Genomic DNA, 57,671 nt, shown 5'->3' with positions numbered 1-57,671 from the left:
CAGGGCATGCTACCTCTTCCAATTGCATCACCTCCGGTCCACCGAATGCATGAATTCTGATCGCTTTCATTGTGCTGTTGTATTTGCACAAAGGTCCGCGCTTATCGTACAACAGGTTTAGCCGAAAGGCGGCTTGTTTCAGTCAAACTTCCTAATATACTTGGGTATACGTTTCCGAACCGGGGTTCCACTCATAGATCTGCGATGGAGCGCCGGTACCGTTTGAATAAAAAAGTATACTGCTGTTGCCCTGTCCGTTGGGGCTAAAGGTCAGAATATGATCCCCTTCGTAGGTCACAGAAGGGGAATAGGGATTATGGGTCATCGGATAATTCAAACCACCGCTTGGCTCCCAGCCTTCCACAAAACCGTAGGCAGGTACATACTGATAGTTGTCGACATAGAATATGCCATCACCCGGGCGCCAGCCCATGGTATATACGTCGGCATTATAGCCAGGTGTCCCGCTGGAGCTGATATTGACAGGGGTCATCCGGTCTCCCAGCTCGTTAAAGGAGTTGTTCGCCAGGCCGCTGCGGGTACTATAGACGGTCGACCAGCCCGTACTGTATGCACTGTGGGTTTCCCACCACACAAAGCTCAAGCCCGGTCGATAACACACGATGTCCATATTGCCCGGACTATTGATAGAAACGGGAACGATTTGGTCATACATGCCTTTAAGGTCATACCCACCGACACCACCGCTGCTTTTTACCACCGCTACCCAGTTGGCATGGTTGCTCGATGAGGTAGCGCCGGCATTCTCATTTACAAGGACCCAAAAAAATTGATTACCAGGCCGGTAGCAAATCAATGCGTCCTTATAGCCGTCACCATAGTCATAGGCAACGATCTTATCCGTAAAAGTCCCACCCGCGAGATCATAGCCACCGATGCCAGACATGCCCGATCCCTCATTGTTCCAAAGCCCGTTGCCGGCGTAAGACAAAAGCCACCACCAGCCGCGACCCGGAAAATAGACCAGGATATGATCTTCGTGTCCGGTTTTATTGACGTCCAAGGGAATAACGTGGCAGCCCCCGAACTCGGCAAATTGATCGGTCACATCGGACCACCAGTCATTTGTAGGAACATTTCCGCCGCCGACCAGGTTAAATCCCGAGTACGACATCATGATCGTGGTGGAGTTGGCGCCGGTGACCTGGGTTAGCGAGACCTGGTCTGACCAGCAGTCATACGCTAAGAGACAGTCGGATCCGTTGCCGCTGCCGATGTCAAAACGGGTAATCCTGCCCCAGATGGTGGGTGTCTGCCAGCCAGCGTTCGTCACAAAGCCGGCTTTTGCGCCTTTGGTAAGATCTACGGAAGAATTTAGGGATTTCTTGCATCCAAAAGTCAGTATAAGCCCGGACGCAATCAGGGCAATATATTTGGCATTTTTCATAACGACAGGTGTTTATCGTTAATTTATACCAAATAATATAATTATGACTCCTTATTTTATATTTGCGTCATTCCGGCAATAACTGCGTTCAAATATATATGCTAGTAACCTGCGTCGGACAAATCCGGCAGGATCCAACGATACCTGGCCTCTTTGCTCATCAGTCGTTCTTTGCTGTAAAACTGAAGGGCAAAATCCTTTGTCACAAACGGTTGCTGCAAAAATACCAGGATTTGCCGATCCGTCAATGAGGTGATACCGTTGGTAACCAGGTAGCGGGCGATCGCCGTGGTGTAAAACAGGGTAATCGTCTCATGATACCCGGAAGTGTCGGTGTTTTGACCGCCCACGCTGACATTGTATTTTTTTATCCCCTCCCGTATTTTCCGAACTGCCTCCGGGAGCGGATGATGCATACAATACCAAAGCGCCATGACAAAATGGGCGGTATGCGTCCATTGCTCTTTTGGTAACGTGGCGTTTTCAAATTGTTCAACAAGCCGGGTTGTTTCTTCCAGTGTCACACTATAACGTTTTTGGGTTGACCTCTTCTTTATATGTGCTGAGGATAATGGTGGTGCTTGTACGGGTAACCGCCTTTGTGGATTTTATTTTACGTACCAATAGCTCTTCCAGGGCCGCCGTATCTGCTACCAGGACTTTTAGCAGCAAATCGCTATCTCCGGCCACGTGTTGTTTCCTGTTCAGCTTGATCGTATACTGATCGATGATCCCGGACCTCCCGAGCTTTCGCAACCTTTCCGTCACAGCGGGCAGGGAAAGGTTTACGTTTCTGGCGATCTCCGCGCCGGTCATGCGGGCGTTCTGGGTCAGCAGCTTTAATATTTTGCCGTCGAAAGCATCTATCATGCTTAATATATTTCCGATAAATCTAATACATTTGTTATTTAGTAATTACAATATTCATTTCTGAAAGCAACTATTAGTTTATATCCGCTATTACATTAATAATCACTTGACATTAAACGCCCGCTTCGTAGCATCGTCAAACGTCGAAAAAATGATTCGACCTGTACCCTTCCTCCTTCTTATACTATTGGTTAGCTGTAACAAACACGTCAGCAACCCTAATCCGGGGTCCGGCGACGCGGTTCCGCTATCCACCTTGCTGGCCAATACAAAAGAGATCAACTACTATCCCGCCCAAAACGGCTGGACCAATATGTGGAAAAACTGGGATTCGGCCACCGTGCAAACCGATTTTGCAAAAATCTCGGCACAGGGGTTTACGTCCGTTCGCATTATCCTGCAGGCCGTCGACAGCGTTTTTGACTATCCGCAACCCACGGCTGCCGAACTGGGCAAGCTAACGACCCTGATCAGCATAGCCCGAAACAACAAACTCGGCATACACCTGACGCTGTTTGATTTTTGGCAAAGCTTTCAAGACCTGAATGGGAGCCAGCAATGGATGAACGCGGTCGTGAAGCCATTGGCCGGCAATGCCGCCATCCATGAGATCGAGCTGATCAACGAAATCGACACGTCTGCCGTCGCGATCAAATGGGCGGCGAACATGATCCCTTATGCCAAAAAGATCGATGGGGGCATTCCCGTGACGATTTCCGAATATGACGTAGACCGGATGCAGCTCCTGGTCAATGGCCTTGCCGCCACGCCCCCGGACTTCTATAGTTATCATGAATACAATACAGACGGGCTCCTGTATAGCGATCTTAGCCGTGTAAAGGCGATGACCGGCACTGTGCCGCTCTTCATAGGAGAATCCGGTTATTCCACCTATCCGCAAAATCAATCCTCCCCCTCGGGTCTGGCGTTGAATACAACTTCCCAGGAGGCCTACCAGGAATATTTTTACAGGTACCTCGTCAATTCCACCCTCGATCTGGGGCTGCCCCTTCCCTCCCCCTGGATATATAGTGACTTCGCCTCGACGGCCATCCCTTATAGCACGACCAGTGACCAATATTACTTCGGCATGTTCCGGTTGGACGGTTCCGCCAAACCCGTCATGGCCACCTACCAAAACCTCCTTGAAGGGGGGAAACCCAGTACGCTTTTCAACAACGGGTTTGAGCAGGGAGATGGCCGGTTGCCGGTGCTTTGGCGCATTTACCAGAACGCCGCCCTGGGGTTTACGGCCACCTTTGCCAGGGATTCAAGCGTTGCACACAGCGGGGTCGCTTCGGCGGCTATCTCCCACAGTACGCAAAGTGCATCGGGGCAGGCCAGTTTCTACCTGAACCCGATCGAACCGGTTTCCCCCGGTACAACCTATACCCTTTCGGCTTGGGTCAAAGGGGCCGGTGCAACCGGCTCCAATGGCATATCGATGGCGTGGTTTGACGAAAACGGCAATTATTTGTCACAGGATTTCTCGCCGGATGCGCCGTCAGGGACTTTTGGGTGGACGCAATTGGTGGCAACGGGCGTCGCACCTTCCGGCACGGCCATGTGTGAAATTCACCTCAATTCGCAGGGGAATACGGGGACGGTGTGGTTTGACGACGTAACCTTTAACTAATGGCCATCGGTACCATGCAACGTACCGTGGTGCCGCTGAGATACTCTTCAACACCCATCGTATGGGGGTGTACCCCGGGAGCGTCGACAAGCTGACGGAAGGCGCTGCCGATCAATGTGACATTATCCATAAAATTGTCCACATCGAGCCCGATGTATTCTCCTTTGGCCAGTGTATAGGCTTCCGCGCCATACTGTTCGGCCTCACCCGGATAGCGTTCTTCCGCCGCCGCCTTGTAGATCATGCTGCCTTTGCCGTCGGGCCAGGAAAGACCGAACACCCGTCTTCCATCCTGGTTGGGAATGCTGGAATGCAGACGCTGAAAGGCGGCCACGATACCGTCGGGGAAGGAATCGGCGGCAAAACAACAAAGACGGATGTCTTTTGGAAGTATGTGTGTTTCCATAAAATAAAGTTAGGGCAACGCAGCGGCAAAAGCGAGGGGCTAAACTGTCAATCAAAGGGGGTGTTTGTGACATCGTAAAATAGCAACTTTGGTTATCCCGGGAGGCCTTTGTCTTCGGACATTCGTATCCTTATAACCAAATATGTCATGAAAAAAACAACAGCTCTCCTCCTTTTTACAGCGCTTTTTTTTGCCGGTCGTCCTGTCAAGACCGGGTACGCCAGTGCCTCCGTCGAAGATGACATCCACAAGGTGGAAGGACAAATGAAAGTGGCCATGAATACGGGTGACTCCGCGTTATTCCTGAATTGCTATGCGCCGGACGCCTCCATCATGGCGCCCAACGCCCCCACCCTTAGCGGCCAGCAGGGTGTCCTGAAATTTTTCAAAAATATCTACTACCAGATTGGGGTTAGAGATGCTATATTTACCCATCTTGGATTGTATGGACAAACCCCGGAGTTCGTGACGCAGCACGGCGCTTTTGAGGTCTTTAATGCAAAGGGGGCGTCCGTGAATAAGGGAAAGGTTCTTATCGTATGGAAAAAGACGGATGTGGGTTGGAGGATATACCTGCACATGCTCAATTTTGACGCGCCTATTCCAAAATAAGATAACAAATGAGAAAACTGATCTACGCCATCAACCTCACCATCGATGGCTGCTGCGACCATACCAAGGTAAACGGCAGTGACGACATACTGGAATATTTTGCAGCGCTCCTACAAGACGCCGGCGTACTCCTTTATGGTCGTATTACGTATCAGTTGATGGTTCCGTTTTGGCCCGACATCGCCAAAAATCAATCCGGACAAACAAAAGCCGTGAACGAATTCGCACGGACATTTGACACCGTCGGCCAAATTGTTGTTGTCTCGCAATCATTGGACAGCGTCGAAAAGAATGCAAGAATCGTTCGGGGCAACCTTAAGGAGGATATCCTCCAATTGAAACAGGAACCAGGCAAAAATATCTTTACCGGTGGCGTAGATCTTCCCCGGCAGTTGATTGCTCTTGGCCTGGTGGATGAATATTATTTTGTCGTTCATCCCATCCTTGTGGGGGAAGGGCGGCGGCTGGACCTGCAGGAGCGCTTGCCATTAAAACTGGTGGAGTCAACGACTTTACCAAACGGCTGCGTGGCGCTTCACCTCATTCCCGGTGTTTCTGGGTAAAGTGTTTGCTGGCAAAAATGCTGATAAAGGCGATGCCTGCAAAAAACACCAGCAGGGAAAACGGTTCACCCGCTGCCAGGTGGCCCACCCGGAACAAAAGGAAGCCGACAACGAGATTAGCCAGCGCCCAAAGCACGTTCGTGGTGGCCGAAGACAAACCCCGGCCGGGCGGGTTGGCAAACGGTGTGGGGAATTTATTACCGGACACGCCGGCGACAAAATGAGGCACAACGTTGGCTAAAAATATGCCAGCGAAAAAACAGGCGACGTATTGATACCATTCCATACGGCAAAGATGGGGAAATACGACCGGATGGGGCTGTGTCAAATGTCACAATCGTTTTTTGGCACGTATACGGCTCAACGTCTCGCGGCTTACGCCCAGAAAGGAGGCCAGGTGTGACAGCGACACCCGTTGCAGGATATGCGGCATGTTCTCTTCGAGGTAGCGGTACCGTTCGGCGGGCGTATAGATCTTCAGGAGGTTGCCGCGGACTTCGGAAGCCAGCAGCATCTGCATGGCCGTGCGGCGGATGAACTGGCTGACCCAGGGCAGGGATTTCATGTCGGGGGTGAGTTTGCCGAGGTCGAATGTCCAAACGAGGGCATCTTCTCCGGCTTCAATAGACATGGTAGACGGTTCCCGGGTCATGGCGCTTTTGACGTCGCTGGTGAACTCTCCCTCGAAAGTGAAGTTGAGGTTGACGATGTCTCCGTCTTCCCTATGATAAAAGCTGCGCAGGTAGCCCTGTTCTACAAAATAGACGGCGCGGCATACGGTACCTTCTTCCAGGATGATGTCTCCTTTTTTGAGGTGTCTTGCGCTGACCACGGCGTTATACAACGCGTGGTCTGCCTCGGAAAAGTCCGTCAACTGCCGGTTCATAGGTTCGAAACTACGAATTCTTTGCCTTCCCCAAGTGCACCTTAAAGTCATCCGGCGTACCCGTGACCTTCAGGTTGATGAAGTGGACACGCTTTTCTTTGTCCCGGTATTCGATGGCGTCCACCTGGTTGGGGTCCACCTCCTCCTTCTTTTTTCCGAAGAGTTTGCTAAAGCCCGCATCCGTCACCAGCTTGAGGGGAATGCGGAGGTCGTACTCCATTTGCATGTCCAGGGACTGGCGCCCCGCTATTTCTATATACCCCAAAGAGGAATTGATATTCATGTCGGGGATGGTCAAAGCGCCGTTTTTAAAGGCCAGCGTGTTCCGCAAGGTATCAAAGCGGATCATGTTGAGGTTCTTGTCGCGGAAATAGGACGACATGGCCTGCATGGGGGCAAAATTGATGAGGGCACCGTTGTGGATCTCGACCGCTATTTGCGCTTCGGACTGGTCGATTTGGGGTGTAAAATCGGGGTGGACGAGCACATAGCTTGTGATCTGGCCGTCGACGGTGCCCTTGATGTTTTTGTTGATGTAATAATCCTGGCCAAGGTAATCCAGCTTCAGGAGGAGCTTTTCCAGGTCGACCCCCTGGAGGTTCACCCTGCTCCGGAGGTAGATCTTCTTCGGGTCGGATCCATTGAAATGGGCCCGGGCGGTGATCCTTCCCCCGGCAATATCCATCCCCAGGGTGTCCAGGTATAGCTGCTGACCCGCCTGCATGCGGATCCGGGCGACCAGGTTCTTGGTGCCCAGCTTATGGTATTTGATCTTTCCGATGTTGACCGAACCGTTGAAATCAATAAAAGGGATTTGGAAAATGGTGAAGGCGGAATCGTGGGATACCGCTGCGGTACCGGTGCTGTCGGCTTCCGTCAGGCGGTAGTTACTGAGCTGGTCGACGTCCAGGAAACGGGAGGCGAATTGGAGGTAGTTTTCTTTTTTCCTCCGTATCGTATCCTTCCCGTTATAGATCCGCATGCTGAGGTTGAAGTCGCTATTCCCCACCCTACCCTGGAGGGTATCGATCTTGATGTAATCGTCGATGCCGAACTTTACATTCCCCCGGATGCTGTCCAGGGTAAAATCATGCCGTTGAAGCGCCCCCGATATGTGCGCAATTTTTGCGTCGGCGAACTGGAACACAGAGTCGTACCGCAAGTCTATCTTCGACCGGAGCCAGATATTGGAGCCGGTCTCCTGGCGGTAATCCGGGGGCACAAACTGGCTGCTGCGCTTGCCCAGCAGGTCTCTCATGGCCAGGCGCCGGGACTTCAGGTCGAAGGCCAGTTGGGTCTTCCCTTTCTTGACCTTTTCGAACCAAAGCGCGTAGTTAACGACACGTCCGTTAAAGCGCAAGTCGCTGCTGTCGATCATCCCCCCGAAATTCCGGAGGAACAGGGCCGTATCATTGATCGTAAGGTCGGCACCGAAGTCGTGGAAAGCATGGGGATACTTTTTGAACGACGCATTGAGGCTGTCCAGGGTAAACCGGCCCTTGGGCAGGGGACTGGGATGTAGCAACTGGTCTACTGAGGTTTGGAGAGAGAGGGCTATGGTCAGTCCGTAGACTTCTTCGTCGACCCAGTGACCCGTTTTTGTCGTATCCAGCAGGTCCTTGATCGCCAGGGTCGAGCTGGATGCCGTACAATGGAGTGCGACCGGTTGCTGTCGCTGGTGAAAAAGCGCGGGCAGATCACTCAAAGACCCCATCAAATGAATGTCCGAACGCCCTATCTTACCGGACAGGCTGTCCAGCGTAACAAAGCCGTTCTTCATTTGGGCGTGAAGGTTCAGGTGCTCCACCGGCCGAGCATAGCCGGGGATCCGGAAAGCCAGGTCCCGTACGGTCAGCTCGCTTTGTATCCCCTGTGTCAACTGACTGAGGGACTGCTGGGGGGCGCTGATGTCCACCAATTCGTTGAAATCCATTTTCAGGGTGATGTGCCCGGAGATCCGCTCCAGGTCCTTTATTCCCAGGAAGGCCCCGATAAAACCGATCTCCAGCTCGGAGTTGACCTGCATCAGCACTTTCGGGTCCGTAAAGTCGCGCATGATGAAGTTGCCCTTGAAGACCCCCTTATCGGGCCGGGCCGTCATATCAGTTAGGCGCAGTTCCGAGGTCTTCAGGGAATGCCCCGGTCCGTTGGTATAATATCCTTTGAAGGAAACGGAGTCAAGATGCCTGCCCGCCTTGGTGTTGTGCACCCAGGCATCGGCGCAGGCAAAAGTAAGGTTGATCAAAGGCAGCCGTCCCCCCTGTAGCGGGCCGTTGATGGTGGCGTCGAAGCTGATGCGTCCGTCGTAGCGGAATGGTTTCAGCTCATGGACGACCTGTTCCGGGGCAAAGGCCAGGAGCTGTTTAAAATCATCCTTATCCCCCTTGATATGGATATCCAACGAATCCCCGTGTTGCAGGTCTGCCGTTCCCGTGATATTGAACGAGGCGTCCTCAAAGCGCAACTTGCCCACCGGCAGCCTCAGGAATTTTGTCTCCTGGTCGTAGGACATTTCCAGCGTCGTCGACAAGTGTTTGTGCAGGAACAAGGCCGCTCCCGGCCGGGTATAGTCGAAAACCAGGCCCCCTTCCAACCCGGCAAACACCTTCCCGCTGTCCAGGCGGCAGGAAGCCTGCACCCGGTCGATATGGGAAGAAAGGTGTTGCCTGCTGGCCGAGTCCAGGTACGTCACGTCCATATTTTTCAGGACAAACTTTTTTACATCCAGGTCCAGGGCGCCCGACGTCGTGGTATCCTTCGCACCGGTGCTGTCCACCGGCATCCGCATGGCTTCTATGATGTTCAGGTTCCCTTGCCGGTCTTGCAACAGATGCACAAAGCCGTTTTTGAGACCGAGGGCCTTGACCCGGTAGTGCTGTCGGAGGATATCCGGTAAACTAAAGCCCAAATACACCCGTTCGACCTTGACAATGGGTGAATCGGTTTCCCTTTTCCCCAGGTACAACCGGACATCGCTCAAGGCGATGGATATGTATGGAAAATTCTGGAAAACGGCAATGTCGCTTCCTCCGACCGCCAGGTCTCCCGACGGAAGTTGTTTGTTCAGCTCCTTTACCGCCAGCTTCACCAGGCGCTGCTGCTGCGATAATAAGAGAATAATAGCCAGGCCCACCAAGGCCAGCAAGGAAAGAAGGGGGATAAGGAGGAGCCGGATCAGGCGTTTCCGGAGCTTGGTTGACATAGGATAATAAATGCGAGGTTTAAAGCAGAAATATACTAAAAACCTCGCATTTATTTTTTAAAAAGCGTACGGGGGATGATTCCGCACATATCCCTGGTGAATCGCCTGCTGATAGAACTCAGGGCCGTTCAGGAATGACTTGTAGACATCCAACTGGTTCATGCCTCCTTGCATCTGCCCCACCCAAAAGCTGAGACCACCCGGGTCTGGCGCGCGATTCAGCACCGTGTTAAATATGTGGGTCACATAGTCGGTCTGGTATTCCACCGTCCCGAGGATTCCTTGCGCCACTTGCCAGGGAAGGATCGAGCCGTTATTCAGTTCGTCTACATAATCGGGATCGTTGGAATTCTGCGCGCGGCCCAGCAACAATTGATAGGCCCTATTGACCAATCCGGCATTCGTACCTCCCGCATCCTGCATAAATTCGGCCCCTCCCACAAAGGTTTCTATCACACTTTCCCGCGTAGCGCCATTGACCAGTTGTTGTGTCCACCAGGCCTCGCCGCCGGGGTCGGCGGCCCTGCCGAGGAGCAGCTCAAAAAGCTGGTCCACCCAGCGCGTGTAGTTTTCCTGCGGCAAGAGAATATTAAAGGCCTCCGGTATATTCCGGTTGCTGGTAAACCAGTTCGTCCAGGATACCAATCCACCGGGATCGGGTTGCCGGAAATCACAATACACGAAGGTGGCATAGGCCATGTCATACCAGCCGTAGTCCGTCTCCTCGATCTTGAATTTGTATTCTTCAAAAATCGGCTTTTTGATGGCGTTATTAGGCGTAAAAACCCCGGGGGAGTTCCATTGGATAAGCCCTAACGTCGCTTCATCTTTTCCCGTTTTTCCATCCTCATTTAAAAGCTCATAGAAAAAAATGGCTTTTACAGGCTTCTGGTCGCAGGCCTCAAATTCATCATCGATCGCGCTTGTCTCGGTATTACCAGGCTGGTCTGTAGCAGTCACATAATTGTTTATTTCCGTCAGCCAGATGTCCTTGCCATAGCTGCTCAGGGTGCTCAGAGCGCCGGACAGGGACGACTCGCCATTATAGTTGTCATACCCTATTATATCATACGGTACTTGATATGTAGCCAAGGTGCTGAAAAAGGACGGGTTACCACCGGAATTGATGATGATTTTGGCCTGGGGATCTGCCGCCTTGATCGCTGCTATCATTCCTTTAAAATAGTTACAAATGACGGCCTGTATAAATGAGCTAGCGTTAAAATATGCCCATCCGTATGCATCGTCCTCCTCGTTGGCCACTTCATAATAATGCTGTGGAAAATCACCAGCATAAGTACTCATGAATGACTGCGCCGACGTCACACCACTTGCATACGCATTGTCCGGGTTAAGCGATTGAACGAAAGCGTGATCCCATATAATAATCGGAAGGATACCGACGCCGCTATCCGCCGCAGCGGCAAAAAGAGCCGAGGCATTCGGCCCATAAGCAGTAGAGGCGTACCCTCCATCGCCGTTCGGGTCCGGGTTGAAGTCTACCCGGTACCAGGGGGCCTGCAGTTCCTTGAGCAGGCCCATCTGCCAGCGCAAATAGCTATTATACACCCCTGGATCCGCGTTATAATACGCCCCTGGATACAGTGGATGACCGTTGGCACCCCAGATAAAAGGTTGCGCCACCCTCATCGGGAGATTAAAGGTGTAGGTAGCGGGGGAGCTGAAAGCGTTCCCCGACGTTGTCGGCGGCAAAGATGTAGGTGTGACATTTTTTTTGCAACTGATACAAAAAAAGAGAATGCCTGCAAACAGGTAAGCTTTTTTCATGAGTTGAGCGGTTTGGTAGGTTAACTAATGATTTAATAGCACGCTCAAAATAGAAAGAAATATTTATAATAAATGGGGAGAATTCCTTATCAAGAATATCCATAACGACATCAATAAGACATTGATCCAATTTGCATTACAAATTAATTCGGCGTACGTAGTAATTGCATTACAATTTGTTCTTATCTTGTGGTTCTTGGGAACCTCTGTACTGATTTGAGAACCTCCGTTCTAAATCCAATACTTGCTGCATGTTAAAAGGAATAAGGCTTGCTGTCTGTTTACTCCTGGCTTCGGCTTTTTTGACCGTACACGCCACTACCTATACCGCTACAACAACCGGGAACTGGAGCGCTGCCGCCACATGGGGCGGGGCGGGTGTACCTACCACCGGAGACGTGGCGATTATTCCCGCCGGGTATACTGTTACCGTAGATGCAGCCGCCGGTTCGGCAGACGCCACCTATGGAACCTTCGATTTTAATAACCCATCCAGGATCGAAGTATTCGGTACCCTGATCGTTGTCGGCACCACGCCCACCACCGCGGGCGTTTACTTCTTGAACCCACTGCAACTGGAGGTTTATTCCGGCGGTGTCATCGAAGACAATGACTCCGATGGAGCGTTTGACTTTGTAGAAACGTCCACGATCACCGTTTACACAGGAGGCAAATTCTATGTCTCTACAGCCGGCGGATCTAATAACTACTTTACGTGGATTTACGATATAACCAAAGATCCTTTTATCACCGGCCCTAATACGCCTTACTACCTGGGTAATGATGGCACCTACTATACCGGGATGAATACTTTCTTACCCGGCCCCTTCACAGTAACGGTCGCCAACGGCGCCTCGACTACTGCCGACGCGTCCTTCGTCGAATCAACGGATCCATCTTCCGTTACGACCGCGGCTACGAGCGTCGGTTACTCGACCGTCACCCTCAACGGCACAGTCGGTGACGGCGGAAACGCGACGAGCAGTATCCGATTCCAAGTTGGCACGAGTCCCACACTGAGCAGCGGTGTCATTACTTATTACCTCGCTACCCCCTCCACCCTTGCGGCCGGAGCCGGGGTCACCCCGATCACAAGAGCGGTGACATCTATAGCAGCCAACACCACCTTTTATTACCGGGTGGGTGCAACCAATTCGCTTGGAACAACGGTGGGGAATATCCTTTCTTTCACAACGCTAGACCCCCTCGGTCGTCTTATCATCAGTAGTGGGACACTGTCCCCGTCGTTCAGTTTGGCGATAAAAAGTTATTATGCCAATGTAGCCAATTCGGTCACCAGCCTCACCGTTACCCCAACGGCATCCAGTACCCCGGCAACGATAAAGGTAAATGGCACGAGCGTTTCCTCCGGGTTGCCTTCGGGACCCATTGCGTTGAGTGTCGGGTCAAATACCATCACCGTCGTTGTCACTGCCAGGGACGGCGTTACCACAGATACCTACACAATTACAGTCACCCGGGCGGCGTCTTCCGTGGCAACACTTTCGGGGCTTTCTATCAGCAACGGGACACTGTCTCCCACGTTCGCCACCGGGACGACCGGCTACACCGCTAGCGTCGCCAATACCGTCACCAGTCTGACCGTCACCCCGACGGTCACCGACAACACCGCATCGGTGACGGTGAATGGCTCTTCTGTTTCGTCTGGCACGGCCTCCGGTCCCATCGCCCTGAATGTCGGGTCCAATACCATCACCGTTGTCGGCACCGCACAGAATGGCACCACCACGGATACGTATACGATCACGGTCACCAGGGCACCGTCATCCGTGGCAACACTTTCGGGGCTTTCTATCAGCAATGGGACACTGTCTCCCTCGTTTGCCACCGGGACGACCGGCTATACGGCTAGTGTAGGCAATGCCGTCACCAGTCTGACCGTCACCCCGACGGTCACCGACAACACCGCATCGGTGACGGTGAATGGCTCTTCTGTTTCGTCTGGCACGGCCTCCGGTCCCATCGCCCTGAACGTCGGGTCCAATACCATCACCGTCGTCGGCACCGCACAGGATGGCACCACCACGGATACGTATACGATCACGGTCACCAGGGCACTGTCTTCCGTTGCAACACTTTCGGGGCTTTCTATCAGCAGCGGGACACTGTCCCCCTCGTTTGCTACCGGAACCAACGGCTATACGGCTAGCGTCGCCAATACCGTCACCAGTATGACCGTCACCCCGACGGTCACCGATAACACCGCATCGGTGACGGTGAATGGCTCTTCTGTTTCGTCTGGCACGACCTCCGGTCCCATTGCCCTGAACGTCGGGTCCAATACCATCACCGTCGTCGGCACCGCGCAGGATGGTGTCACTACGGATACGTACACCATCACTGTTACCCGGGCGGGGTCTTCCGTCGCTACCCTTTCGGGGCTTTCTATCAGCAGCGGGACGCTGTCCCCCGCGTTCGCTACCGCAACCAACGGTTACACGGCTAGTGTCGCCAATACCGTCACCAGTATGACCGTCACCCCGACGGTGACCGACAACACCGCATCGGTGACGGTGAATGGTTTATCCGTGGCCTCTGGCACGGCCTCCGGTCCCATTGCCCTAAGCGTTGGGTCGAATACCATCACCGTCGTCGGCACCGCACAGGATGGCACCACCACGGATACGTATACGATCACGGTCACCAGGGCACCGTCCTCCGTTGCAGCACTTTCGGGGCTTTCTATCAGCAGCGGGACGCTGTCCCCCGCGTTCGCTACCGCAACCACGGGCTATACGGCTAGCGTCGCCAATGCGGTGTCCAGTCTCACGGTCACCCCGACGGTGACAGACAACACGGCAACGGTTACCGTCAACGGCACAACCGTTTCCTCCGGGTCTGCTTCGGGGCCCATCGCCCTCAGCGTTGGGTCGAATACCATCACAGTCGTTGTCACCGCCCAGGATGGCGTCACCACGGATACTTATACGATTGCTGTCACCCGGGCGCCGTCTTCCGTCGCTACCCTTTCCGGTCTTACCCTTAGCAGCGGTACCCTGGCACCGGCTTTTGCTACCGGGACCATCAGCTACACGGCTGGCGTCGCCAACGGGGTCACCAGCATCACAGTCACCCCGACGGTGACCGACAACACGGCATCGGTTACTGTCAACGGCTCGACCGTTTCCTCCGGGTCTGCTTCGGGCCCCATTGCGTTGAGCGTTGGGTCGAATACCATTACGGTCGTTGTCACCGCCCAAGATGGCATTACGACAGACACTTATACAATCACGGTCACCAGGGCGCCGTCCTCCGTCGCCACACTTTCCGGTCTTAGCTTCAGCAGCGGCACCCTCGCACCGACGTTCGCCACCGGGACGACCAGCTATACCGCCAGCGTCGCCAATGGGATCACCAGCGTTGCCGTCACACCGACCGTGACCGACAATACGGCAACGGTTACTGTTAACGGCTCGACTGTTTCCTCCGGGTCCGCTTCAGGCCCCATCGCATTGAATGTCGGGGCTAATACCATCACGGTCGTTGTCACTGCCCAGGATGGCGTTACGACGGATACTTATACGATTTCTGTCACCCGGGCGGCCTCTTCCGTGGCTACACTTTCTGGCCTTAGCCTCAGCAGCGGTACCCTGGCACCCACGTTTGCCACCGGAACCACCAGCTATACTGCCGGCGTTGGTAATGGCGTCACCAGCGTCACGGTCACCCCAACGGTAACCGACAACACGGCGACGGTTACCGTCAACGGCACCTCTGTTTCCTCCGGGACGGCCTCCGGTCCCATCGCCCTGAGCGTTGGATCTAATACCATCACCGTCATCGTCACTGCCCAGGATGGCACCACTACGGATACGTACACGATCACGGTCACCAGGGCGCCGTCCTCTGTTGCTACCCTTTCCGGCCTTGCCCTCAGCAGCGGCACCCTAGCACCGGTGTTCGCCACAGGAACCACCAGCTATACCGCTAACGTCGGTAACGTGGTCACCAGCATCACAGTCACCCCGACGGTGACCGACAATACTGCATCGGTGACGGTGAATGGCTCTTCTGTTTCGTCTGGCACGGCCTCCGGCCCCATTGCCCTGAACGTTGGGTCTAATACCATCACCGTCGTTGTCACCGCCCAAGACGGTGTCACTACGGATACTTATGCAATCACTGTTACCCGGGCACCGTCCTCCGTCGCCACGCTTTCCGGTCTTAGCCTCAGCAGCGGCACCCTCGCGCCGACGTTCGCCACCGGGACGACCAGCTATACCGCCAGCGTCGCCAATGGGATCACCGGCGTTACCGTCACACCGACCGTCACCGACAACACGGCAACGGTTACCGTTAACGGCTCGACCGTTTCCTCCGGGTCCGCTTCAGGCCCCATCGCGTTGAACGTTGGGGCGAATACCATCACCGTTGTTGTCACCGCGCAGGATGGCGTTACGACGGACACTTATACGATCACGGTCACCCGGGCGCCATCCTCCGTTGCTACACTGTCCGGCCTTATCCTCAGCAACGGGACACTGTCCCCCTCGTTCGCCACCGGGACGACCGGCTATACGGCTAGCGTCGCCAATACCGTCACCAGTCTGACCGTCACCCCGACGGTCACCGATAACACCGCATCGGTGACGGTGAATGGTTTATCCGTGGCTTCTGGCACGGCCTCCGGTCCCATTGCACTGAACGTTGGGTCTAATACCATCACCGTCGTTGTCACCGCCCAAGACGGTGTCACTACGGATACTTATACGATCACTGTTACCCGGGCACCGTCCTCCGTCGCCACGCTTTCCGGTCTTAGCCTCAGCAGCGGCACCCTCGCGCCGACGTTTGCCACCGGGACGACCGGCTATGCCGCCAGCGTCGCAAACGGGATCACCAACGTTACCGTCACCCCGATTGTCACCGACAACACGGCTACGGTAACCGTCAATGGTTCGGCAGTTTCCTCCGGGTCTGCCTCGGGACCCGTTGCCCTAAACGTTGGATCGAATACCATTACCGTCGTTGTCACCGCCCAAGACGGCGTCACCACGGATACTTATACGATCGCTGTCACCCGGGCACCGTCCGCCATCGCTACACTTTCCGGCCTTACCCTCAGCAGCGGGACACTGTCCCCCTCGTTCGCCACCGGGACGACCAGCTATACGGCTAGCGTCGCCAATACCGTCACCAGTCTGACCGTCACCCCGATGGTCACCGACAACACCGCATCCGTTACGGTGAATGGTTTATCCGTGGCTTCTGGCACGGCCTCCGGGCCCATCGCCCTGAGCGTTGGATCGAATATTATCACTGTTGTCATTACCGCCCAAGACGGCGTCACCACGGATACTTATACAATTACTGTAACCAGGGCGCCGTCTTCGGTCGCCACCCTTTCCGGGCTTAGCCTCAGCAGCCGCACCCTGACACCGTCATTCGGAACAGGGACCACCAGCTATACCGCCAGCGTTGGCAATGGGGTCACCAGCATCACCGTCACCCCAACGGTGACTGACAACACCGCGTCGGTGACGGTAAACGGCACGGCGGTTTCTTCCGGGTCTGCCTCCGGACCCATCGCGCTGAATGTCGGATCGAATACCATCAACGTCGTTATCACCGCCCAAGATGGCGTCACCACGGATAGTTATACGATCGCAGTTACACGGGCGCCGTCTTCCGTCGCTACCCTTTCCGGTCTTAGCCTTAGCAGCGGCGCCCTGGCACCGACGTTCGCTACTGGTACCACCAGCTATACCGCCAGCGTTGGCAATAGCGTCACCAGTGTTTCCGTCACTCCGACGGTGACCGACAACACGGCTACGGTGACCGTCAACGGAACTACGGTTTCCTCCGGCTCTACTTCGGGACCCATCGCGCTGAATGTCGGATCGAATACCATCACCGTCGTTGTCACTGCCCAGGATGGCGTCACCACGGATACTTATACGATCGCAGTTACACGGGCGCCGTCTTCCGTCGCTAACCTTTCCGGTCTTAGCCTTAGCAGCGGCGCCCTGGCACCAACGTTCGCTACAGGTACCACCAGCTATACCGCCAGCGTCGGCAATAGCGTCACTAGTGTTTCCGTCACTCCGACGGTGACCGACAACACGGCTACGGTGACCATCAACGGAACTACGGTTTCCTCCGGCTCTGCTTCGGGACCCATCGCCCTGAACGTCGGTTCGAATACCATCACCGTCGTTGTCACTGCCCAAGATGGCGTTACGACTGATACTTATACGATCACGGTCACCAGGGCGCCGTCTTCCGTTGCCACACTGGCAAACCTCGCCCTTAGCAGCGGCTCCCTGGCACCAACGTTTGCAACTGGAACGACCAGCTATACCGCCAGCGTCGGCAATGGGGCCACCAGCATCACCGTCACTCCGACGGTGACCGACAACACGGCATCGGTGACGGTGAACGGCACGGCGGTTTCCTCCGGGTCTGCCTCCGGACCCATCGCCCTGAACGTCGGATCAAATACCATCACTGTCGTTGTCACTGCACAGGATGGCGTTACGACAGATACTTATACAATTACTGTAACCAGGGCACCGTCATCCGTTGCCACGCTGGCAAACCTCGCCCTCAACAGTGGAACACTGGCCCCATCATTCGTAACAGGAACGACCAGCTACACAGCCAGCGTAGGTAATGCAACGACCGGCATCACCGTTACACCAACGGTAAACGACAACACCGCATCGGTGACGGTGAACGGCACGGCGGTTTCTTCCGGGTCTGCCTCCGGGCCCATCGCGCTGAACGTCGGATCGAATACCATCACCGTCGTTGTCACTGCTCAAGATGGCGTCACCACGGATACCTATACTATTACTGTAACCAGGGCGCCGTCTTCCGTCGCCACACTTGCAAACCTCGCCATCAGCAACGGTACCCTGGCACCGTCATTCGGAACCGGAACTACCAGCTATACCGCCAGCGTCGGCAATGGGGTCACCAGCCTCACGGTCACCCCAACGGTGACCGACAACACCGCGTCGGTGACGGTGAACGGCACGGCGGTTTCTTCCGGGTCTGCCTCCGGACCCATCGCGCTGAATGTCGGATCGAATACCATCACCGTCGTTGTTTCCGCCCAGGACGGCGTCACCACGGATACTTATACGATTGCTGTCACCCGGGCGCCGTCTTCCGTCGCCACACTGGCAAACCTCGCCATCAGCAGCGGCACCCCGGCACCGACGTTCACCACCGGAACAACCAGCTATACAGCTAGCGTAAGTAACGCAACAACCAGCATTACCGTTACACCGACGGTCACCGACAACACCGCATCGGTGACGGTGAATGGAACAACCGTGACGTCGGGATCAGCTTCCGGCCCCATTGCCCTGAGCGTCGGATCGAATGCCATCACCATTGTTGTCACCGCACAGGATGGCGTTACGACAGATACTTATACGATCACGGTCACCAGGGCGCCATCTTCGGTTGCCACACTGGCAAACCTCGCCCTTAGCAGCGGCTCCCTGGCACCGACGTTCGCCACCGGAACGACCACCTATACGGCTAGCGTAAGTAACGCAACAACCAGCATCACCGTCACCCCGACAGCAACGGACAACACAGCAACCATAAAGGTTAATGGGACAGCCGTAACATCGGGATCAGCCTCGGGCCCCATTGCCCTGAGCGTCGGCTGGAACACCATCACCGTCGTTGTCACCGCCCAGGACGGCGTCACAACAGATACCTATACAATCACGGTGACAAGGTCGCCGTCTCCCGTCGCCACACTGGCAAACCTCGCCCTCAGCAGTGGCGCCCTGACGCCCTCGTTCGCAACGGGTACGACCAGCTACACAGTGGGCGTAACCAATGCAACAACCAGCATCACCATCACCCCAACAGTAACAGACAACACAGCAACCATAAAGGTCAACGGGACAGCCGTAACATCGGGGTCAGCCTCGGGCCCCATTGCCCTGAACGTCGGCTCGAACACTATCACCGTCGTTGTCACCGCCCAGGACGGCGTCACCACAGATACTTATACGATCACGGTCACCAGGGCGCCGTCTTCCGTCGCCACACTGGCAAACCTTGCCCTTAGCAGTGGCGCCCTGACGCCCTCATTCGCAACGGGCACGACCAGCTACACAGTGGGCGTAACCAATGCAACAACCAGCATCACCATCACCCCGACAGTAACAGACAACACAGCAACCATAAAAGTTAATGGGACAGCCGTAATATCGGGTTCAGCCGAGGGGCCCATTGCCCTGAACGTCGGCTTGAACACCATCACCGTCGTTGTCACCGCCCAGGACGGCGTTACGACAGACACTTATACGATCACGGTCACCAGGGCGCCATCTTCGGTTGCCACGCTGGCAAACCTCGCTATCAGCAGTGGTCCCTTGACACCCTCATTTGCCACCGGGACGACCAGCTACACAGCCAGCGTAGGTAATGCAACGGCCAGCATCACCGTCACCCCGACAGCAGCGGACAACACAGCAACCATAAAGGTGAATGGGACAGCCGTAACATCGGGGTCAGCCGCAGGGCCCATCACCCTGAACGTCGGCTCAAATACCATCACCGTCGCTGTCACCGCACAGGATGGTGTCACCACGGACACCTATACGCTGACGGTTACAAGAGCGTCGATGGCTGCTCAAACCATTACGTTTAGTCCGTTACAGGCGGTCACCTATGGGCATCCGGATGTCGCCATCGATGCGACGGCGACTTCGGGGTTACCCGTGACGTTTACGTCGCAGGATAATTCGATTGCTACCGTATCGGAAAACGCCAGCGGTCAGTGGATGGTCCATATTGTATCCGCAGGTCAGGTGACCATTACCGCTTCCCAGGGTGGAGACGCCTCTTACCTGCCGGCCGGTGAGGTCAACCAGGTGTTGCAAATCAACAAGGCCGATCAATCGATCGCCTTCCCGGCACTGCCGTCGAGCGTGACGACGGGTACCCCTATTATGCTAACAGCCGCCGCAAGCTCGGGGCTGCCGGTTACCTATACCGTTTCAGACCCGACGCTGGCGACGATCATAGGGAACCAACTGGAATTCACCGGTACGGGGTCCGTCACCGTCGCCGCTAAACAGTCGGGGGACAACGATTACAACGCGGCCACCCCTGTCTCCTTTACCATTACGTCGTACAGCGGGGCCGGGTTCCAGTCACACATCGGGGCATTCCCCAATCCGGCACACGGAACGCTGCACATCCGCTTCAGCTCCGACTACCTGATCGTGAAGTACATCATGTTCTCGGTCAGCGGCTGGGTTGTCCGTGGGGAGACTGACGTGACTAACAACAGCAACGATATACCGGTCGACATATCCAATCTTGCACCGGGGTATTACCTGCTACGAGTGGTCTGTATCCGGAACAATGAATTGGTTTACCCGGTATTCAAAGTGTTGGTGCAATAAAGACATAATGTAATGTTGTCTTTTTATCAGGCGTTTTTCATCTGTTCGATGGCGCCCCACCCCTCGGGGGTGATCCCCATAATTTCGGTAGCCACCCCCATCGTCTGACTGGTGTCGAAAAACGCCATCCGCGCGATGGGGTGGTCTACTTCGCTGATAACCGCATAGCCGTCTTCGCGCAGTTGGCCGGTGACGCGCGGGACCACCCATCCGATTTGGGCCAGTTCAAGACCGGCGATCGTGTTTATCATTGAACAAAGTTAAACGGGCGGACAAACTAAGTCCGGGGCATTCGCGACAATGTGCGGGCTTTTAACACTCAATAAAAGAACTGTTCCTTGACAACTTGCCCCTCCTTCACATGAAAAACCCCAATTTCCTCCAGTACCATGGGTGGCTGCCCCTTGAACGTCACCTCCTGTTTCAGGGTGACGCTGAAAAATTCACCCGCGACGATCGGCTCGCTACAGGCATAACTGTGTAGTGTTTCTATCCCGGACCGGCGTGCAATCCCCTTCGCCTTGACGGCCTCCCGGCCGTGGGTCAGGACGGGCATCCCCATCTGTGCTGCTTTTTCGGGTTCCTGGCAAACGACGTCTTCGTGATAGAGGGTGTCCTGGATCTCGATAAATTTCCGTTGTGTCATCAGCTCCTGGTAACGGGCCGCTAGTTCCTGGGTTGTCATGGTCTTTTTTTTATGGGACCAAGGTAAAAGGGGTGAGTGACAGCCCTATGTCAGCAGATATTGGCCAAATGCAGCAGTTATATAATGCCGCCTTTTAACTTCCTGATTTCTAGTAGTTTTAGAAAAATCTATAGCCCATGATACGAATGCTACTCTCCTTTGTTTTTTTCCTTACTACCCTCTCGGCCTTTGCCAGCGGCGAAACGATCACCGCGGTTAACCTGCCATCGGCTACCAATCCTTGTGGCCAGGATTACTTTCAACTGACCTCCTTTACCCCGCCGGCCGGCGCCAATTTTCAAAAGTCAATGTGGTATGGCAGTGGCGTTTATCAGGCGACCTCTACCGATGTCACCCAGGCGGTGCGCATAACCTGCAACGCCAACGACGGCAACTGGACATTTACCGTATACTGCATCGTCTATTACGATAACGGCACGACGGCAAAATCAAATACCATTAATGTGCCGCTGGCCGCCATAGCCATGAATACCATTACTCAGAACACGCCTGCGCTCCTGAACTGTACTTCGCCGGTCACTTTTAATACGACCTTTACGTCCCAGTTATACGTCCCTACGCCCGCTGACGTCTCCTCCTATACCTGGAATGTTCCCAGCAATTGGACCGTTACTTCCGGCAACGGGGCCGGTGGTACCACGAACCCCACCGCAACGGTTACTCCGGATGCAACTACGGCCGGAAATGTGTCGGTCACGACAACACTGTACTGCGGCTATACCTTTACATCAACCGTCCTGGCGGTCTCCAGGCCTACGCAGGCCCCCACCTTCGGTTCCACCCCAACGGCTATCTGTAATAACTCCGCGAATACCTTTACCATCAATGCGCCCTGCGGAGCAACCAGCTATAACTGGAGCCTGTCGGGAAACGCAGCCGCGACTTTCCAGGCAAGCGGGTCACAGAGCCTGTCCACCCCGGCAACGTCCGTTGTCGTATCAGCCGGTACAGTGGGTAGTGGTTCTACCGTAACCGTGTCCGTAGCATCCGTCTATCCAAACGGCGCGACCAGCAGCCCGGTGTCCGTAGCCATCACTACAGGTACCAAGGGTCCTTTCCTGAACAATCTCGTCGATGGAGAAAAATTGACGGGCCCCGGTCCTTTTAGTTGGACCATGAGACCGCTCACGGCGGAACCGATCATCGCCTATAACTGGATCGTGGAACCCGTAGCCACGATCAGCGGCAAAACCACCAACACCGTCACTTTTACCACGCCTCACCTTAATTCCAACCAAACCGGCGACGTATACATCACGCCGGAATACGAAACGGCTTGCGGCGGCTGGGTGGACGGGCCTCAATACTATTTCGTGGACCAGGGCTCGGGTGCTGGCGGGTTCGGGGCCCAGACAGCGAAGGTGACGCTGATGGCCCACTCAGGCATGAGGGAAGTGGCGATTATCGCGGACAAACAGGAGGGCGAAGCCAGCACGAGTACGATCAAAACCGCCAATGTTTTCAATACAGCCGGTCAACTGATGAAGAAGGCCACATTCGGCGGCACGAATGCCACTGAATACCTGGATATCCATGACCTGCCGGATGGTATTTATTTTGTTCAGATCATGACCAGCAAAGGGAGCTCCACGCAAAAGTTTGTCGTCATTCGCTAAGTGTATAATAAGCCCATGTAGCCCGGCGCGTTTGCGTCGGGCTTTTTTATTCCCCGGGCCCGACGTAATGCGAAATACATCCGACCGGCCTCCGGTCCCTGCTCATACGTTACCTTGAAATGAATCCTTGGATAGCTGCCTTGAAGGGTAAGCGTCTGGCTATGTTTTATCTTGCGCTCGCTCATACTTCTGAATTTACCGAAAATAAATCGTTTCTTCACAGCATAAATTATATGACCACAACCACCTTATTCGCGAGTTTCGACAGGTACCTTCCCCTCGACGAGGCGGAAAAAGCGGACGTAGCGAACCGGGTCGTCGAACGGAAAATCAAACGGAGGCAGTTCATCCTGCAGGAAGACGACGTATGCAAGCATTACACCTTTGTCGCAGAAGGATGCTTTAGGGTATTCCATGTAGACAAGAAGGGCGTAGAGCACAACCTCCAGTTTGCGGCGGAGAATGAATGGATCATGATCATCGACAGTTTTTTTAACCAAAAGAAAAGCAGCGTATATATAGAAGCCATAGAGCCCTCGGTCATTTTTCAACTGAGCCGGCCGGACCTCATCCACCTGTTCAGGACCTATCCAAAGTTCGACCGGAATTTCAGGGTGATCGTGGAAACCCGTTTTGCCGAACTGGAAAACCGGCTGTTACAAACCATAAGCGCCACCGCCGAAGAACGCTACCTGGCCTTTTTGGGGCAATACCCCGCCCTGTCGCAAAGACTGCCGAATACGCACATCGCCTCTTACTTAGGCATCACGCCGGAATTCCTCAGCAGGATCCGCAAGGAGCTTTCCAGGAAGGCTTAAACCAGGTTAAGGCTGTTTCTTAAACCAGCTTATACCACGGCGCCTGACGTTCGCGATAGCTTTGCGGGTATGGAAGACATACAACAAAGAAGGGAGGACTTCGATCGGAAGCCGCGCCCTTATGACTACGAGCCGACGGTATCCATTGCACCGGCCACCATCAACGGGGTATCCTGCTACTGGTTTACACCCGAGGATCCGGATCAGGGCAAGACGATCATTTACCTTCATGGTGGCGGCTTCGCCATGGGGTCTATCCGATCCCACGACAAGTTTGTCAGTCACCTGGCCAAAAAGCTGCAAGCCAGGACGCTCTTCATCGAGTACGCGCTGGCACCGGAAAAGCCGTGGCCCGCGGGTATTCAGGACATACTAAGCGTTTACGGGGAGGTCGATCTGCCGTACCTCATCGGAGACAGCGCGGGCGCCAGCCTGATCGTCCAGGTCATTGGCGAACTGCTCAAAAGGGACCTACCGCTGCCAAAGGCAGCCGTGCTGATTTCTCCCTGGATCAGGTTGGCTTGCGACTACCCCTCTTATGAAGCAAACGCCGCCATCGATCCAGTCCTGACCAGGGACCTGTTACAAATGCTTGCGCGCGCCTATGCGGGCGATGGAACGCTGGACCTGGCGAGCCCGGAAAATGTACGGCCGGCACGGTTCCCCCCGGTGCTCATCATGGCCGGTTCGAATGAAATATTGCTGGATGACAGCAGGCATTTCTATGAATACATAAAGGACATACAGCCGGTGTCGAGGTTGACGATTTATGAGGATCAGGTCCATGTATGGCTGCGTAAGGATGTTTATAGTACGGCAGGCCGCCGGGCTTTTGAAGAAATCGCCGGGTTTATTCGCCTTTTTTCACCGCATCCAGCAAATCCCTGTCTTTTTTTGTAAACGGCGCGCTGTCGGACGCCTTGAATGTGCTGGGGAAAATTTTTATCGCTTCGGTGGGTTTGACGTTGTCCGTGGCGGTGGGTGCGCCATTGGGGAAGGCGACGTCGATGCTGATCTCGTTGCCGACGTGGGTATTGTTGCCATCGGCGTCCTTTCGTACCGAGGCGCTCCATTTAACGTTGACGGGTTTCGCCTGGGTCGCCACGGAGCTCAGCTCGAATATGGCCCGTTCGTAAGGGATCATGTGCGTGTTGGCATCCGCGGTACCCGCCACGAGGTTTTCCGGCCGGTTGGGGCCGCCCAGGCGGCTACCCTGTATGTGCAACCACTCCCAATCTGTTGCATTCGCTTCGTCCGCGCTAAACCGCTTTACGTAGTCTTTCGCGGAAAAGTTGCTCATAGCCGCCTTCTGCCCCGCGTCCCGGCTCCCCCTGGTGGCGCGGTATACATATTTCTTCTCCCGTACCTTTGGTGCCGCAATCGGTCTGGCCGGTAAGGCTGCCCCCGCCGATGCATTACTCAAGCTGCCGCCTGTAGTCCGCTCATCGACGCCCAGATCCGCCAGCAATTCTATAAGGGCCATTGTATGCGCTTCAATCAGCGACTCCTCAACATAAACATACGTGTCGCTTACGCGCTCCTTTGCATAAGGTAATTTTGCCAACGTATAGGCCAACCCTGCTTTTTTAAGGTCGTCCTTTCCCTCCGGGAGCACCCTTACCTGGGGGTATTTCGCCTCCAATGCCTCCTTTTGTCCATCAACCCCTGAAAGAATAAACAAATCACCCGTCGTTACCTTGAAACGGAATTCGATGGATCCGTATCCTCCCCCGTCGTCTTCCGCCACACCGCCCAGCAATACACTCCCGACAAGGTCGTTTTTTGTTTTTTCCTTTTGTCCCGGGACAAAACGTTCGGCATTGTTTGCAAGCTCATCCACCTTCTTCGGCCCGGTTTCATTCTCGTCCCAAAGTAGCAGATCCTCCTGCAATATCTGCAACAGGTTTTTGGGGCTTGCGGTTGTTTTCAGCAACGCTTCTTTCGCTTCCCCCTGTTCTACGGACTCTACATGCGCGAACAAAAAGATATTCTTAGCTGCGTCACCGCCAAGGCCGGTAAAATAATTTTTCGGGACGCTGGCTACCTTAAAGAAAAGCTGCGGCTTGTTGTTGGCGGCGTCCTCCCCCTTGATATAGAGGCCTTGAAGATATTCGGTATCCAAATCCTCTCCATCCTCCTTGGCTTTGTTCCTAACAGCGATGATCCGTTCCTCGCTAAGCTTAGCGAATTTCGCCTGTATGGGAAGGGGTCCACCGTTTGATGCCGGCGTATTTGCAGCCGCGCGGCTGGCCGTCTGTGTAGGGGATGTATGGGAATGCGCTGGTATCATCGCGGGAGGTTGCATCCTAAGATAAGCTTTTTTTCAATAACAAATGGATAACAGGTTGCTTAACAACCAGCTAACCGCGCAGCTTTTCGTTTCGATGTAGTATTGTGTGGTATTTAAAATCACAATGCTATGATCACGATCGCAACCGTATTCGGCGCCTTTTGTCTCCTGTCGGCAGGCTTTCAGTACGCCTTCTTCACCCTGCGCCTCCAGCCGTCTGCTATTGAAATAGTCCCGGAAGAGAAAAAGTCATTTAATTAAACGACCGCCTGAAAGCCATGGGCGAAAGGCTGGTCTGGGCTTTAAAGAGCTTGCTGAACGACTGCAAGTGTTCAAACCCCAGCTCATAAGCAATTTCGCTGACGGACAAATGGGTGGTGGTTAACTTCTCCTTGGCGAGTTCCATCAGTTTATCGTGCAGGTGCTGTTGCGTACTTCGGCCGGTCAGCAATTTAAGAAGACTGGTTAGGTAACCCGGAGATATATGCAGCGCTTCGGCGATATACGCCACGCTGGGCAGGCCCTCTGTCGCCAAAGCACCGCTCCTGAAATAAGCCGACATCAGGTCTTCCAAACGACCCAGCACTTCGTGGTTGGCCACTTTGCGGGTAATAAACTGTCGCTGGTAGAACCGGTCGGCATAAGTGAGCAGCAATTCCAACTGGGCAACCATCACGCTTTGGGTAAACCGGTCGATATTCGTGCGGTATTCCTGCGCCATCGATTGTACGATGCCGGTGATCATAATTTCTTCTTTTTCCGAGAGATAAAGCGCTTCGTTAACGGTGTAGTCAAAGAATTCATATTGCCTGATGGACCTGGCCAGCGGTGTATTCCACAAAAAGTCAGGGTGCAGTTGGATCACCCAGCCCGTCGGTCTTTGCGTAATGCCTTGATCGACCTCAAAGCCAAAAACCTGCCCCGGCGCCATGAAGAAAAGAACCCCTTCATCAAAATCGCTGGTCTGCTGCCCATATTTAAAGATAACCTGGGGCGCTCTTTTCAACGAGATGCTGTAAAAATCAAAGATGATATTAACCTCTCCGTCCATAAACGGGGGCGTGATGTCCGCGAAGTCGATGACGCTCACCAACGGGTGCTCCGGCTTGGGCAGTTGCCATAGCCGGTGGTACTCCGTGATGGTTTTGATCCTATAGAGCTGCTTTGCGGGCATACAACAAGTTACGCTTTTGGAGTATGATACGCCACCGCAAATTCTTTGGCAAAATCGGCCAGCTTTACACGTCCCCACTTCGGTTGACTGCGGTGAAAGTTTTGAAGCGGTATCCCTTTGTGTATGAGCGTTTGCATCTCCACCAATGACGCCGCCAGTTTGTCCGGCATCTTAGCCATTTTCAGACCTTGCAACATCTCCTTGTCGGAAATCAATACCCATTTCAGCCAGGGTTTGCCAATGGCCGTGCCGATAATCCGGGCCGCTTCGTTGCAGGTCATTTCCTCGCTGCCGACATACCGGATCTTCTTTGGATCGGTGTTCGTCAGCAATTCTTCAGCGGCGGCGTCAGCGATGTCTTTGGGGGATACAAAAACAGTGCGGTCGTCACCACCATAGTTACCCATCAGGAGGCCCGTTTTACCGGTCAGCAACGCCCCGAGACCGGAATAGCGAAGCGTCAGAAATTTCCCGATCCATCCTTTGCCCCGGATCAGGTCCATCGACATATAAAAGTTGCTGTAAAAGGCAGCAGGCCGCAGGATGCAGACCGAGACGCCGTTCAATTGATCAAAGATCTTCTCTGCATTCCCCTCGCTGAGCAGGTCAGCAGCCCAGCCGCTAAGGACCACCGCCCGTGGTACACCGGTGCCTTTGATGGCCTGGACATAACTATCCGCCATCCGGCGCATATACCCATCCTGGTCGGTCTCGGCAAAGCTCATGGGGATCATGGCGTATACCGCGTCGGCACCTGTAAACGCCCTGGCCAAAAAACCGGTATCCCCAATGGAGCCGATCGCGGCGGTGGCGCCGATGGCTTCAATGGCGGTCTTTTTGGAGGGGTCGCTGCTGATAACTTTGACAGTATGTCCTTGCCTGACAAGGAGCTCCGTCAGGGGTTTGCTGATGTTCCCAAGGGAACCGGTGATCGTCATTTTCATTGGACAAAGATCACCCTGCCCGGGGAGGGAGATTTAGCCGGATCGGCTTTTGACTTAGCCGTTTTCCAAAATCCTTTTGCGATGCTGCTGCCCCCATCTGTTCATCGCGTTTAACACTTCCGAAAGCGTTTCGCTGTAGGGCGTCAGGGCGTATTCCACGGTCACCGGCCGGGTGTCGCACACCGTGCGGCTTACAAGGCCGTTCATTTCCAACTCGTGTAATTCCTTCGACAGGATGCGCGGTGAAATTTCCGCCTCCCTTGACAGCTCCTTGAACCGCCGCTTACCCCCTCTCAGGATAGACAGCAGCACCAGCTTCCACTTGCCACCCACCACGTCAAGCGTGTCCTGTATGGCCATTTTGGTTTTGCCGCAGGTTTCCTCGTCCAGCGTACAGGCATATTTCTTTTTCATAACGGTATCCTTTTTGTAACCGGTATCCTATATGTAACAGATTACAAAAGTATACCAACCCGTGATAACTTTGCCCTTTATTTTTAAATCACTCGACTATGTCAGGTAAAACAACAAAAACAATCGGCTGGATCTTAACCATCGTATTGGCGCTCTTTTTTGGATTGACGGGCATGATGAAGATCATGGAAAACAGCAAAATCATTGAACAAACGGCGGCCATTGGCATTGACGCCGGCACCGCCCGGATATTGGGATTGATCGAGATCCTGTCCCTTGTCCTTTTTGTGGTACCACGCACCGGTATTGTGGGCGCCCTCCTGCTCATGGCGTATATGGGGGGTGTTATCGCTACTGCCCTCCAACACCATCAACCCATGGTCATGTTTATCTTTGTAGAGGCCTTGATTTGGGTGGGCGCAGTACTTCGTTTCCCGGAATTGGGGCAAAGGTTAAAAGGTGCGCAATGATCCTGACACTCGACAGCGAAAAAGGGCCGCAGTTGTCCATTGCCGGCGGCCACTATAGAATACTCATCAGCGGCGATGACACCGGGGGTGCATACGCCGTGATCGAAATGCAGGTCCCTCCCGGCGGGGGCCCGCTGCCGCACGCCCATCCCGATATGCAGGAAATGTTCTATGTCGCCGAAGGCGAAATAACGTTTAAAACAGTGGGGCGGAAATTCCAGGCATCGAAGGGCGCCTTTATCAACATACCTTTCGGGGGCGACATCCACGCCTTCAAGAACACCTCGGAGCAGCCCGCAAAGCTCGTATGTACGGTCATCCCGGCAGGCCTTGAAAAAATGTTTAAAGAAGTCAGCGAAGCGACACCTGCCGAGGCCAGGGCGATCAGCGAGCGCTATGGAAGCAAGGTCTACCCCGCCGACTTTCTTGATTAATTAAACGACCGCCTGAATTCCAAAGGCGAAAGGTTTGTTTTCGTCTTGAACAGTTTACTAAACGACTGCGAGTGCTCAAAACCCAGGGTGTACGCCACTTCACTGACCGACAAACTGGTGGTGGACAGTTTCTCCTTGGCCTTGTCAATGAGTTTATCGTGGATGTATTGCTGCGCATTCTGCCCGATCAATGACCGGAGCATGTCGCTTAAATAACTGGGGGAGAGGTGTAGGTGATCGGCCAGGAACTGCACCGTGGGCAATCCTTTGTTGAGAGATTTTTCGTTGTTGAAGTAATCGTCCAAAAGGTCATCGAGCTTTTGCAACATATCGTTGCTCACCGCTTTCCGGGTGGTAAACTGCCGTTTGTAAAACCGGTTGGCATAGCTCAGCAACAGCTCGATCTGGGAAATCACGATGTCCTGGCTGAAATCATCGATCCGGCTGTTCAACTCGTCTTCGATCATTCCGAAAATGGATATGATTTTTTCCTTTTCACTTTCAGAAAGATGCAACGCTTCGTTGGTGGTATAGGAAAAGAAGCCATATTGCTTTATTTCTTTGGCCAGGGGATACCCCAGGAAGAAATCCGGGTGTATGAGCAGCGTATACAACGAACAGTGGACCGTACTGTTGCGGTCTTCCCCATCGCCGCCGATGATTTGATTGGGCGCCGCAAACAACAAGCCGCCTTCCTCAAAATCATAGTAGCTCTGTCCATATTTTATTCGTCCACCGAGGTTGGGCTTGTACGATATCTTATAGAAAGTGAGCACGTGTGCGTCGGGAAACTGTTTGACATCGACCGGGACTTTACTGCTGTTGAGCAGGGTGATCAAAGGATGCACGGGCTTTGGCAGGCCAAATGCCTGGTGCGCCTCTGATAATGACCGGAATTTATGATGGCTCATAACACTTTTTTTTAGCCTTGCGCCGCGTTGGAGACCGGTTCCCAGGCTTCCCAGGTCGCCAGCCGCTCGGCATAGGCGGAACGCACCCAGGTTAAATTGTGGCTTCCCAGGAAAAGCCGCAGCGGCGGCTGTTCCGCATCTACAATTTTGAAAAGGGCGCCCGGCGTTGCATTCGGGTTGCCTCTTTCCAGGCTTCTCAGGCGGTCAAAAAATTGGGTTTTAAAATCCGTGTAAATATCCAACCCTGCGGCGAATTTCAAGGATTCCTGGCTTCCAAATTCGGTGGCATAGGCACCCGGCTCTATGATCGTCACCTTGATCCCAAAGGGTTTCACTTCTGCGGCCAGGCTTTCATGGATGGCCTCGAACGCCCATTTCGAGGAACAGTAGTAGCCGATCACGGGCATCGTCACATGACCAAGACCGCTCGATACACCCAGGATGTGCCCGCTACCCTGTTTTCGCAGCAAGGGCAACGCCGCCTGAATGACCGAAAGCGTGCCAAAGATATTCGTGTCATACATCGCTTTGACGTCGCCGGCGCTGGCTTCCTCGATCGTCCCGACCAACGAATACCCGGCATTATTAAGAACAATATCGAGCCTTCCAAAGTGGGCGCATGCTGCTTCTACGGCCGATTTTACCTGGTCCGGTTTGGTTACGTCAAGTGCCAGCGTCAGCACGTTTGCGCCATATTTCTCTTTGAGGTCCGCTATATTTTTTACATTGCGCGCCGTGGCCGCCACTTTGTCCCCCCGTTGTAGCGCTGCCTCGGCCCAGACGCGTCCAAATCCGCGGGAAGACCCCGTGATAAACCACACTTTTGAATCTTGTGCCATAATTTTTGACGTTTAATTTTCATCAAAGGTCAAAACTCCCACGCTATCGCCTGTAGTCTAATTGAGGGGATTTGTAGTCTAAATGAGACACGGCAAATAGAGAACAACATTTATATTGCAAAGATAACCCTTCTATGTATGCTCAAAAAGTTCGCTAGCCTGATGACGCTGCTTTTGCCCGCCATTTCTACCTACGCCCAGGCAATATGGTTTAGTCCCAACGCCGGTCCCTCCGATTACATGGCACTGTTCCAGCCCGATGCGCCCTGGCAACAGGTTTCCACCCACATACAAACGTTCTGCTTTTCGTGCAACCAGGTGTTCAATCCTTCCTGGGGAATAAACTTACCGGATATGCTGTCCGATCTGCGCCGCCGCCACATCAGCCTTGAAGTGGGCATGTCGCCCCTGAGCGGCGATGGCCATTGCGGTTTTCACGTGGAAGGGTATAGCAACGCCGCGCAACCGCTGTCGGATGCCCGGCGGTTGAAGGCTGCCGGGGCAGAAGTAAGCTGCTATGCCATGGATGAGCCCTTCTACTACGGGCATGTCTTCACCGGGCAAAATGCCTGTCATGCCTCGATAGAGGACATTGCCAAAGACGTCGCCGCCAAAGTAAAACAGGTACGATCGATATACCCCGGCGTTGGCATTGGAGACGTCGAACCGGTGGGGATACCCTACGGCAACTGGCTGTCCGACCTGGAACAATGGTTTGACGCATTCAACGCTGCTACCGGAAGCCCCCTGGCCTTCTTCCGCGTGGATATGCAATGGGGCGCCAACTGGCAGGGTCAAATGCGGCAACTCGCCGCGCTTCTTCGACGCAAGGGCATTCCCCTGCAAGTGATTTACAACGGAAGCGGGAATGATCGTTCCGACGCGGCCTGGACCGCACAGGCCGCCAAACACTTCCGGGATTACGAAGCCAGCGGCTTACCAAAACCCGACGTGGCCGTTTTTCAATGTTGGACGAAGAATCCGACGCGCATGCTGCCGGAAACGGATCCCAGCACGTTGACGGGGCTTGTGCTCCAATACATCAAGTCAAGGTGATCCCGAAGGCCTTCGCCATCACCACCTGGTTAAAATACTCCGTATACTCCGTTATTTTACCGCCCTGCAACCGGAACGTACCCAGGTAATCATTTTCGTACCGGCCGCCGGCTTTTATGTCGATAGCCCCTTTGAATTGGACAAAAAAGAAATTGGGGTCTTCCGTGGCAAAAATCTGGCGGGGAAAGGTCATCTGCCCGAACTGAGCCGTCAGCCCGCTGTATTGCTTATAAATGCCCTCCGCTCCGTCAAAACTCTTGGGAAAACCCTCCGGTGCATAAGGATTGAGCTGCCGGCCATTGTCGGCAAAAATCGTTTTCAGCCGGTCGAATTGTTGTGTCTCCAGCGCCACGAAGAAACTGTCCACCACTTTCCGGTTGACCCGTTCCGTGGCGACCACCGGTAAGCGGGTGTTTGCGGCCCAGGCGTCCGTGATCTGCCGCGGCGTCAACTGCGCGGGTGTTCCGCCGGCCATAGAGGTATAGTCCAGCAGTACGCTGTCGTCCATGGTGCTTTCTACCAGTGGCCAGTCTCTTTGGTCTGCTCCTGCAAAAAGTTGGGTAAGGGTGTCTTTTGGTGTTTGCATATAGGAATATTAATGTGAAGTTACGGCATCCAGCACCGCCGCAATCGCTTCCACAAGGCCTCTATCCGGCAGCTTTCCCGTGTACTCTTCCGGTACCAGGGCCCGGTACTGTCCGGAATCGTCCCGTTCAAACACCAAGTCCACGCCGTCCACCGGTATAAAAAAACGGTGTCCGTATTGCCAGACCTGTACCCGGGCCTCGAATTCGTGTTCGGCTCCGCGGTATTCCACGGGAATTTGTAGGACGTCCATGGCTTTAAAGTACTATATTTTCCCAAAAATTAGTCCGCATGCGGAGCCTGTTTCTATTGTCCTTGCTTATCCTTGCGGAATACGCCCGGCCACAAACACCGCCGTACGATCCAGCCCGGTTATATTCGAAGGAGGCCTTGAAAAGGGACCTGCGCTTCCTCCAGGCAAACCTGGAAAAAACCCACCCGGGCATTTACCGCTATATCGCCAAACCCACCCTGGACGGGTTCTTTGACAGCCTGGATCATGCGATCACCGGCCCCATGACCGACCAGGCCTTCCTGAGTCTTGTAACGCTTTTGAACAGCAACATCAGGAACGGGCACACGATGTTTTTGCCCGGCGATTCGGCCATGGCTTTTTTTTATCAAAGTGAGCGGCACTTTCCCTTACTGGTCCACTATTCGCGGGGCAAACTGACGGTCGTCGAAAACTATTCGACGGACAGCACGATCCAGCCGGGGATGTCCATCCTGACCATCAACGGAACCAGTGCGTCTTCCATCATGGAGCAACTGCTGTCCAGGCAGGTCAGGGATGGCTATAACGAGACCTACCCGGCATGGATCCTCAACCATTATTTTTCCGCCCAATACAGCTTTGTCGTTGGTCACCCGGATGCCTTCACACTGGAGCTGGAAAACGGTGCCGGCGAACGGACTATAAAACGGATCCCGTCGCTGACAAGGGACAGCGTCCACTACTTCCGGCAAATCCGCTATGCGACCAACAGCGAGCCTATTTTTTTCCAGGTCAAAGAAAATGCCGCGGTGCTGACCATAAAAACGTTTGATCCCGATGTGTTGCAGGATTATAAAAAGGTCTTTGACAGCGTATTTTCCCTGCTCCAACAACACCTTACCCGAAACCTGATCCTGGACCTCCGAGACAACCAGGGTGGAGATTTTCCGCCCGGAAAAGACCTGCTATCCTTTGTAGCGCTACACCCCTGCCGTTTTTTGGTGGACGGGAAGGAGGCCTGCACCATACAACCCAGCGCTATTCATTTTACAGGTAAACTGTTCGTGCTCATCAACGGCGGAAGTTTTTCCAGCACAGCCATCGTTTGTACCTGTCTTAAAAGAGATCGAAGAGCCGTCTTCATCGGGGAAGAGACCGGTGGCAATGCCCATATCATCGCTGGAGACCCGGAGGAGTTTGTCCTGCCACAAACAAAAATAAGGGCGGAAATTCCTACGGTTACATACCGGATCAGTGCGGGTGTCAATGACGGTCATGGTGTACTGCCGGATTATCCGGTCACGACGACCATCGATGATATCATCGCAGGGAGGGATCCGTCAATGGAATTGGCCATGAAGCTTGTTGAAGGAAACCAGTAGCTTTGCGCCTATGATCTTGGAAGTAGCCATTTTACAAGTGAAGCCGGGGCAGGAAAAACAGTTTGAAGCGGATTTTGCCATCGCAGGACAGTATATACGTTCCATCAAAGGCTATGTGGGACACTCACTAAGAAAGTGCCTCGAACAGGAAAGCAAATATCTTCTTTTGGTGGACTGGGAAACCCTGGAAGATCATACGATCGGCTTCAGGCAATCGGCGCAATACCTGGAGTGGAAGAAATTATTGCATCACTACTATGATCCGTTTCCGGTGGTGGAGCATTACGAAATGGTGTGATTACTCCGCATCGCCCCTCCTCAATTTTAGTTGTTTAATATCCTCTATATCTTTAGCTCGTCCCTGAGTCTGTTTATTGGCAATCAGGTCAGCGTAATTAATGAAAGGTATTTCGATATTGCCAACCTTTGAATACTCGCGTTGATGGTAGGAGTCGTAAAATTTTGAAAGACCGGGCAATTCGGGAAGGAAATCAACCGTGAACTTATCATATTCTAATCTGAAAAACGACTTTTTCGGATTTGGCGCGGTCTCAGCCCTGTAGTAAGAAACATCTTGCCCCAATTCTTCTAACGCATCCAATAGTTTAAAGTAGTTTCCATAACTGGAATTGTACCAAAAATCCAGATCATGCTTTTCTGTTACTTTTCCTGAAGTTTGGCGCGACAGCCTATAATAGCCATGTAATGCGACCGCTGTCCCACCGACCAAAAGATATTCTACGGAATGCTTATTGAGTATCTTGCAAACATGCAAAAGATCACCTGCTAAGCTACTTTCCATTGCCTGATTGCTTAGAAGACGGATGGGATGCCTGCCGGCTCTTGTTATGGCGATGGTCAGAAAGAAAGGCCACCAACTCCTTAAATTCCGATTCTTTCGCTGAATCAGACTGGTTTCGGTTCTTATGGACCTTATCGGTCTTCAAATCCTGAAAGCTTGTATAGTAAGTAAGTTTGGCCATATAATTTATCCTACAAATTTAAAAATTAATCTCGTAAGTAGCGATTGTCAAGTATCTCACAACCAAATCAATTGTTAATTTTTCACAATACGACATAAATAATATTCAATCAGTCGTTTAGGAGGCTTTTTATTCCGGATTATATTCCCGAAATTAAAACGCCGCCTAAAACACCGTCAGTATGACCCCTAAACGATTGCTGCTTGCCATAGCCCTGCTTATGGCCGCCTCGCCGTGCTTTTCACAAACCTTTGACAGCACCCGGGTGCTCCCCTCTCCCCTGCCCTCACCTCCTTTCCCCGCGTCCGATTGGCAATATGGGGAACCCTTGATCGGTTTGCCGGAGGATGCGCCCGATGGCCCTTTGCAAAGAGCCCTGGGATTGGCAAACGACCCAAGTAGGATAAAAATCTATGGCTGGGTGGTGCCTGGGTTCAATCTCAGCTCTTCGCGGGAGACCAATGTACCGGTCACGTATAATACCATACCGAATTCAGCCGAACTGGACCAGTTGGTCCTGCGGATAGAAAGGGAACCGAATACGGTCCAGACCCGTCACTTCGACTGGGGTTTCCGGTTGAGCAATGTCTTCGGCCAGGACTACCGGTATACGGTGTCGAAGGGGTGGTTCAGCAAGGGGTATTTCACGTACAATCATCTGTACGGCTACGACCCGGTGGAGACTTATGTCCTTTTGTACTTCCCCAAGGTCTGGAAAGGGATGATCCTCAAAATCGGCCGGTATATTTCTCCCCCGGATATTGAAGCCCAGCTGGCCACCAACAATTATTTGTACACGCACTCAGTCATGTTTACTTATGATGCTTTTACGTTCACCGGCGTGCAGGCGACTGTCAAAGTTTCCAAGAGGATACAATTTATCCTGGGTGTGCATGGCGGCAGTGACGTGGCCGCCTGGGATTCTTCCGCAAGCTGGCATGGCCAGGCGATGTTGCGGTGGGTATCCGCCGATAACAACGACGGCCTCTGGGGTGGAATCAATACCCTTGGTCAGTCCAATTTCAAGAAGGGACACGACAACAAACAGGCGATTGCCCTGACCTGGGGGCACCGTTTCAATAAGACGTTCCATATACAGACCGAGGCCTACTATCAATGGCAGTACAACGGGGCACTGGGCGGGTCGGCCAGCTATGGCCCCGTCAGGTACGGCGCCGGTGGTGGCCCCGGGGCTATTGTCCACGGTATCAACCAGCAAATCGGGTTTGTCAACTTTTCCCAGATGTTGCTCTCATCAAAGAGCTTTCTTTGTTTGCGCAACGACCTGTTTTCAGACGTTCAGGGGCAGCTGTCCGGTTTTGCCACGACCTATTTCAGCCATACGTTTGGGGTAAACTATTTCTTTACGGACTGGCTGCAGATACGGCCGGAGGTGCGGTACGACTGGAACTCCGACCCCAGCTTACGCCCTTATGACGCGACCGGCAACAACCCGAAAACGCACCAATTTCTTTTTTCCATGGATATGATCGTTAGGTATTAAGAAATGATTATTATTTTGTTATCCTTTCTGCGTCCTGAGGCGAAGGAATAAATTCGCGGCCACAAAAACCCAACATGAGACGACATTCCGGCCTTCTGCTGATCTTTATCCTGCTGACGCTTTCCGGCTCCGCCCAGAACGGCGTTTTACAATTCGTCTTTACCTCCGACGTCCATTACGGGATTACCCGGCATCATTTCAGGGGTGCCGACGACGTGCCCTCTACCGTGGTGAACCGCGCGATGATCGCCGCCATCAACCAACTACCGAGTGGCTCTATTCCGGAAGATGGCGGTGTGGGTGCCGGTCAGGCGATTGGGCATATCGACGCTATCCTCATCACGGGGGATATCGCCAACCGGGAAGAAAAGGGTGTACAGTCCGCGGCAACGTCCTGGGGGCAGTTTGAAGCGGACTACGACCACCTCCTCGGGACAAAAGACTGGAACAATAAACCCACACCGATTTTGCTTAGCCCGGGTAACCACGACGTGTCCGATGCCGTTGGCTTTTGGCGTCCCATGACACCCGGCGTCGATGCCAGCTCCATGGCAGGGATCTACAATCGCATGATGAAACCCACCCATCCCCTTACCGCGGCGACGTATAACTATACCACCGATAAGATCCATTTTATCCGCAACATAGGCGGTATCCGTCTGCTCTTCGTGGACTGCTGGCCGGATTCAACGGACCAGGCATGGGCGGAACAGCACCTCAAGGGCGAGGGACCTGTTTTTCTTTTTACACATTCCAATCCCGATGTCGAACCCCGGTTCTTTACCAACCCCAATGGAAACCATGGCGTCGACAGCGTCGATAAGTTCGAGAACCTTTTGCCGGAGCTCTACCAGGACGGCCAGACAGTTGAGGGCGCCACGTTGATCGAGCAAAGAGGGCTCGCCGGTTTCCTGCAACGCCATCCGGAAATAAAGGCGTATTTCCACGGACACAACAACTACACGGAATTCTACCAGTGGCAGGGGCCGGACAAAAATATATCCATACCCTGTTTCCGGGTGGATTCGCCCATGAAGGGGAAGTTCTCCTCGAAAAACGAAACCCTTCTTTCGTTCGAACTGGTCACCATCGATACAAAGGCCAAAACCATGACCGTCCGGGAGTGTTTCTGGAATTCGGTGCCGGGGGATCCTTCGGTGTTGAAGTGGGGGGAGGTAAAGACAATGGGGCTTTAGCTCAATCGACTTTGCGGGAGATGTTGGGGAAAATGGAGTTTAATACGGCGCGGTATTAAGCTCCAGCACCCCGTTCTCCGGCGTCATCCGTAACACCGATCCTTCTGAAAACTTCCCGCGGGTCGCGGATACGCCATACGAAAACCCTTCAAAGGACGCAGTTACCCGGTTCGGCGTCACGCTCGTAAAAGGCAACGCCGCCTTCGGAGAAGCGGCCAGCTCTGCAAACCAGGGCGCTGTACACGAAATGCGTATCCGCCGCTCATCCAGGTCAATGATCATCTTACCCGGCACCGTCGTCAGCGGCCAGACAATGTGCAGATGACCGGGCTCGGGGCTGGTGACGATAGGGTCGCCGCCTTTTAGAGCGACCGTCCCTACCTTAAAGCAAAGACCGGCAAGCACCGACGCGTCGCTCCACAGGTACCCGTCCACAAAGGGCAGCGTATAAAATGCCGCGGCATTCCCTGTCAGCGGTGTATTCAAGTAAGGCGACGGCAATCGCTCGTCGAACAAATGGATGTCGCGAATACGGAGCGTATCCCCAGCCCAAAGCAAGTTTACCCGGTAGTAACGGCTGTCAAACCAGACCGTCTTTTTATCGCTGCCTGGGAGGTCATGCGTGACCGTTACCGAGGTCGCCGGGGTCACCTTATAGTGCGCCTTGAACCAGGCGCCGGACTGGGCCAGCGTTTCCACCCGCAACTGGTGGGCATCCCTCATTAGAGCGATCCGTGGAAACTGCAGCGCAAGCCCTCGCGCCATGGCGGGCCAGGTAAAGGAATTCTCCTGACCGGCCTGAGTATACGCAAAGGCCATGGGCTCACCCCGGACAAATTCCCGGAAGAACCAGTCTACCCAGGTGGAGTCCCCGCCCCCAAAGCGGTATACGGGTTCGAGGGTGACGACACCCTGGCGTTCCGCACCCAGCCCGTTGTCGTACTGTCGAACGGGATCACTCCCCAGCATCCGGAAAATGGGCACGGGGATTTCTTCCGCCTCGTGCTGGGCCGGCATATAGGCGTTGACCTTGCTGGGATAGTAGGCCTGGTTCCAGTAGCCGCCCCAGAGCGTATAACCGTCGGTTCCATACTGGTCCTTGCAGTTGGCGGAGGCGACGATGCCGTAGCGGCGGTACATATACTCCAGCGTATGCTCGTCGATAAACCACGAGGCAACCGATTGGGGGTAATAACCGAAGATCGCCTTGAAGTCGTGCATATAGGTATCGACCAGCCTTTCTCTTTCAAGCGGCGTATAACCGGTGGAAAAACCAATGTTCGCCCTCCAATCCCACGGGTACCGTCCCCGCCAGGTCAACCCGGCCTTTTCCACCAGGGGCTGCGGAATCTCCCACCAGGCACCGATCTCGAAGGTGTCCCGCGGGAGGCTCTTCAGCAATTGTTGATACCGGGGGTCCATCAGCGCGTCGTATTGCAACAGGAACGTGCCCGCCAGGTGGTATTTTTTCATCAGCGCGACCTGTTGGACGACGGTTTGATAAAGCACGTCTTCCGTCACGTTCGGGTCGCGGGGTTCGAGGAGACGGATGAAATTGACGATGTTGACGATGCGCGGCTGGGCCGAAGCCGTAAAGGCCTCCAGACAACAAACTAAAAAGGCAATGCGCATTTTCCAAATATAACATGCGTGAACCAGACAGGCGTCCTGGGCTTTCCTGCCCCGGGAAATCCTTACATTGTATCATGAAAACACAACCAACATGGACGCGACGGGGTTTCCTCACCACCGTCGCAGGGGCGGGTACTGCCATGATGCTGAACCCTTTGGCAGGATGGGCTCTCCAGGAGGTCGACCCCCGGGTAGCGGGGATCGTGGCCTCTACCATCGGCATCGACACGCACAACCATATCGACGTACCCCTCGTTGCGGCGGACGTGCCGGGCCCTCACATCGATCTGGTGGGTGAAATAAAACGGTCGGGGCTATCGTCCATCTGTATGACGTTCGCACTAGACTATCAACACACGGACGGGGCTTATGACCGGTTTATCAATGGGCTGGCTTCCATGGACCAGCAGTTGGCGTTGAACGGTATGACGCGTGCCCTGAACCTGGCCGATCTTCGCGCCGCCCATAAAGAAGGGAAGCCGGTTGTTATCCAATCGGTCGAGGGCGCTCACTTTCTGGACGGGCACCTGGAGCGGGTCGCCGAAGCCTACCACAGGGGCCTCCGGCACTTCGGCCTTCTGCACGACAGCGACGCCTCCGTGCCGCTGGGCGATGTCTATACAAACCCTCCGCGCTGGGGCGGGCTAACGGCCTTTGGGGCAGACGTCATCCGGGAATGTAACCGGTTGGGTATCCTTGTCGACCTGGCCCACGCGAACACGGAAACGACGGCTGCGGCGCTCAAGGTGGCGGCCCACCCGGTGATCATTTCCCACACCGGCCTCGATACCCAATTGGGCCGGAACCCGTCCATGGCGCAGATGATGCGGCCAAGGCTTATTAGCAGGGAGCAGGCAAAAATGGTCGCGGATGCGGGAGGTGTGATCGGTGTGTGGACGCACCTGGCGGACACGCCGCTCGACTACGCGCAAAATATACGGGCGCTGGTGGATGTCATTGGGATAGATCATGTCTGTATCGGAACCGATACGAAGATGACGCCGGGGAACAGGCCCGGGCTGCGGCCCGGAGGCGGACCTGGCCCCGCGCGGCCCGGCGAGCGGACGAACCAGGCCTGGCCGGACCAAAAGTCCGGCTTCTACTACATCATAGTCGACGCGATGTTAAAAGCCGGCTTCACCCCGGATGAGATCGGCAAGGTGGGTGGCGGTAATTTTTGCCGCGTCTTCGATGCAGCCACATCAAGAGGTTAAATAAAAAAGCATCAATAAACCCTCGGAAGGATTCCTAGTCTACTGGGTCATGAAACAGCTCCTTTACCTTGTCGTACTCACACTACTCCCTTTTGGAAAGTTACTGGCCCAAACGCCCGGGGCCGCGCGCAGCACGCCCGGAGCCAAGAGCCGAACGCCCGCGGCCGCTGGTCGAACACCCGGGGCTGCAAGCAGCACGCCCCGCGCCCCGCGCATCTGGATCGTCACCGGCCCCGGTGTGGAGGAAAAAGACAGGGCCCCTGTCTGGAGAGGGATCCGCGTGGACGGGCAAAATATGCTGGTAGAAGGAGCGCCCTGGGAAACGGTGTCCGCACACACGCAAATCGTCAAGTTCGCCCCGGGGGATATCGAAAGGGTAAAAGATTCCGTGCTAAAAAAGACCTTTGCCGACCTGGAGCGCCGCCATATCGCCCTGGCGCTGGAGAGCTCCTTCCTTATAAGGGGTGCCCATTGTGCAGCCACCACGGAAGCGTATGGAAAACCAGGGGCGCTGGAAGGGTTGTTGAAAAAAATACAACGCGACGGGGGCAACCTGCAATACATTGCCATGGACGAACCGTTTACGTTTGGACACTGGTACACAGGGCCAAACGGCACCTGTCACGATTCTGCGGCGGAGATCGCCGGGGAGATCACGGTAACCCTGAAGATGGCCCGCAGTATTTTTCCCAAAGTAAAAGTAGGGGACGTCGAGGTGGTCTCGGCCTCGAAGCCCAGACTGGAGGAGTTGATCCGGTGGATCGATACGTATCGTTCCGTCGTGGGTGAACCGCCGGCCTTTTTTCACGCGGACGTCGAGTGGTCCACCCTGGCCATGCACAACCTGGTGACGCTGGCCGCGCAACTGAAACAAAGAAAAGTACCCTTTGGCATCATCTACAACGGGGATCAGAATGCAGCAACAGATCAGGAATGGACGCAAGCGGCCATCGATCATTTTACCCAGATAGAAACCGCCCTGGGCGTGCATCCGGATGATGCGATCTTTCAGACGTGGGAAAAGCTGCCGAGCCACATGTTGCCGGAAGATCAGCCCGGCGCCTTTATGAATATTCCTTACCAGTATATCCACGCCAGATCGGCCTTGACCCTCACGCGTCAGGGGAATATACTGACCGGACGCCTAACCGACGCGCAGGGCAAATCGGTGTCCCAGGCAGCGGTATATATCGATGCGGTGGACGTAGGCGCACGGATGGGCCTTACCGATAGGGCATTGACGGGCGTGGTCCCCGCGGGTGCCGTTACGGGTGTGGTGGGTCTCCGGGCAAACCTGGAAGGGGCTTGCGCTTGCGACGGAGAAGCGGGTGCGGCGGTGGGCGGCATTACTTACCGGGAACAAGGTACGCCCGCGCCGCAAGTCGTTTCCCCTGTAACGCTGCCGGTGGCAGGGGCGCCCCCGGCCGTCCGGACCCTGGCGATTCGCCCGGATACGACGTGGATGCAAAACCTGAGCCAGGTGACCGTCACGCCTGGTAAGACTTTTCTTTTCCATGCCCCCATCATGGCCACGGCGAGCGCCGAACGCGCTGGTTACGCGACGATCGTTTTCCTGGACAGCGCGCACAGGGGACTGTTAAGAAGGAACCTTTGGTTTTCGCCCTCAAGGCAAAGGCTCGACACCGTCGTCACGGATGCAGACGGGCGGTTCAGGCTGCCGTTGACGGACGCGGCGGTGGATGCCGGGGCAGAAGTAGATGCCACGTATCCGGGCGATAAGACGCTGCGGCCGGCCATGGCGGACTTCACCCTGGCGCCCGCGAACGACGCGCGGCACGCGGGAGACGCGAACGACCCGGAAGACGCGAACGACGCGGGGCCCGCCATGATGCCCGCGCTGACCCCCTTCGACCCGGGAGAACCACCCCTGACCTATTTTTACCCCGGCCGAGACCTGATCGGGTCTCTCCAAAACGACGCGACCTGGAAAAACGCGGCGGAGCACATCCAGGTGATGGCGTTTAGCATGCAGTTTTTGTCCTCGGTATCGGATAGCCTTTTGTTGACCATCGTACAGGTGTTACAAAAAAAGCACATCGGCATTGGGCTGGAAAGTCTTGCCACGAACTGGTTTCACGAGCCGCCGTGCGGGGGCGGGATTGAAGGATATTGCGATCCGGGCGTATCCAACAAGATCGTCGCCAAGCTGTTAAAGGCCGGGGGGACGCTGACCTATATCGGTATGGACGAGCCGTTGTGGTTCGGACACTACTATACCGGCAAAAACGCCTGCCGGAGTTCCCTTCAGGACCTGGCCGGGCGCGTGGCGGTCAACATCAAGGTGTATACGGCGGCCTTTCCGCACGAGGTCATCGGTGACATCGAACCCTTCCCGGCGGTGAGTAACCAGCCCAACTGGCAGGCGGATATGGCCGCCTGGGTAAAGGCCTTCCGTGCGGCAACGGGTACATCGCTCAACTTTTTGCGGCTTGACTTTGACTGGGCAAACCCGGCCATAGCCTCTACCACGGCGATCATGACACTGGCGAGAACGGTAGCTTCTACCGCCAGGGAAAACGGCATGGAGGTCGGCATGATCTACAACGGCGGCGGCAGTGCCAAAACCGACGCCGAGTGGATGGAGCAGGCACGCAACCACATCCGGATCGTGGAAGCGTCCGGGATCCACCCGGAGCAGGTGATTTTTCAGACCTGGAACAAGGTCCCGGTCCATTCGATACCGGATACGGATCCAAATGCGCTCGGCAACCTCGTGGTTTATTACTTTGAGCATATTTGAATTCCCGCCGGAAAAATAGATCGATATTTATCGATACATTTGTGCCCATGAATCGATTTCCATTGTCCGTGCTGGAGCTGGCCATCGTTGGCCAGGGAGGAGACGCCGGGACAGCGATCGCAGGAACGGCAGCGGTCGCCCGGCACGTAGAGTCGCTGGGGTACACGCGCATCTGGATGGCGGAGCACCACAACATGCAACACGTCGCCAGCTCTGCCACCGCGGTGCTGATCGGCCACGTCGCCGGGCAAACGCAACATATCCGGGTGGGTTCAGGGGGCATCATGCTGCCCAACCACGCCCCGCTCGTGGTGGCCGAGCAGTTCGGCACCCTGGAAACCTTATACCCCGGGCGCATCGACCTGGGGCTCGGCCGGGCGCCCGGGACCGACCAGGTTACCGCGATGGCGCTCCGGCGCAACAATATGTCGGCGGCGTATCATTTTGCCGAGGACATCCGGGACCTGCAAACCTATTTTAGCGCCGACAATGCAGACGGCAGGGTACATGCGTTTCCCGGCGAAGGGTTGACCATCCCGATCTGGATACTGGGGTCCAGCACCGACAGCGCCCACCTGGCCGCACAGATGGGGCTGCCCTACGCTTTTGCGGCGCATTTCGCGCCGGCGCAGCTTTGGGCCGCCATCGACATCTACCGGCGGGAGTTCAAGCCGTCCGCACAACTGCAAAAGCCCTACATGATGGCCTGTGTCAACGTCATGGCCGCCGACACCGACGAGGAAGCCGAATGGCTGTCTTCCAGCCTGTACCGGATGTTCCTGGGGATCATCACCAACGAACGCCGGCCGTTGCAACCGCCCGCTGCCCTACCCGATATCCTCAAGGTCCCCGAAGTCTACAACGCCGTCCAGGCCATGACGGCCTGTACCTTTACGGGAAACAAGGAAAGCCTGGGGACAAAGCTGTCCGCTTTTATCAAGGAAAGCCGCGTCGACGAGCTCATGATCAGCAGCCCGATATATGACCAGGAGGCAAAACGGAAGTCTTTTTCTATCTTGCGGGAAGCTATATGAGCGACTACCCCAAGATGTACCTCTACCGCCGGCTCGTCCAGGCCAAGTTGTTTATCGACAGCCACTATGCCGAGGCCATCGACCTGGACCTTATTGCGGATGAGGCGAGCTTTTCCAAGTTTCATTTTATCAAACTTTTCAAAAGCACTTATCGCCGGACGCCCCACCAATACCTGACATTTATACGTATCCAGAAGGCAAAGGCGCTGCTCGACGCCGGCGGCCCGGTGACGGAGGTATGCTACGCCGTTGGGTTTGAAAGCTTGGGTTCCTTTAGTCTTTTGTTCAAGCGCGTCACCGGTCATACCCCCTCCGCCTACCTCGCACAGCAACAGGTCCTCAAGGCCGAAAAGGCGGCCGCCCCCCTCCGGTTCATACCCGGCTGTTTTGCAGAAAGCCGTGGCTGGCTTCCAAAATGACAATTTTCGATAACCCATTTGTGGGCGAAAGGCTTTCCTTTGATAAAAAAAAGGACATGATTTCCAAGTTGACGCACAGCAGCATCATCGTGCTCGACCAGACCAGCGCCCACGACTTCTACGTAAACAAACTCGGATTCACGCCCGTCGTAGACGTGCCCATGCCTCAGGGCGGCCGCTGGCTAACGGTATCGCCCCCCGGCCAACCCGACGTCGAGCTCATCCTGTCACCGGTCGAACAAAATGCCAACACCCCCGAAAAGGTCGCCCTGCTCACCGAATTGGTCAAGACCGGAACTTTTGGTGTGGCGGTGTTTACCTGCGACGACATCTACGCCACCTACGAGGAAATGAAGGCCAAGGGCGTCCACTTTAAAAAAGCCCCCACCAAGGAATTTTATGGCACCGAAGCCATCTTCAAGGACGATTCCGGCAACTGGTTTTCCCTCGCACAACTTCCCAAACCATGAAGACGATCTACGACCCCCAGACATGCGCCGGCGTGATCGCCCGGATCGAAGCCCTTGAACCGGGTACTACCCCGCTTTGGGGTAAAATGACGGCCTACCAGATGGTCAAACACTGCCGGCTTTGGGAAGAAATGTCGCTCGGCCGCACGACCTATCCCCGCGCTTTCATCGGCCGGATTGTCGGCCGTCTTGCCCTCGCCCGTGTCTTATCCGACGACCGGCCCCTGGACCGCAATACACCCACCCTTCCCGCGCTGATCATCCGGGAGGAAGGCGACATCGCCCAGGAAAAGGCGGCGTGGATCGCGTGTCTACGGTCTTATGGGGACAAACCGGGGCCGGGTATCGTGCATCCGTTTTTCGGACGGTTGACGGGGGAGCAGGTGGGGGCTATGGCGTATAAGCACGCGGATCATCATCTGAGGCAGTTCAATTATTGAACCCCACCACCGCCGCATTTGCCAAAATGTTAAAAAAAAAGCCCCGCTTCCGCAGGGGCTTTCCAAGACAAAAAGAGTTTCTTACACCCACTCCCAATACCCGTCAACCCAAAACCACCCGCCGTCCTGGCGTTGGTGCCAGTAACCGCGGACCCAGACCTTGTGGGGGTCGCGCTGGATCCAGTAGCCGGGTTGATAGACGTAGTTGCCGTTTCTCCAGGACCATTCGCCGCCAATCCAGACGTGGTTGGGGGTGGGCTGCGGAGGCTGGCTCATCTGGGGTTCTGGGGGACAGGCACTGACGAAGCATTCGTCGGGGAGGCGCTTCCAGTAACCGGAGACCCAGTACCATTCGCCGTTGGGCCATTGGGCCCAGTGGCCTTTGATAAAGATCTTATTGGGGTCGGGTACGGTCCAGTAACCGGTTTGGTACATGTAGTGGTTCCCTTCCCAGATCCATTCGCCGTTGACCCAGATGGTGTGGTTGTTGGGCCTCGGAGGACGGAGGTACATGGGTTCGGGGATCCATTGGGGTACGCCCATGTGGGGGATCGGTTTCCAGTAACCGGGCTGCCAGTAGGAGCTGCCGTCGGGGTTGTGGATCCACTCCCCTTTTACCCAGATATGGTCTTTTTCTGGAACGGTCCAGTAGCCGGGTTGGCGAACGTAGGTATTCCCCTGGGGAACCCATTCCCCTTCGATCCAGACGTGGTTGGGGCTGGGTGGGGCAGGCCGGACGATAAAGGGTTCGGGGGGGAGGATGGAAATCGAAATGCGGATTTGTGCAAAAGCGGTGTTGAGGAAGGGAGATAATGCAAAAAGGACGAGAAAGAGTCTTTTCATAAAGTTTTTTCAGATTTAGTAGTGGGAAACAAAACTTAGACTAAAGACAATTCCATTCGTTTAATCTCCCTTCCCCGATCACCTCTTAAAAGTACGGAGACCGCATGGCCTTGCTGGCCTCCCTGACGGCTTCTCCGTCAAACAGCTTGACGGTCAGGCTTGCCCCGACGTGTTTGGCTTGTTCGGCGTAAAGACCGGTGGCGAAGTCACGGGCGTTTTCTTCGGAGTCGAACTCGTAGATGCCACCGACGGTGTTTGTTTTCAGGCCGTATAACCAGGTCTTGTTGACGAGGCCTTTGGCGTCTCTGAGTTGTTCGTTTACGCGCCCCCAGAGCTCTTTGGTGAACGACGGGACGGAGGTCTGAAACTCTCCGTACAGGAAAATCTTGCTCATTGTTTCTTGTTTTTCTGTGAACAATGAGACAAAATTGCCCCCCGTGGACGACCAAAATGTTGTCTTAAGACAACGTTTTAAAGCCTGGCCTTTAGTTTACTGAGGGTTGAATTGGTCATGCCGAGGTAGGAAGCGACGGCCCGGCTGGAGATCCTGGTCAGGAGCTTGGGTTCGTGTTCCATCACCCATTTGAGCTTGTCGATGCCCTCCATGCCCAGGAAATTGTAGATGCGCATCTGGGAGTGGATCAGCGCGAATTCGATGAGCCGGTCGTATAGTTTTTTAAACTCCTCGTAACGGGCGGTCAGACCAAAAAAGGCCTCCCGGCCGATCACAAAAATCTCCGCCGGTTCGTAGGCCGCTAAAAAATCGCGGGACGGCTTTTGGGTGATAAAGCTGGTAAAGGCGGTGATCAGGCTGTCTTCCAGTGCAAAAAAACCGGTGATGTCCTGTCCTTTTTTGTCTATTTCGTACAACCGGAGGCATCCGGTACCGACGAAGTACAGGTGTTTGCAGACTTTCCCTTCTTCTTCCAGGAAGTCATTCCGGCGCACGGTGCGGGGGGTAAAAGTGGCGCTGATATCGAGAATGTCGTCCGGGGTCAGCCGGGTGTTTTTTTCCAGAAACGCCTGCAACGGGCTCGTCATTTACCGGGGTTTTGGGGGGCCAAACTTACGAAAAGGCCTGGATACGTGTTCGATAAATAGCGGAGCATCTCGCCGAAACCCGGGAAGTAAATCGTTACCCCCTTAGAATGGACGACATACCGTCCCTCCTCCTGCCGCAATTCCACCGCAATCCGATCGAAGCACACAGCAAGTGTCTCAAAATCATAGGTCATGCAGACCTCCCTGCAAATTACGCTCCAACCTGGCGCACCCCCCGCGAAATCGCCCTCATCTTTGACGGTTTCGCCCTACCCCTCTGGCAAGGCCCAACGTTATTTTGGGCAAAAAAAAGTCCATATATGAAATTGACGCTTACGATTTGCTTGCTGTTGCTGGTGATGGCTCCGCGGGGGAGGGCCCAAACGTTTGTACACCCGGGGGGGCTGCATACGCAGGCGGACCTGGACCGGATGAAGACCGAGGTGGCCGCGGGGGCGCATCCGTGGATCGACGACTGGAACGTACTGATCACGGATCCCCAGGCGCAAAATACGTATACGGCCAAGCCGCTGGCGAACCTGGGGACGAGCCGTCAACAGACGGACCTGGACGCGCACGCGGCTTACCTGAACGCCATTCGTTGGTACATATCGGGAGACACTTCTTTTGCGGCCTGCGCGGTGCGGATCTGTAACGCCTGGGCGGCGACCACGAACCAGGTGCCCACCGGAGACAACATACCGGGGCTGAGCGGGATACCCATCATGGACTTTGCGCTGGCGGCAGAGGTACTTAGGATCTATCCGGGATGGGACGCCGCGCATTTTACGGCGTTCAAAACGATGATGACGACCTATTGGTACCCCGTCTGTCACAACTTCCTGGTGAACCATAACGGGGCCTGTATCGGGAACTATTGGGCGAACTGGGACATCTGCAACCTGGGGGCAATGATCGCGATGGGGGTTCTTTGCGACGATACGGCGATTTATAACGAAGGGGTCAACTACTTTTATAACGGAGCGGGGAACGGGAGCATCATGAACGCGGTGTACACGCTGTATCCGGGGCCGTTGGGTCAGTGGCAGGAAAGCGGGCGGGACCAGGAGCACGCGCAACTGGGCGTGGGCATGATGGGCTATGCGTGCCAGGTGGCCTGGAACCAGGGGCTGGACCTGTTTTCCTATGCGTCGAACCGGCTGATGGCAGGGGCGGAGTATGTGGCGGAGACCAACCTTTGGAATACGGTTCCCTTTACTTTTTACAACAACTGTGTCAACCCGCGCCAGGACTGGGTGGCCGCCAACGGAAGGGGACGCCTGGATGACCGGCCGATCTGGGAGCTGCTCTACAACCACTATGTCGTCCTCCAGGGGCAAAGCGCGGCGGGTGTCCAGTCGATGGCGCAACTGATGCGGCCGGAACACGGAAGCACGGATCACTTTGGCTATGGCACCTTGACGTTTACCCAAACAGGTGCGGCGTCGCCCTACCCGCCCTCTCCCGTGGCAGCTGCGCCCACAGCAGTCACCGCCACGGCACAGGTGTCCCAGGTGACGATCAGTTGGACGGCCCCGCCGGGGAATACGGCACAGGGGTATTTGGTGAAGCGAGCCAAGACCAGCGGGGGGCCCTATACGACGATCTCCACGGTGAACAACAACACATCCCCCTTTTTTACGGACGGGAGCGTCACCAACGGAACGCCCTATTATTACGTGGTGGCGTCGATCAACCAGTCGGGGACGAGCGCCAATTCAAGCGAGGTAAGCGCCACACCTGCGGCAACATCCTCCACCCTGCCATCGGGGTGGGTCAAACAGGACATTGGAACGGTCAGCCCGGCGGGGAGTGCGGGGTATGCGTCGGTGAGCAACAATACCTTCCGCGTCAACGGCTCGGGGACCGGAATCGGCGGTACGGCCGACGGGTTTACGTTTGCCTGTGCAAGCGCGACGGGGAACGTCACGTTTACCGCCCGGCTGTGGGCCGTGGGCGGCACCCTGAGCAGGACGGGGATTATGTTCCGGGAAAGTCTGGCATCAAACGCCCGGATGGTCCTGATGAAGCTGGGCGACACGGGCGGACGGGAGGGCGGCTTCGCGTACCGGTCCGGCACCGGTGGCTCGGCGATCACCGTCGGGGGAAACGACTATACGGTCACGCCTACCTGGTATAAAGTGCAGCGGTCGGGGAACACCTTTACCGGGTATGAATCTTCCGACGGCGCCACCTGGTTTGTGGTGGACTCGGTGTCTATTGCCATGGCGGATACCTTTTACGTGGGGCTGGCGGCTTGCTCCGGCACCACGGGGGTGCTGGACAGCAGCACCTTTGACAATGTCGTTGTTACCGGCGGCGGCGCGACCCCGGCCGCACCGGCCGCGCTCCAGGGAACGGCCGTCAGTGCTTCCCGGATCAACCTGACCTGGTCTTCGGTCGGTGGCGCGTCGAGCTATACGGTACAACGCTCGCTTACCAGTGGCGGGCCCTACGCCGCGGTGGCATCCGGGTTGACCGATACGACCTGGTCTGATACCGGGCTACCCGACAGCACCACCTATTTTTACATCGTCCTTGCTTCCGACGTAATCGGCGCCGGTCCGGCCACCGCGGAGGCCCGGGTGCAAACACTTCCATTGGCGCTGCCCACTGCACCGGCGGGTCTCACGTTTGCTTCGGGGAATAGCCGGATCACCTTAAGCTGGCAGCCGGTGGACGGGGCGACCGGTTATACCATCCAGCGGGGCACCAGCGCCGCCACGCTGGCAACCGTCGGCGCTACGGATACGACTTTTTTAGCGGACACAGGTCTCGTCAACGGCGGAACCTATGTTTACACCGTTAGTGGTGTAAACCGTTTGGGCACGGGCACCGCCACCACCCCCACGGCCTTTACGCTTCCCATCAAATTATCCGGCGCCCTCATCGGCACCCCGGGCTCCTTTGGTAATGTGGCCAAAAACACGGCGGCCGCGGCCATGGACGGTAACCTCGCCACCTATTTCGACGCACCCCAGGGCAGCGGGGATTGGGTGGGCATCGACCTGGGTCTGGATACCAGCGCCACGATCACCCGGGTCAGCTACGTACCGCGCGTCAATTACCCTGGGCGCATGCTGGGTGGTGTTTTCCAGGGCGCCAACCTGCCGGACTTCAGCGATGCGGTCCCCTTGTATACGGTGAGCGTCTCCCCTACCCAGGGCGTGTACAACGACGAGCCGGTAACGGACAGTATCCGGTACCGTTACCTGCGCTATGTGTCTCCCACCAACGGGTACTGCAATGTCGCGGAGATCCAGTTTTGGGGGTACAAAAATATAGATACGCCCACCGCTACGCCTCCGGCACCGGCCGCCCCCAACGTCGCGTCCGCCACAAAGGGCGTCGCATTGAATTGGGCGCCGAATCGCTGGTCAGGCGCCTACCAGGTACAGCGGGCAACCGTCGTGCCCGGGGAAGATACCGTGCCCGGGGCAACCACTGCGCTCGGTACAACCACCGCGTTGAGCTTCACCGACACGACGGCCGTTGCCGGCTCAACGTATTCCTATACCATCAGCGGGATCGATTCCTTTGGCGTGGGCGCGCCCTCCGCGCCCGCCAGTCTTCTGGTGGGTGTCCGGTTGACCGGCACGTTGATCGGGACGCCGGGTTCTTATGGCAACGTGGCCGCGAACACCGCCGCGGCAGCCATGGACGGCAACCTGAATACCTACTTCGACGCCCCCATCGCGGACAGCGCCTGGGTAGGCATCACGCTCGGCGCGGATACCGGCGCCCGGGTGACGCAAATCAGTTTTGCGCCCCGCAGCGGGTTTCCCCAACGGATGACCGGGGGGATTTTCCAGGGGGCCAATAAGTCCGACTTTAGCGACGGGGTGACGCTCTTTACCGTGGACTCGTTGCCCACCGTCGGGGTGTACACCATTGCACAGACCGGGGATACCGGGATATACCACTACCTGCGGTACCTCGCGCCGGATAATGGGTATGGGAATGTGGCGGAAATACAGTTCTGGGGGTTGCCGAAGTTGAACCAGGTGGTAACGCTGGACAGTCTTGCGCGTATGCGCCCCGGGGACTCCGCCACATTGATCGCGACGGCCAGCACGGGTCTGCCGGTGACGGTTACGAGTTCGAACCCGTCGATCGGTTTTATCGCCAATGGCTTCTTCCACGCCGTTACCCCCGGTACCACTGTCATTACCGCCACCCAAAGCGGCAACAACGTCTACAACGCCGCTTCCGCCAGTCAGCCGCTGACCGTCCTCCCCGTCAACCTCCAGGTGCTTTACCGGAATGCTTCCGGGGACACGACCAGCAATACCATCACGCCGTTCCTGCAAATCGTCAGCGCTGATACGGCCGCATACACCTATAGCACCCTGACCGCCCGGTACTGGTTCACCCCGGAAAACTATGCCGGGATCAATACCTGGATCGACTACGCGGCCATAGGCAACAGCCACATACAGGCGGTCTATGTGCCCCTCGCGCAGCCGTACACCAACGCGTTCGGCTATGTACAGTACAGCTTTGATACCACGAGCGGGCTGCTGGCACCCGGTACCACTTCCGGGGAAATCCAGTCGAGGATTGCGGGCGCGGCCTGGCCGGTCATGACCGAGACCAACGACTACTCTTTCAGCAACAGCGCGTCGTATGATACAAACAGCCACATCACGCTGTACCGTAATGGCGTACTGGTGTGGGGTACGGAGCCTGCGCCCGTCGCCCCCGTCGTCTCCTTGCAGCCTTTGTATCAAAACCAGAATTCCAGTCCGAATACCAATACCATCAGCACCTACCTCCAGCTCCAGAACCTGGGGAACGTGCCTGTTTCCTATAGCGACGTGCGCGTGCGGTATTGGTTTACTGAGGACGGGACGGTGCCGCTCAATTATTGGATCGATTACGCGACCATAGGCGTTACCGGGCAGTTCTCGCCGGCCGGCACCTATTTCGAGCTTGCGCCCGATACCGGCACGTTCTATCCCCTCAGCAACACCGGCAACATTCAATACCGGATTGCGAAAAGCGACTGGAGCGTTTTCAACGAAACCAACGACTGGTCCTGGCAGCCGGCGGTACCAACATTTGGAGTCAACAACCACATCACGGTGTATTACAAGGGACAACTGGTCTATGGCGTGGAACCGGATAGCAGCGGGGCCGCTTCTTACAGTGCCGCCTATACGCCAGCGCTACAGCAGACGGTCGTCTATCCCAATCCCGTGACGGGGCGCGTGTTCTTTGTCCAAACCGGAGGTTCGGATACAAAGCTGAACCTGTATGACGAAAAGGGACGTTTGATCCTGACGGAAAAAGTCGAGGCAAACGAAACGATCCGGGTCGACCTACCCGGCCCGCTGGCCGCAGGCATGTACTTCCTGCAACTGAATGACCGGGCACCGGTCAAACTGTTTATCTTTTAATTTATGTATCCAACTTCCTGCTCGCCATCCACGCCACGATCTCCGGATCCCGGTGGTCAAAAAAACAACTCGCCTTCGTATCCAGGGAAGCAATGGCTTCCATATCCACGGGGTCCAGCTGAAAATCGAAGATGTCCATGTTCTCGATCATGCGTTCTATGCGGACCGTTTTGGGGATAGCCACGATCCCCCGCTGGTGCAGCCAGCGCAGGATGACCTGGGCAATGGTCTTGCTGTAACGGGAAGCAATGGAGCGCAACAGCTCGTTTTGGAAAATGTTGTTTTTGCCCTCCGCAAAAGGGCCCCAGGATTCCATCTGGACTTTATACCGGGTCATGAGTTGCTGCGCCTCCTGTTGCTGGTGGAAGGGATGGGTTTCGACCTGGTTGACGGCGGGCACGACCTCGTTGCGCAGGATAAGGTCGAGCAGCCGGTCGGGATAAAAATTGCTGACGCCGATCGCGCGCACCCGGCCGTCTTTATAGAGCTCCTCCATCGCCTTCCAGGAACCAAAGACGTCACCGTAGGGTTGGTGGATCAGGAAGAGGTCAAGATAATCCAGTTGTAACCGCGTCATGCCCCGGTCAAAGGCCCTTTTGGTGGCGTCGTACCCGGTATCCTGCACCCACAGTTTGGTGGTGATAAAAAGATCCTTTCTGGCCACCTCGCTTTTCCGGATGGCCTTTCCCACGGCGGTTTCGTTGCCATAGGACGCCGCCGTATCGATCAGGCGGTAGCCGACGTTGATGGCGTCGTATACGCTTCGCTCGCACTCCTCCAGGTCCTTGACCTGGTAGACGCCAAAACCCAGGACGGGCATTTCGACGCCGTTGTTTAGTACTACGTGTTGCATGCACCTAAGCTACGACAAACGGGCGATTACTGCCCCCGCCTACATACAAAGGATCTTCGGCGGTGGTTTGCGCCATGATCTCCCAGTCGCTGGCTTTTTCGACGACCACGGCGTTGTCCCTCACGATCCGGAACAAAGGGCGGCCAAGACAGGCAGGGGCCTTTAGAACGGTAAGACCGGCGCCGGCCCGCACGCTCCGGACCTGGCTCCCCTGGTGGATTTCCAAAAAGGCTGGTTGCGTCAGCAGCGCGATCATCTCCACCTGGTTTTGAATCATCCCCGTGCCCAGCAGTTTCAAAGGCTTGTCGTCCGGCAGCGGCGGCTTACCGGGTTGGAAAATATCGCGCCGGTGACAGTAGTAGATCGTATCCCGGGTGATCCGGGGTTCCCTGCCGGTTTTGAACCACTGGATATAGTAAGCCGACAGGTCGTAGAAAAGAAACTGGGTACCGCTCGACGGCTCGATTTCCGTGGCTTCGGAATAATCATTCCAGGTGACCACGTGGGCGTATTGCGCCCCTTCCCGGATCGCTTTCATCCAGCTATGCCGGAAAAGGTCGGTATTCGAAGCCTCCCAGAAAATCGAGACTTTGGGCCGCATATCCTGGGGTGCGACCGGCTCCATCCAGATCGCGTCCGGTCCCTTTAGCTGTTGCCAGACCCGGATGGCGGCGTCGCCGTCGACACCCGCCGGGTCGCGGTTACCCCATTCCGACATGCCGTAGCTGACGGGCGCAAAATCCTTGGCGTGCAGCCGCAGGTTGTTAAACACCGGCAACAGTGCAGCCGGTACACCGGCCTTGCGCAACCCATCTAGAACTTCCTGCCAAAACGTGACCGGCTGCTCTTCCGGGGCAAAAGGCGCCAGGAGCAGGCGTCCGTCCTGCAACCGGTAGGCCGCCTTGGATTGTGCGAGTTGGGTGAGCGTCGTCACGAGGTGATCGGGGCCCACCGCCTTTAAAATATCCGTATCCGGTTCGATCAGGATGCTAAACCCCGTTTTGGAAGCCTGCGCCGCGCCCAACAGCGCCGTCACACTGTCCCAATAGCGGCCTTGGTCCAGTTGTTGCAAGTCCACCCCGAAGCCATCAGCCCCCAGGGCCTGCGCCCGCAGGACGTCAATGGCCATGTTCGTACCCTGCCAGTGCGGCCCGTCCAAGGTGCCCGCGCCCAACGGCCGCTCGCGCAGGTAGCCGCCGACGTGCTGAAACTTTCCGTTCTCTCCCTGTCGCTCCATGTACTGACGCCGGTAATAGTCCTGGTCCGTGGGTTTGTTGTCGAAGGATAAAGGAAAAGGGGTGAAGTAGTGCAGGAATACCTTCTTGTCCGTCGACGTTTCCCGTTCAAAGGGCCAAACGGTGTCGGGCGATTCTTTGGCAACGAATGCGCGCGCCACCGCCAGGACTTCATCCCAAGGGTAGGGATCATTCCAAAACGAAGGGATCATCCATGCGGCAACGCCTATACCTATCTTGTAGAGAAATTCTTTCCGGTCCATCTTGCTTTGAAGATACGGACAAATGTCTATCGGACATTCCAATCATCCGACGCTGACGTTTTCCCGTCTACGTTCGTGACCTCGATCTTTTGAAAGCTAAAACTGATTTCTTCCAGGACGTTGCCGTTGGGCAGCAACTTTTCGGGAGAAGCCGTGCCCCCGTATTGGTTGATCTTCACGACCGAGGCATTGGTCAGCTTGATGGTTTGAAAGGCTTTCCCTTCACCCGGCCGGGAGAATTCGATCGTCACCGTTTTGAGCGATTCATTGGAAGAGGCGGCCTGCAAAAGCTGTGGGGAAGAAGCGTCCAGGCGTTTGACGATGACGATAGGGGTATGCTGACGCTTGCCGGTGACCATACCGGTCCCCACGTCCATGGGTTGCGATATACCATAGCTAAAGCCAACGCATTCGATCCGCCCCCCTTTGAAGGTCCCCTGCTTATTGCCCTGGATCGTCACATAAGCGATGACGGGGAGTGTCTGTGCCGTTACGACGGTGGTGGCCAGCAACAGCAAAAGAAAACAGTAGATTTTCCGCATATAGATAAGAAATTAGTGACTCATCGTATCAACACCACCGTCCCCTTAAAGATCCGGATCCCGTTGCCCGTATTCAGCCGCAGCACATAGATGTAAGCGCCCTGCTCCAGGCCCGCGCCGTTCCAGTCATTTGCATAACTGGAGGCGAAATACACCTGTTTGCCCCATCTGTTATACACCGTCAGCGAGGACCCCGGATAGTTGTTGATCCCCGCAATGACAAAAAGGTCGTTTACCCCGTCACCGTTAGGTGTAAACGCTTTGGGGATATAGACCACCCCCTTGGGGAAGACTTCCACTTCGAGGGTATCCGTCGTCGAACAACCCGAAGGCAGGGTCATCGTGATCAGGTATTGCTGTGAAGACGCAAGGGTCGCGACCGGGTCTTCGATCTGGGGATTGGAAAGACCGGTGGGCGGTGTCCACAAATAGATGACGTTGCCAAAGTTCCGGGCATCGAGCTGCGTCGCCACACCGGTTTCGGTCGTAACCACCGGCAGGGTTACCCCGTTTGCCGGCGGCGTCACCACCACGACTTTTGCTATGGAATCCTCACGGGTGGCACAGCCCCCCGGTGTAGCCACCAGGGTAACCGTATACGACCCGGCATTGGGATAGGTAAAAGAAGGCGAGGAGAACGTGCTGGTATTGCCTGCATCGTCGTGCCACCACCAGGTCAGCGGAATGGTCCCCCCGGGTTCGGTCGTGGCATTGGTAAAGGACACTGCCTGACCCGTACACACGGGCGAAACGTCAAGAAAGCCCATAATGGGTTGCGGTATCAGGGTCACGACTTCCGCCGGCGCGCTTGAATCCCTGCACCCCTGGGCGGTGATCGCCGTCACCGTAAAAGATCCCGTCTGGTAGGCGTCGTACGTATCCGTCACCGCCCCGTTGACGGGCTGCCCGTTGTCATACCACTGGTAAGACGGGGCGCCGCTTGCCACCAGGGCCACCGAATCCCCCGGGCAAAGAAGGGTCCCCGAGGGCGCCGTTACCGTGGGCGCCTGTAGGGGGTTCACGGTAAACGTAAAGCCGGCAGGCGCGGCCATGACGCATCCCGCGGGGCGTTGCGCCGTGATCTGGATATTCCCCGTACCCGCATTCCCGGCAGTAAAACCCGGAATGGTTCCGGTGCCCGACGCCGCCAGGCCGATCGCCGGATTGCTGTTGGTCCAGTTAAACACGGTTCCGGTGACATCGCCCGTCAACGGTAC

Annotated in this window: 50 protein-coding genes (2 of these 50 only partly in view); 22 read left to right on the top strand and 28 right to left on the bottom strand. The window is 55.5% G+C overall.

What is annotated here, in order from left to right; translation table 11 throughout:
• The 4 genes from EDB95_RS15790 to EDB95_RS15775 all read right to left on the bottom strand — a co-directional run.
• Positions 1 to 70, bottom strand: partial view of an NADP-dependent oxidoreductase gene (locus EDB95_RS15790; protein ID WP_133994769.1) — the 5' end (the start) only. It extends 893 nt beyond the left edge of the window; the window shows 70 of its 963 coding nt (coding positions 1-70); it begins with the start codon at positions 68 to 70; its stop codon lies beyond the left edge, outside the window.
• An 81-nt stretch (positions 71 to 151) separates the two neighbouring features.
• Positions 152 to 1,408, bottom strand: coding sequence for a hypothetical protein (locus EDB95_RS15785; protein WP_133994768.1), 1,257 nt, complete (start codon positions 1,406 to 1,408; stop codon positions 152 to 154).
• A 101-nt stretch (positions 1,409 to 1,509) separates the two neighbouring features.
• Positions 1,510 to 1,932 (bottom strand): hypothetical protein, encoded by a 423-nt coding sequence (locus EDB95_RS15780; RefSeq protein ID WP_133994767.1) that lies wholly within the window; start codon positions 1,930 to 1,932, stop codon positions 1,510 to 1,512.
• Between the two features lies 1 nt (position 1,933).
• A complete protein-coding gene (locus tag EDB95_RS15775; protein WP_246073651.1) occupies positions 1,934 to 2,278 on the bottom strand; it encodes an Lrp/AsnC family transcriptional regulator in 345 nt (114 codons plus the stop codon).
• A 151-nt stretch (positions 2,279 to 2,429) separates the two neighbouring features.
• Between EDB95_RS15775 and EDB95_RS15770 the strand changes: the two genes are divergently transcribed.
• A complete protein-coding gene (locus EDB95_RS15770; protein WP_133994766.1) occupies positions 2,430 to 3,914 on the top strand; it encodes a carbohydrate binding domain-containing protein in 1,485 nt (494 codons plus the stop codon).
• Here the strand turns inward: EDB95_RS15770 and EDB95_RS15765 are convergent.
• Positions 3,907 to 4,320: a transcriptional regulator gene (locus EDB95_RS15765; protein WP_133994765.1), complete on the bottom strand. Its 414-nt coding sequence runs from the start codon at positions 4,318 to 4,320 to the stop codon at positions 3,907 to 3,909. The genes EDB95_RS15770 and EDB95_RS15765 overlap by 8 nt on opposite strands.
• Before the next feature lie 147 nt (positions 4,321 to 4,467).
• On the opposite strand from EDB95_RS15765, the gene EDB95_RS15760 reads away from it, so the two are divergent.
• Together EDB95_RS15760 and EDB95_RS15755 are read left to right on the top strand one after the other, a co-directional pair.
• Positions 4,468 to 4,932: a YybH family protein gene (locus EDB95_RS15760; protein ID WP_133994764.1), complete on the top strand. Its 465-nt coding sequence runs from the start codon at positions 4,468 to 4,470 to the stop codon at positions 4,930 to 4,932.
• Between the two features lie 8 nt (positions 4,933 to 4,940).
• Positions 4,941 to 5,495: a dihydrofolate reductase family protein gene (locus EDB95_RS15755; protein ID WP_133994763.1), complete on the top strand. Its 555-nt coding sequence runs from the start codon at positions 4,941 to 4,943 to the stop codon at positions 5,493 to 5,495.
• Here EDB95_RS15755 and EDB95_RS15750 read toward each other — a convergent pair.
• From EDB95_RS15750 to EDB95_RS15735, 4 genes are read right to left on the bottom strand one after another with little or no spacing between them, the layout of a single operon-like run.
• Positions 5,473 to 5,781 carry a hypothetical protein gene (locus EDB95_RS15750; RefSeq protein ID WP_133994762.1) on the bottom strand — a complete coding sequence of 103 codons (309 nt, stop codon included), beginning with the start codon at positions 5,779 to 5,781 and terminating at the stop codon, positions 5,473 to 5,475. The genes EDB95_RS15755 and EDB95_RS15750 overlap by 23 nt on opposite strands.
• A gap of 45 nt (positions 5,782 to 5,826) precedes the next feature.
• Positions 5,827 to 6,381 carry a Crp/Fnr family transcriptional regulator gene (locus EDB95_RS15745; protein WP_162852626.1) on the bottom strand — a complete coding sequence of 185 codons (555 nt, stop codon included), beginning with the start codon at positions 6,379 to 6,381 and terminating at the stop codon, positions 5,827 to 5,829.
• A gap of 10 nt (positions 6,382 to 6,391) precedes the next feature.
• The gene (locus EDB95_RS15740; RefSeq protein WP_133994760.1) at positions 6,392 to 9,583 is read right to left on the bottom strand and encodes an AsmA-like C-terminal region-containing protein; all 3,192 of its coding nucleotides are present in this window, start codon (positions 9,581 to 9,583) and stop codon (positions 6,392 to 6,394) included.
• Between the two features lie 57 nt (positions 9,584 to 9,640).
• Positions 9,641 to 11,371: a DUF4214 domain-containing protein gene (locus tag EDB95_RS15735; RefSeq protein ID WP_133994759.1), complete on the bottom strand. Its 1,731-nt coding sequence runs from the start codon at positions 11,369 to 11,371 to the stop codon at positions 9,641 to 9,643.
• Between the two features lie 251 nt (positions 11,372 to 11,622).
• Between EDB95_RS15735 and EDB95_RS15730 the strand changes: the two genes are divergently transcribed.
• Positions 11,623 to 20,772, top strand: a complete 9,150-nt coding sequence (locus EDB95_RS15730) for a cadherin-like beta sandwich domain-containing protein (protein ID WP_133994758.1) — start codon at positions 11,623 to 11,625, stop codon at positions 20,770 to 20,772.
• A 26-nt stretch (positions 20,773 to 20,798) separates the two neighbouring features.
• Here the strand turns inward: EDB95_RS15730 and EDB95_RS15725 are convergent, their stop codons facing one another.
• Both EDB95_RS15725 and EDB95_RS15720 read right to left on the bottom strand, forming a co-directional pair.
• Entirely contained in the window at positions 20,799 to 21,023 is a 225-nt protein-coding gene (locus tag EDB95_RS15725) for a hypothetical protein (protein ID WP_133994757.1), read from the bottom strand.
• A gap of 68 nt (positions 21,024 to 21,091) precedes the next feature.
• Positions 21,092 to 21,457, bottom strand: a complete 366-nt coding sequence (locus tag EDB95_RS15720; protein ID WP_133994756.1) for a SnoaL-like domain-containing protein — start codon at positions 21,455 to 21,457, stop codon at positions 21,092 to 21,094.
• A gap of 137 nt (positions 21,458 to 21,594) precedes the next feature.
• Between EDB95_RS15720 and EDB95_RS15715 the strand changes: the two genes are divergently transcribed.
• From EDB95_RS15715 to EDB95_RS15705, 3 genes are all read left to right on the top strand, one after another.
• Positions 21,595 to 23,094, top strand: a complete 1,500-nt coding sequence (locus EDB95_RS15715; RefSeq protein WP_133994755.1) for a T9SS type A sorting domain-containing protein — start codon at positions 21,595 to 21,597, stop codon at positions 23,092 to 23,094.
• Positions 23,095 to 23,327: 233 nt separating this feature from the next.
• Positions 23,328 to 23,912 (top strand): Crp/Fnr family transcriptional regulator, encoded by a 585-nt coding sequence (locus EDB95_RS15710; protein WP_133994754.1) that lies wholly within the window; start codon positions 23,328 to 23,330, stop codon positions 23,910 to 23,912.
• Positions 23,913 to 23,981: 69 nt separating this feature from the next.
• On the top strand, positions 23,982 to 24,812 hold the full coding sequence (locus tag EDB95_RS15705; RefSeq protein WP_133994753.1) for an alpha/beta hydrolase fold domain-containing protein: 831 nt from the start codon (positions 23,982 to 23,984) through the stop codon (positions 24,810 to 24,812).
• On the opposite strand, the gene EDB95_RS15700 is transcribed toward EDB95_RS15705, so the two are convergent.
• Positions 24,763 to 26,202, bottom strand: a complete 1,440-nt coding sequence (locus EDB95_RS15700) for a hypothetical protein (RefSeq protein WP_133994752.1) — start codon at positions 26,200 to 26,202, stop codon at positions 24,763 to 24,765. The genes EDB95_RS15705 and EDB95_RS15700 overlap by 50 nt on opposite strands.
• Positions 26,203 to 26,331: 129 nt before the next feature.
• On the opposite strand from EDB95_RS15700, the gene EDB95_RS27890 reads away from it, so the two are divergent.
• Positions 26,332 to 26,463: a hypothetical protein gene (locus tag EDB95_RS27890; protein ID WP_262710523.1), complete on the top strand. Its 132-nt coding sequence runs from the start codon at positions 26,332 to 26,334 to the stop codon at positions 26,461 to 26,463.
• Here EDB95_RS27890 and EDB95_RS15695 read toward each other — a convergent pair.
• Genes EDB95_RS15695 through EDB95_RS15685 form a run of 3 tightly spaced genes read right to left on the bottom strand, consistent with a single transcriptional unit; the run spans position 26,456 to position 28,734 of the window.
• Complete coding sequence (locus EDB95_RS15695; protein ID WP_133994751.1) at positions 26,456 to 27,376, bottom strand: helix-turn-helix domain-containing protein; 921 nt, start codon at positions 27,374 to 27,376, stop codon at positions 26,456 to 26,458. The genes EDB95_RS27890 and EDB95_RS15695 overlap by 8 nt on opposite strands.
• A gap of 8 nt (positions 27,377 to 27,384) precedes the next feature.
• A complete protein-coding gene (locus EDB95_RS15690; protein ID WP_133994750.1) occupies positions 27,385 to 28,320 on the bottom strand; it encodes an NAD(P)H-binding protein in 936 nt (311 codons plus the stop codon).
• A gap of 54 nt (positions 28,321 to 28,374) precedes the next feature.
• Positions 28,375 to 28,734 carry a winged helix-turn-helix transcriptional regulator gene (locus EDB95_RS15685; RefSeq protein WP_133994749.1) on the bottom strand — a complete coding sequence of 120 codons (360 nt, stop codon included), beginning with the start codon at positions 28,732 to 28,734 and terminating at the stop codon, positions 28,375 to 28,377.
• Positions 28,735 to 28,832: 98 nt separating this feature from the next.
• Between EDB95_RS15685 and EDB95_RS15680 the strand changes: the two genes are divergently transcribed.
• Both EDB95_RS15680 and EDB95_RS15675 read left to right on the top strand, forming a co-directional pair.
• Complete coding sequence (locus tag EDB95_RS15680) at positions 28,833 to 29,204, top strand: DoxX family protein (RefSeq protein ID WP_133994748.1); 372 nt, start codon at positions 28,833 to 28,835, stop codon at positions 29,202 to 29,204.
• Positions 29,201 to 29,638, top strand: coding sequence for a cupin domain-containing protein (locus EDB95_RS15675; protein ID WP_133994747.1), 438 nt, complete (start codon positions 29,201 to 29,203; stop codon positions 29,636 to 29,638). The genes EDB95_RS15680 and EDB95_RS15675 overlap by 4 nt, the downstream gene beginning before the upstream one ends.
• On the opposite strand, the gene EDB95_RS15670 is transcribed toward EDB95_RS15675, so the two are convergent.
• Both EDB95_RS15670 and EDB95_RS15665 read right to left on the bottom strand, forming a co-directional pair.
• Entirely contained in the window at positions 29,635 to 30,549 is a 915-nt protein-coding gene (locus EDB95_RS15670; RefSeq protein ID WP_133994746.1) for a helix-turn-helix domain-containing protein, read from the bottom strand. The genes EDB95_RS15675 and EDB95_RS15670 overlap by 4 nt on opposite strands.
• Before the next feature lie 11 nt (positions 30,550 to 30,560).
• Entirely contained in the window at positions 30,561 to 31,388 is an 828-nt protein-coding gene (locus EDB95_RS15665) for an SDR family NAD(P)-dependent oxidoreductase (protein ID WP_133994745.1), read from the bottom strand.
• Between the two features lie 138 nt (positions 31,389 to 31,526).
• Between EDB95_RS15665 and EDB95_RS15660 the strand changes: the two genes are divergently transcribed.
• Positions 31,527 to 32,444, top strand: coding sequence for a hypothetical protein (locus EDB95_RS15660; RefSeq protein WP_133994744.1), 918 nt, complete (start codon positions 31,527 to 31,529; stop codon positions 32,442 to 32,444).
• Here the strand turns inward: EDB95_RS15660 and EDB95_RS15655 are convergent.
• Positions 32,431 to 33,030 carry a nuclear transport factor 2 family protein gene (locus tag EDB95_RS15655; protein WP_133994743.1) on the bottom strand — a complete coding sequence of 200 codons (600 nt, stop codon included), beginning with the start codon at positions 33,028 to 33,030 and terminating at the stop codon, positions 32,431 to 32,433. The genes EDB95_RS15660 and EDB95_RS15655 overlap by 14 nt on opposite strands.
• Positions 33,031 to 33,039: 9 nt before the next feature.
• A complete protein-coding gene (locus EDB95_RS15650) occupies positions 33,040 to 33,282 on the bottom strand; it encodes a hypothetical protein (RefSeq protein WP_133994742.1) in 243 nt (80 codons plus the stop codon).
• 38 nt (positions 33,283 to 33,320) lie between these two features.
• Here EDB95_RS15650 and EDB95_RS15645 point away from each other — a divergent pair, with 38 nt between their 5' ends.
• Positions 33,321 to 34,625 (top strand): S41 family peptidase, encoded by a 1,305-nt coding sequence (locus EDB95_RS15645; protein WP_133994741.1) that lies wholly within the window; start codon positions 33,321 to 33,323, stop codon positions 34,623 to 34,625.
• Between the two features lie 10 nt (positions 34,626 to 34,635).
• Positions 34,636 to 34,923 carry an antibiotic biosynthesis monooxygenase family protein gene (locus EDB95_RS15640; RefSeq protein WP_133994740.1) on the top strand — a complete coding sequence of 96 codons (288 nt, stop codon included), beginning with the start codon at positions 34,636 to 34,638 and terminating at the stop codon, positions 34,921 to 34,923.
• Here EDB95_RS15640 and EDB95_RS15635 read toward each other — a convergent pair whose 3' ends face one another.
• Positions 34,924 to 35,427 carry a nucleotidyltransferase gene (locus EDB95_RS15635; protein WP_133994739.1) on the bottom strand — a complete coding sequence of 168 codons (504 nt, stop codon included), beginning with the start codon at positions 35,425 to 35,427 and terminating at the stop codon, positions 34,924 to 34,926.
• A 362-nt stretch (positions 35,428 to 35,789) separates the two neighbouring features.
• Between EDB95_RS15635 and EDB95_RS15630 the strand changes: the two genes are divergently transcribed.
• Both EDB95_RS15630 and EDB95_RS15625 read left to right on the top strand, forming a co-directional pair.
• On the top strand, positions 35,790 to 37,112 hold the full coding sequence (locus EDB95_RS15630) for an outer membrane beta-barrel protein (RefSeq protein ID WP_133994738.1): 1,323 nt from the start codon (positions 35,790 to 35,792) through the stop codon (positions 37,110 to 37,112).
• 74 nt (positions 37,113 to 37,186) lie between these two features.
• Positions 37,187 to 38,308, top strand: a complete 1,122-nt coding sequence (locus EDB95_RS15625) for a metallophosphoesterase family protein (RefSeq protein ID WP_133994737.1) — start codon at positions 37,187 to 37,189, stop codon at positions 38,306 to 38,308.
• A gap of 39 nt (positions 38,309 to 38,347) precedes the next feature.
• Here EDB95_RS15625 and EDB95_RS15620 read toward each other — a convergent pair whose 3' ends face one another.
• The gene (locus tag EDB95_RS15620; protein ID WP_133994736.1) at positions 38,348 to 39,940 is read right to left on the bottom strand and encodes a hypothetical protein; all 1,593 of its coding nucleotides are present in this window, start codon (positions 39,938 to 39,940) and stop codon (positions 38,348 to 38,350) included.
• Between the two features lie 74 nt (positions 39,941 to 40,014).
• Here EDB95_RS15620 and EDB95_RS15615 point away from each other — a divergent pair, with 74 nt between their 5' ends.
• The 6 genes from EDB95_RS15615 to EDB95_RS15590 are packed head-to-tail and all read left to right on the top strand — an operon-like array spanning position 40,015 to position 46,278.
• Complete coding sequence (locus tag EDB95_RS15615; RefSeq protein ID WP_211352108.1) at positions 40,015 to 41,154, top strand: dipeptidase; 1,140 nt, start codon at positions 40,015 to 40,017, stop codon at positions 41,152 to 41,154.
• A 49-nt stretch (positions 41,155 to 41,203) separates the two neighbouring features.
• Positions 41,204 to 43,915, top strand: a complete 2,712-nt coding sequence (locus EDB95_RS15610; RefSeq protein ID WP_133994735.1) for a hypothetical protein — start codon at positions 41,204 to 41,206, stop codon at positions 43,913 to 43,915.
• A gap of 47 nt (positions 43,916 to 43,962) precedes the next feature.
• Positions 43,963 to 44,949, top strand: a complete 987-nt coding sequence (locus EDB95_RS15605; protein WP_133994734.1) for an LLM class flavin-dependent oxidoreductase — start codon at positions 43,963 to 43,965, stop codon at positions 44,947 to 44,949.
• Entirely contained in the window at positions 44,946 to 45,368 is a 423-nt protein-coding gene (locus EDB95_RS15600; protein WP_133994733.1) for a helix-turn-helix domain-containing protein, read from the top strand. The genes EDB95_RS15605 and EDB95_RS15600 overlap by 4 nt, the downstream gene beginning before the upstream one ends.
• Before the next feature lie 56 nt (positions 45,369 to 45,424).
• Positions 45,425 to 45,838, top strand: a complete 414-nt coding sequence (locus tag EDB95_RS15595; RefSeq protein ID WP_133994732.1) for a VOC family protein — start codon at positions 45,425 to 45,427, stop codon at positions 45,836 to 45,838.
• The gene (locus EDB95_RS15590; protein WP_133994731.1) at positions 45,835 to 46,278 is read left to right on the top strand and encodes a DUF1569 domain-containing protein; all 444 of its coding nucleotides are present in this window, start codon (positions 45,835 to 45,837) and stop codon (positions 46,276 to 46,278) included. Before EDB95_RS15595 ends, EDB95_RS15590 begins: the two co-directional genes overlap by 4 nt.
• Before the next feature lie 81 nt (positions 46,279 to 46,359).
• Here EDB95_RS15590 and EDB95_RS15585 read toward each other — a convergent pair whose 3' ends face one another.
• The 3 genes from EDB95_RS15585 to EDB95_RS15575 all read right to left on the bottom strand — a co-directional run bounded on the left by EDB95_RS15585 (position 46,360) and on the right by EDB95_RS15575 (position 48,162).
• On the bottom strand, positions 46,360 to 47,121 hold the full coding sequence (locus EDB95_RS15585) for a YXWGXW repeat-containing protein (protein ID WP_133994730.1): 762 nt from the start codon (positions 47,119 to 47,121) through the stop codon (positions 46,360 to 46,362).
• Positions 47,122 to 47,206: 85 nt separating this feature from the next.
• A complete protein-coding gene (locus EDB95_RS15580; RefSeq protein WP_133994729.1) occupies positions 47,207 to 47,515 on the bottom strand; it encodes a YdhR family protein in 309 nt (102 codons plus the stop codon).
• Positions 47,516 to 47,592: 77 nt separating this feature from the next.
• Positions 47,593 to 48,162 carry a Crp/Fnr family transcriptional regulator gene (locus EDB95_RS15575; RefSeq protein ID WP_133994728.1) on the bottom strand — a complete coding sequence of 190 codons (570 nt, stop codon included), beginning with the start codon at positions 48,160 to 48,162 and terminating at the stop codon, positions 47,593 to 47,595.
• A gap of 320 nt (positions 48,163 to 48,482) precedes the next feature.
• On the opposite strand from EDB95_RS15575, the gene EDB95_RS15570 reads away from it, so the two are divergent.
• Positions 48,483 to 53,561, top strand: a complete 5,079-nt coding sequence (locus tag EDB95_RS15570) for a cellulose binding domain-containing protein (RefSeq protein WP_162852625.1) — start codon at positions 48,483 to 48,485, stop codon at positions 53,559 to 53,561.
• A gap of 1 nt (position 53,562) precedes the next feature.
• On the opposite strand, the gene EDB95_RS15565 is transcribed toward EDB95_RS15570, so the two are convergent.
• The 4 genes in view from EDB95_RS15565 to EDB95_RS15550 are tightly spaced (at most 26 nt apart) and all read right to left on the bottom strand, a layout consistent with a single transcriptional unit that may run on beyond the window.
• Positions 53,563 to 54,414 carry an aldo/keto reductase gene (locus tag EDB95_RS15565; protein WP_133994726.1) on the bottom strand — a complete coding sequence of 284 codons (852 nt, stop codon included), beginning with the start codon at positions 54,412 to 54,414 and terminating at the stop codon, positions 53,563 to 53,565.
• Positions 54,415 to 54,418: 4 nt separating this feature from the next.
• The gene (locus tag EDB95_RS15560; protein WP_133994725.1) at positions 54,419 to 55,912 is read right to left on the bottom strand and encodes an endo-1,3-alpha-glucanase family glycosylhydrolase; all 1,494 of its coding nucleotides are present in this window, start codon (positions 55,910 to 55,912) and stop codon (positions 54,419 to 54,421) included.
• Between the two features lie 26 nt (positions 55,913 to 55,938).
• The gene (gene tssD, locus EDB95_RS15555; protein WP_133994724.1) at positions 55,939 to 56,454 is read right to left on the bottom strand and encodes a type VI secretion system tube protein TssD; all 516 of its coding nucleotides are present in this window, start codon (positions 56,452 to 56,454) and stop codon (positions 55,939 to 55,941) included.
• Between the two features lie 20 nt (positions 56,455 to 56,474).
• On the bottom strand, positions 56,475 to 57,671 hold the final stretch of the coding sequence (locus tag EDB95_RS15550; protein ID WP_133994723.1) for a PKD domain-containing protein. It continues 2,046 nt past the right edge of the window; 1,197 of the gene's 3,243 nt are visible here — the last part of the coding sequence; its start codon lies beyond the right edge, outside the window; the stop codon is at positions 56,475 to 56,477.

The organism is Dinghuibacter silviterrae (genome assembly GCF_004366355.1).
Taxonomy (GTDB): domain Bacteria; phylum Bacteroidota; class Bacteroidia; order Chitinophagales; family Chitinophagaceae; genus Dinghuibacter; species Dinghuibacter silviterrae.
The sequence above is the reverse complement of the archived record's forward strand: the minus strand, read 5'-3'. Positions and strand labels throughout refer to the sequence as shown.

Coding starts and splice junctions, on each gene's coding strand:
- EDB95_RS15580 (WP_133994729.1), bottom strand. CDS start 47,515: ATGAGCAAGATTTTCCTGTACGGAGAGTTTCAGACCTCCGTCCCGTCG.
- EDB95_RS15750 (WP_133994762.1), bottom strand. CDS start 5,781: ATGGAATGGTATCAATACGTCGCCTGTTTTTTCGCTGGCATATTTTTA.
- EDB95_RS15635 (WP_133994739.1), bottom strand. CDS start 35,427: ATGGAAAGTAGCTTAGCAGGTGATCTTTTGCATGTTTGCAAGATACTC.
- EDB95_RS27890 (WP_262710523.1), top strand. CDS start 26,332: ATGATCACGATCGCAACCGTATTCGGCGCCTTTTGTCTCCTGTCGGCA.
- EDB95_RS15690 (WP_133994750.1), bottom strand. CDS start 28,320: ATGAAAATGACGATCACCGGTTCCCTTGGGAACATCAGCAAACCCCTG.
- EDB95_RS15665 (WP_133994745.1), bottom strand. CDS start 31,388: ATGGCACAAGATTCAAAAGTGTGGTTTATCACGGGGTCTTCCCGCGGA.
- EDB95_RS15610 (WP_133994735.1), top strand. CDS start 41,204: ATGAAACAGCTCCTTTACCTTGTCGTACTCACACTACTCCCTTTTGGA.
- EDB95_RS15755 (WP_133994763.1), top strand. CDS start 4,941: ATGAGAAAACTGATCTACGCCATCAACCTCACCATCGATGGCTGCTGC.
- EDB95_RS15575 (WP_133994728.1), bottom strand. CDS start 48,162: ATGACGAGCCCGTTGCAGGCGTTTCTGGAAAAAAACACCCGGCTGACC.
- EDB95_RS15770 (WP_133994766.1), top strand. CDS start 2,430: ATGATTCGACCTGTACCCTTCCTCCTTCTTATACTATTGGTTAGCTGT.
- EDB95_RS15600 (WP_133994733.1), top strand. CDS start 44,946: ATGAGCGACTACCCCAAGATGTACCTCTACCGCCGGCTCGTCCAGGCC.
- EDB95_RS15760 (WP_133994764.1), top strand. CDS start 4,468: ATGAAAAAAACAACAGCTCTCCTCCTTTTTACAGCGCTTTTTTTTGCC.
- EDB95_RS15675 (WP_133994747.1), top strand. CDS start 29,201: ATGATCCTGACACTCGACAGCGAAAAAGGGCCGCAGTTGTCCATTGCC.
- EDB95_RS15685 (WP_133994749.1), bottom strand. CDS start 28,734: ATGAAAAAGAAATATGCCTGTACGCTGGACGAGGAAACCTGCGGCAAA.
- EDB95_RS15585 (WP_133994730.1), bottom strand. CDS start 47,121: ATGAAAAGACTCTTTCTCGTCCTTTTTGCATTATCTCCCTTCCTCAAC.
- EDB95_RS15725 (WP_133994757.1), bottom strand. CDS start 21,023: ATGATAAACACGATCGCCGGTCTTGAACTGGCCCAAATCGGATGGGTG.
- EDB95_RS15560 (WP_133994725.1), bottom strand. CDS start 55,912: ATGGACCGGAAAGAATTTCTCTACAAGATAGGTATAGGCGTTGCCGCA.
- EDB95_RS15630 (WP_133994738.1), top strand. CDS start 35,790: ATGACCCCTAAACGATTGCTGCTTGCCATAGCCCTGCTTATGGCCGCC.
- EDB95_RS15670 (WP_133994746.1), bottom strand. CDS start 30,549: ATGAGCCATCATAAATTCCGGTCATTATCAGAGGCGCACCAGGCATTT.
- EDB95_RS15650 (WP_133994742.1), bottom strand. CDS start 33,282: ATGGACGTCCTACAAATTCCCGTGGAATACCGCGGAGCCGAACACGAA.
- EDB95_RS15590 (WP_133994731.1), top strand. CDS start 45,835: ATGAAGACGATCTACGACCCCCAGACATGCGCCGGCGTGATCGCCCGG.
- EDB95_RS15565 (WP_133994726.1), bottom strand. CDS start 54,414: ATGCAACACGTAGTACTAAACAACGGCGTCGAAATGCCCGTCCTGGGT.
- EDB95_RS15570 (WP_162852625.1), top strand. CDS start 48,483: ATGAAATTGACGCTTACGATTTGCTTGCTGTTGCTGGTGATGGCTCCG.
- EDB95_RS15700 (WP_133994752.1), bottom strand. CDS start 26,202: ATGATACCAGCGCATTCCCATACATCCCCTACACAGACGGCCAGCCGC.
- EDB95_RS15620 (WP_133994736.1), bottom strand. CDS start 39,940: ATGCGCATTGCCTTTTTAGTTTGTTGTCTGGAGGCCTTTACGGCTTCG.
- EDB95_RS15785 (WP_133994768.1), bottom strand. CDS start 1,408: ATGAAAAATGCCAAATATATTGCCCTGATTGCGTCCGGGCTTATACTG.
- EDB95_RS15720 (WP_133994756.1), bottom strand. CDS start 21,457: ATGACAACCCAGGAACTAGCGGCCCGTTACCAGGAGCTGATGACACAA.
- EDB95_RS15625 (WP_133994737.1), top strand. CDS start 37,187: ATGAGACGACATTCCGGCCTTCTGCTGATCTTTATCCTGCTGACGCTT.
- EDB95_RS15680 (WP_133994748.1), top strand. CDS start 28,833: ATGTCAGGTAAAACAACAAAAACAATCGGCTGGATCTTAACCATCGTA.
- EDB95_RS15655 (WP_133994743.1), bottom strand. CDS start 33,030: ATGCAAACACCAAAAGACACCCTTACCCAACTTTTTGCAGGAGCAGAC.
- EDB95_RS15645 (WP_133994741.1), top strand. CDS start 33,321: ATGCGGAGCCTGTTTCTATTGTCCTTGCTTATCCTTGCGGAATACGCC.
- EDB95_RS15660 (WP_133994744.1), top strand. CDS start 31,527: ATGCTCAAAAAGTTCGCTAGCCTGATGACGCTGCTTTTGCCCGCCATT.
- EDB95_RS15740 (WP_133994760.1), bottom strand. CDS start 9,583: ATGTCAACCAAGCTCCGGAAACGCCTGATCCGGCTCCTCCTTATCCCC.
- EDB95_RS15745 (WP_162852626.1), bottom strand. CDS start 6,381: ATGAACCGGCAGTTGACGGACTTTTCCGAGGCAGACCACGCGTTGTAT.
- EDB95_RS15710 (WP_133994754.1), top strand. CDS start 23,328: ATGACCACAACCACCTTATTCGCGAGTTTCGACAGGTACCTTCCCCTC.
- EDB95_RS15730 (WP_133994758.1), top strand. CDS start 11,623: ATGTTAAAAGGAATAAGGCTTGCTGTCTGTTTACTCCTGGCTTCGGCT.
- tssD (WP_133994724.1), bottom strand. CDS start 56,454: ATGCGGAAAATCTACTGTTTTCTTTTGCTGTTGCTGGCCACCACCGTC.
- EDB95_RS15640 (WP_133994740.1), top strand. CDS start 34,636: ATGATCTTGGAAGTAGCCATTTTACAAGTGAAGCCGGGGCAGGAAAAA.
- EDB95_RS15765 (WP_133994765.1), bottom strand. CDS start 4,320: ATGGAAACACACATACTTCCAAAAGACATCCGTCTTTGTTGTTTTGCC.
- EDB95_RS15605 (WP_133994734.1), top strand. CDS start 43,963: ATGAATCGATTTCCATTGTCCGTGCTGGAGCTGGCCATCGTTGGCCAG.
- EDB95_RS15615 (WP_211352108.1), top strand. CDS start 40,015: ATGAAAACACAACCAACATGGACGCGACGGGGTTTCCTCACCACCGTC.
- EDB95_RS15715 (WP_133994755.1), top strand. CDS start 21,595: ATGATACGAATGCTACTCTCCTTTGTTTTTTTCCTTACTACCCTCTCG.
- EDB95_RS15695 (WP_133994751.1), bottom strand. CDS start 27,376: ATGCCCGCAAAGCAGCTCTATAGGATCAAAACCATCACGGAGTACCAC.
- EDB95_RS15775 (WP_246073651.1), bottom strand. CDS start 2,278: ATGATAGATGCTTTCGACGGCAAAATATTAAAGCTGCTGACCCAGAAC.
- EDB95_RS15595 (WP_133994732.1), top strand. CDS start 45,425: ATGATTTCCAAGTTGACGCACAGCAGCATCATCGTGCTCGACCAGACC.
- EDB95_RS15705 (WP_133994753.1), top strand. CDS start 23,982: ATGGAAGACATACAACAAAGAAGGGAGGACTTCGATCGGAAGCCGCGC.
- EDB95_RS15735 (WP_133994759.1), bottom strand. CDS start 11,371: ATGAAAAAAGCTTACCTGTTTGCAGGCATTCTCTTTTTTTGTATCAGT.